Raw genomic sequence first — 51,628 nt, 5'->3', positions numbered from 1 at the left:
GTTAATTTGATTAAATGCAGATATCGCTGAAAAACAAAGCGGGGTGGCCTTGCGGCCACCCCGCTTCTATATAGCTAAATCACCCGGCGCTTACTCGGCTTTCAAGGTAACCCGGCCGAACGACTTCTTCCCAGCCTGGCACACATGGGTCGCGCCGAGCGCAAACAGGAAGTCCTTGTCAACGACGGCGCCATCCACTTTGACGGCGCCACCACTCAGCAAGTCGCGGGCCTGTGCAGAATTCTTCACCAGGCCAGCCCGATTGAGAACGGCAGCGATCGGCAGATCTTCAGTTGCTGCCACTTCGATTTCTGGCAGGTCCTCCGGCAGCTCCCCTTCCTTCATGCGGTTGCCCGCAGCGCGGTGAGCACTGGCCGCCGCCTCTTCACCATGGAAGCGTGCGACGATTTCTTCGGCCAGCTTGATCTTGATGTCACGCGGGTTCGCCCCATTGGCGACGTCGACGCGCAGCTGCTCGATCTCTTCCATCGAACGGAAGCTCAGCAGCTCGAAATAGCGCCACATCAAGGTATCCGGAATCGACACCAGCTTGCTGTACATTACACCTGGCGCCTCCTGGATACCCACATAGTTACCCAGCGACTTGGACATCTTCTTCACACCGTCCAAACCTTCGAGCAGCGGCATGGTCACGATGTTCTGTGCTTCCTGACCATAGGCGCGCTGCAACTCGCGCCCCATCAGCAGGTTGAATTTCTGGTCGGTCCCGCCCAGTTCGACATCTGCGTGCAAGGCGACCGAGTCGTAGCCCTGCACCAATGGGTAAAGGAATTCGTGGATGGCGATCGGCTGGTTGGTGGTGTAGCGCTTGTCGAAGTCATCCCGCTCGAGCATGCGTGCGACGGTGTACTGCGATGCCAGGCGAATGAAGTCGGCCGGCGTGAGCTGGTCCATCCAGGTAGAGTTGAACGCGACTTCGGTCTTGGCCGGATCGAGAATCTTGAACACCTGCTGCTTATACGTCTCGGCGTTGTCCAGTACCTGCTCGCGGGTCAGCGGCGGACGCGTGGCGCTCTTGCCGCTGGGATCGCCGATCATGCCGGTGAAATCACCGATCAGGAAGATCACCTGATGCCCTAGCTCCTGGAACTGGCGCAGCTTGTTGATCAGCACCGTGTGGCCCAGGTGCAGGTCAGGCGCGGTCGGATCGAAGCCTGCCTTGATACGCAGAGGCTGGCCGCGCTTGAGCTTCTCGACCAGTTCCGACTCGACCAACACCTCTTCCGCACCGCGCTTGATAAGCGCCAGCTGCTCTTCAACCGACTTCATAGACAGACCCGCAAGGCTCAGATTCAAAGGGAGCCAACCATACAAGATCGGCCATCAATTACAAGTTTCGAAATGAAATGTGACCCGACCGTAGCGTCACAGCGTCTACGCGCCCTTGCGCGAAAATAGATTTGGTTATATTTTATACAGTTATTTCATCTTCATCATGTCATTCATCTTTTCCATATTCACTTTTCTTCAAAGTCTCCTTACCTATGACCAACGAAACGCCTAAAGCGCCTCCGCTTTATCCGAAAAGCCATCTGTTGGCCGCTAGCGGTATCGCCGCCCTGCTCAGCCTGGCCCTTCTAGTCTTCCCAACCAGCGACGTCGAAGCGAAAAAAACCACCCTTAGCCTGGAGCTCGAAAGCCCGGCCGAGCAATTGAAGGACGAAGCCGGCACCGCCCCGCTGGTCCAATCGCAAGCCGGTCAAGGCTCGCCCTTTGCACAGATCGAGGACGCCCAAGCCGATACCGAGCAGGCCGCCCAGCAAGCGCCTGCCGCCGACGACAACACCACCGCCAAGCTCCCCGGCCACCGCGAAGTCACCGTGGCCCGCGGCGACACCCTGTCCACCCTGTTCGCCAAGGTTGGCCTGCCGGCCAATGCGGTCCACGATGTACTGGCCAGCGGCAAGCAAGCCAAGCAGTTCAGCCAGCTCAAGCATGGCCAGGTGCTGCAGTTCGAACTCGACAAGGATGGCCAGCTCGCCAGCCTGCACAGCAAGGTCAGCAACCTCGAAACCATCCGCCTGAGCAAGACCGCCAAGGGCTATGCCTTCGATCGCGAGATCGTCAAACCCGTAGTACGCACTGCCTATGCCCACGGCGTGATCAAGAGCTCGCTGTCAGCCTCCGCGCAGCGTGCCGGCCTTTCGCACAGCATGACCATGGACATGGCCAAGGTGCTGGGCTACGACATCGACTTCGCCCAGGACATCCGTCCAGGCGACGAATTCGATGTGGTCTACGAGCAGAAAGTCATGGACGGCAAGGTCGTCGGCACCGGCAATATCCTTTCTGCCCGTTTCACCAACCGCGGCAAAACCTACACGGCGGTGCGCTACACCAACAAGCAGGGCAACACCAGCTACTACACCGCCGATGGCAACAGCCTGCGCAAGGCGTTCATCCGTACGCCTGTAGACTTCGCACGCATCAGCTCGCGCTTCTCTGCAGGCCGCAAGCACCCCATTCTGAACAAGATCCGCGCCCACAAGGGTGTGGACTACGCCGCCCCACGTGGTACGCCCATCAAGGCTGCTGGGGACGGGCGCATCGAACTGGCAGGCCGCCGCGGCGGCTACGGCAACACTGTGATCATCGCCCACGGCAATCGCTACAAGACCCTCTACGGTCATATGCAGGGCTTCGCCAAAGGCATCAAGAACGGCAGCAACGTCAAGCAAGGCCAGATCATTGGCTACATTGGCACCACTGGCCTGTCCACCGGCCCGCACCTGCACTATGAGTTCCAGGTCAACGGTGTTCACGTCGACCCACTGAGCCAGAAGGTGCCCATGTCCGACCCGATCGCCAAGAACGAGCGCCAGCGCTTCCTGCAGCAGAGCCAACCTTTGATCGCACGCATGGACCAGGAAAAGGCCACCATGCTCGCGGCGAACAAGCGCTGAGCATGGCGCTTTATCTAGGGCTGATGTCCGGCACCAGCCTCGATGGGCTGGACATCGCGTTGATCGAGCAAGGTGCCCAATTGCGCTTGCTCGCAACGCATTACGTGCCCATGCCCACCGACTTGCGCCAGGAATTGCTCAGCCTGTGCAGCAGCGGCGCTGATGAAATCGCTCGCGCGGCCCTTGCCGAAAACCGCTGGGCCACCCTGGCGGGTGAAGGTGTGCATGCTTTGCTGGCCAGCCAGCAGCTGCCTGCCAGCGCCGTCCGCGCGATCGGCAGCCATGGCCAGACCATCCGCCACGAGCCAGCCCGCGGCTTCACCGTGCAAATCGGTAACCCGGCGCTACTGGCGGAGCTCACAGGCATCAGCGTGGTGGCTGATTTTCGCCGCCGCGACGTGGCGGCTGGCGGCCAGGGCGCGCCACTGGTTCCGGCGTTTCACGAGCACTTGTTCGGCCACCTTGGCCAACGCCTGGCGATTCTCAACATCGGCGGATTCAGCAACCTCAGCCTGATCGAGCACGACAAGCCCGTGCACGGCTTCGACTGCGGCCCTGGCAACGTCTTGCTGGATGCCTGGATCGAGCGTCAGCTGGGCCAGACCTACGATGCCAACGGCCGCTGGGCTGCCAGCGGTCAGGTCCAGGCGGACTTGCTGTCGCGCCTGCTCAGTGATGACTTTTTTGCCGGCAGCGGCCCGAAAAGTACGGGCCGTGAGGTGTTCAACCTGGCCTGGCTGGATCGCCACCTGGCTCAGCTGCCTGCCTATTCGATCCAGGACGTACAGGCTACGTTGCTGGAATTGACTGCGCGCAGCATCATCGACGCCTTGCAGAACGCTCAACACGGCACCGAGGCTTTATTGGTCTGCGGTGGCGGCGCGCGCAATGGTGCGCTGATGGCCCGTCTTGGGCAACTGCTGCCCGCTGCCACAGTCAGCAGTACCGGCAGCCACGGCATCGATCCCGACTGGGTCGAGGCCATGGCGTTCGCTTGGCTGGCCCACTGCTGCCTGGAGGGCATCGCGGCCAACCGCCCAAGCGTGACCGCAGCCCAAGGCCTGCGAGTGCTTGGCGCCATCTACCCAGCCTGACCTGAGCCCACAGGGTAAAACGCCGCGCAATTGCGCGGCGTTTTTGCATCTAGCCGGGTTCAGATGGAGAACGAGGAACCGCAGCCGCAGGTGGTAGCGGCGTTCGGGTTCTTGATCACGAAGCGCGAACCTTCCAGGCCTTCCTGGTAATCCACTTCGGCGCCAGCCAAATATTGGAAGCTCATTGGATCGACCACCAACGAAACGCCTTCGCGCTCGACGATGGTGTCGTCTTCGGCAACATCTTCATCGAAGGTGAAGCCGTACTGGAAGCCCGAGCAGCCGCCGCCAGTGACGAAAACGCGCAGTTTCAGACGGTCATTGCCTTCTTCGGAAACCAGGTTCTTCACCTTTTGCGCAGCGCCATGGGTGAATTCCAAAGCCGTAGGGGTGAAGGTTTCGACGCTCATGTTGACTCTCCCGGCGTAATCGCCGCCATAAAACTCGATGACGCGTATTATCCGCTTCTCCGAGAAAATCGGTCAACAATACGTAAGCTGCAAGCGGCGCCAGGCGCGCGCCTGCAGCTCGACGCGGCTCGCTCAGGGCAGCAGGCCAGCGTGAGACAACCCCATGCGCTCGTCCAGGCCAAACAGGATATTGAGGTTCTGCACCGCCTGGCCCGAGGCGCCCTTGACCAGGTTGTCGATCACCGACAACACCACTACCAGGTCACCGCCTTGCGGGCGATGCACGGCGATACGGCAGACGTTGGCGCCGCGTACGCTACGGGTTTCCGGATGGCTGCCGGCCGGCATTACGTCGACGAACGGTTCATCGGCATAGCGTTTCTCGAACAGCGCCTGCAGGTCGACCGAGGTATCGACCACGGTCGCGTAAAGCGTTGCATGGATGCCGCGGATCATGGGCGTCAGGTGCGGTACGAAGGTAAGGCCGATATCTCCGCCAGCAGCCTGACGCAGGCCTTGGCTGATTTCCGGCAGATGGCGGTGACCTTTGACGGCATAAGCCTTCATGCTTTCACCCGCCTCACAGAACAACGAGCCCACTGCTGCGCCGCGACCAGCACCACTGACGCCGGACTTGCAGTCGGCGATCAGCCGCGAGGGATCGGCCAGGCCCGCTTCGAGCAGTGGCAGGAAGCCCAGCTGGGTGGCAGTCGGGTAGCAACCCGGCACGGCGATCAGGCGTGCTTGGCGAATGCGCTCGCGGTTGACCTCGGGCAGGCCGTATACGGCGTCCTTGAGCAGCTCCGGCGCGCCGTGCGGCTGACCGTACCACGTGCCCCATTCCACCGCGTCCTGCAGGCGAAAGTCAGCGGAGAGGTCGATGACCTTGGTCCCGGCAGCCAGCAGCTCGCCGGCCAGGGCGTGGGCGACGCCGTGCGGAGTGGCGAAGAACACCACGTCACAAGCGGCCAGGGTCTTGCTGTCGGGCACGCTGAAGGCCAGGCCATCGTAGTGGCCGCGCAAGTTCGGGTACATGTCGGCAACAGCCATCCCCGCTTCGGAGCGCGAGGTGATGACCGCTACCTCGGCCTGAGGGTGCTGCGCCAGCAAACGCAGCAATTCGACACCGGTGTACCCTGTGCCGCCGACGATACCGACCTTGATCATAACGCTTGCCCCTTATCAACGAGCCGTCTGGAAAGCGCACGATGATAGGGGCGCAAGCCGTCTGTAACAACTCTTGGGGTGCCTCTTCGGGCGCTTGGCCTCTACTATCTGACGACCGTGATCACTTGAAGGAACTTCCCCATGCTTTACCTATGGATCAAAGCGCTGCACATCGTCAGCGTGGTCTGCTGGTTCGCCGGCCTCTTCTATCTGCCCAGGTTGTTCGTCTACCACGCGCAGAGCCAGGACGGCATCAGCCAGGAACGCTTCATCACCATGGAACGCAAATTGTACCGCGGCATCATGAACCCGGCGATGATCGCCACCTACGTCTTCGGTGCCTGGATGCTCTACCTGACCCCCGGCTGGTTGAGCCAGGGCTGGTTGCACGCCAAGCTGACCCTGGTCATCGTGCTGACCGGCTACCATCACATCTGCGGCGCCCAGCGCAAACGCTTCGCTGCAGGCACCAATACTCGTAGCCATGTGTACTACCGCTGGTTCAACGAAGTACCGGTGCTCTTGTTGCTGGGCATCGTCATCCTGGTGGTGGTCAAACCGTTCTGATCGCCCTCTAGCACTGGAGCCCGCCCATGTCATTGCCCGCATCCCTTGAGCAACGCCTGCGCTTGCCAATCGTCGCCGCGCCGATGTTTCTCATTTCCAACCCTCAGATGGTGCTGAGCTGCTGCGCCAGCGGCGTGGTGGGCAGTTTCCCGGCCCTGAACCAGCGCGACAGCGCTGGCTTCAAGGCCTGGCTCGAGGAGATCGAGGCGGGCTTGGCCGCGCTGAAGGCGCCTGCGCCCTACGCGGTAAACCTGATCGTTCACCCGAGCAACCCGCGCTTGCAGGCAGACCTTGCATTGTGCGTGGCGCATCGCGTGCCGATCGTCATCACCAGCCTGGGCGCGGTGAAAGAAGTAATAGACGCCGTACACGGCTATGGCGGCCTGGTATTCCACGATGTCACCACCCGCCGTCACGCTGAAAAAGCCGCCCAGGCCGGCGTCGATGGCTTGATCGCTGTGGCTGCAGGTGCCGGCGGCCACGCCGGAACTTGCAGCCCATTTGCCCTGGCTGCCGAGATTCGCCAGTTCTTCGACAAGACATTACTGCTGGCAGGCTGTATCAACCACGGCCACGAAGTGCTTGCGGCCCAACTGTTGGGAGCCGACCTGGCCTACATGGGTACCCGCTTGATCGCCACGCAGGAGAGCCAGGCCCAGGATGGCTATAAACAGATGCTGCTGAGCGCCGAGGCTGCCGACATCATCCATACCCCTGCCGTGTCGGGCATCCCTGCCAATTTCCTGCGCCCTAGCCTGGAACAGGCCGGCTACGACATGGCCTCACTCGAATCCGGGCATGAACAGGGCAAGCTCAAGCCGATCGACGACGAGGCCAAGGCGTGGAAAACGGTCTGGTCAGCAGGTCAAGGCGTCGGCGATATCCATGATCTGCCCAGTGTCGCTCGCTTGATCGAACGCTTGCACAGTGAGTACCACGCTGCCCTGGCACGCGCCGATGCGTTACGCGCCAAAGCCCCGTAGCAAAAGGCAACAACTCGCTCGGGCAAGCTGTACACTGTGCGCCCCTTCCGCCCCCAGGAGCCATGCATGACCCGTTACGCCATGATTACCGGTGCTTCCAGCGGCGTGGGACTGGCCCTGGCGGAAGCGCTGGCGCGGCGCGGGCGTAACTTGATACTGGTGGCACGTCATCGAGAAACCCTCGAACCCATCGCGCTCGAGCTGGCCCAGCGCTTCGGCGTCGAAGTGCTGCTGCGCGCTTGTGACCTCAGTCAGCCGCTGCGGCTCTCGGGCTTCGTTCTGGAGCTCGAAGAAGGCGAGCGACGCATCGACCTGTTGGTGAACGCTGCCGGGCAACGCACCTATGGGCCGTTCCTGGCCCATGAGTGGGCAGACGAGCAAGACTTGCTCGAGGTCAACATTCTTGCCGTTAGCCGGCTGTGCCATGCCATCGGTAACCTGATGGCAGTTCAAGGCGGCGGACAGATCCTCACCATCGCCGGCCTGGCCGCCGTTGCGCCGGGCCCCGGCATGGCCACTTACGCCGCCAGCAAGGCCTACGTGATGAGTTTCAGCGAGGCCCTGCGTGAAGAGCTCAAACCGGCTGGTATCAAAGTATCGGTGCTGTGCCCGGGCCCGGTTCGTTCGCCGCGCCGGCGCATTCCCAGGCTCGAAGGCAGCAAGCGCTGCCTGAGCCCTGAAGAAGTGGCGCTGTACACGGTACGAGCCCTCGCCAAAAACCGCGCGGTGATCATGCCGCAGCGCCGCAACCGCTGGCTGGCAAGTCTTGCGCGTCTTTTGCCGCGCTGGGCGACGCGCAAGCTGGCCGGCTTGATTCACCGCCGTTACTGTCCGCTCGGTATGGAATAGCCACTGGGCGAGTGACGCCAGGCTGAGTACACTCGGGCCGGTCACTCACCCTGGAGCAAGTGCTGTGGACGATTTATTCATCAAGATCATCAACCGGGAAATTCCCGCCAAGATCATTTACGAAGACGACCAGGTCCTGGCGTTTCATGACATCGCGCCACAGGCGCCCGTGCATTTCCTGGTCATTCCTAAAAAGCACATCCGCACCCTCAACGACCTCACTGAAGAAGATAAGGGCCTGGCGGGCCACATTCTTTTCACCGCCCAGCGACTGGCCAAGGAACTGGGCTGCGCAGACGGCTTCCGCGTGGTCATGAACTGCAACGAACAAGGCGGTCAGACCGTCTACCACATCCACATGCACGTGCTCGGCCAGCGCCAGATGAACTGGCCGCCCGGCTGACCCAAGGCAAGCCCCATGTGGGCGATTGAGGTAGACTGTCGGGCATCACTTCAGCGGAGGTGCCCGATGGCTACCGAACGTCACTACTCGCCGCTCGACCGCTTGTTGCTGCAGGCCGATACCGCCATGCGCACCTTGCTGCCCTTCAGCGGCCAACCGTCCCGCCCGTCGCCGGCGATCATTCAACCCGATGCCCAGCTCGATGAGCAGCAGACCCGCCACGTCGCCGGCCTCATGCGCATCAACCACACCGGTGAAGTCTGCGCCCAGGCGCTTTACCAAGGCCAAGCCCTGACCGCCAAGCTGCCGCAGGTGCGCAAGGCCATGGAGCACGCCGCCGACGAAGAAATCGACCATCTGGCCTGGTGCGAACAACGTATCCGTCAACTGGGCAGTCACCCCAGCGTGCTCAATCCGCTGTTCTACGGCATGTCATTCGGTATTGGTGCCGTGGCGGGTCTGGTCAGCGACAAGGTCAGCCTGGGTTTCGTCGCCGCCACCGAGCATCAGGTGTGCAAACACCTGGACGAGCACTTGCAACAGCTCCCCGAACAGGACGAGAAATCCCGCGCCATCCTCGAACAGATGCGTGTCGATGAGGCCGAGCATGCCGATTCCGCCCTCGAGGCAGGCGGCTACCGCTTCCCGATGCCCGTACGGTTTGGCATGAGCCTGTTGGCCAAGGTCATGACCAAGAGCACTTACCGCATCTGAAGGCGCAACCATGACGGATCGAATCGACGCCAAGGACCTGGCGCGCGCCGTGCAAGCCGGGGTTCTGCAGCCGGGTCAGGACCAGGCCCTGCTGGCCTTTCTGCGCAGCCAGTCCCCGTCCCAAGGCAATGTTCAACTGGCCCACACGGCATTCTACTTCGGTGCGCTGCTGATCATGGGCGCCATGGGCTGGTTACTGACCGAAGCGTGGATGCGCATCGGCGATGGCGCCCTGCTCGCGGTGGCCGCCTTGTACATCGTGTCACTCACCGCACTTGCGCTGTATTGGCAGCGGCGTCAGCAACCCATCGCGGCGGGCGTACTGGCGGCGGTGGCGGTCAGTATCGTGCCGTTGCTGGTCTTTGCCATCGAACGGCTCGCCGGATGGTGGCCAATGGACGATACGCAGGCTGACTATCATCAGTACTACACCTACGTACAAGGGGGGTGGCTGCTGATGGAGGCCGCCACCGTTGTCGCGGGGCTGCTGATGTTGCGGCTGGTGCCCTACCCCTTCATCGTGATGCCGATCGCCGTAGCGCTGTGGTTCATGTCCATGGACCTGAGCGAATGGATCTATGGCTCACCGTTCAGCTGGGACCAGCGGCGCACGGTATCGCTGTGGTTCGGCCTAGCCACGCTCATGGCATTTCTGATCATCGATGGCCGCACGCGCGGCGATTATGCGCGTTGGGGTTACCTGGCCGGGCTGGCGGCGTTCTGGGGCGGGCTTACCATGACGGAAAGCGCCAGCGAGCTGGGCAAGGCGCTGTATTGTTTGATCAACCTGGGCCTGATGGGCATCGCTGTGCTCTTGCGCCGGCCAGTGTTCATGGTATTCGGGGCCATGGGGGTGGCCGCTTATTTGGGCTACCTGTCTTACGAGGTATTCGCCGCTTCGTTGTTGTTCCCCGTGGTGCTGAGCTTTATCGGCCTTGGGGTGATCGGCCTTGGCCTGCTTTACCAGAAGCGCCGGGAGCGCTTGAGCCAGGCAGTGCGCAGCAACCTTCCCGACTGGTTGGTGGCGGCGCTTCCCGCGCTGCGCGACTGAAACGAGGCGGGGCCGCGCGCCGCCCCGTCAGGCTCAGCCCAGCTCGACGATTTCGTAACCATGGGTGATTTCGACGTTGGCCCGTTCGAGCATGATCGAAGCCGAGCAATACTTTTCGGCCGATAGCTCTACCGCGCGCTTGACCTGGGCTTCTTTCAAACCGCGGCCCTTGACCACGAAATTCATGTGGATCTTGGTGAACACCTTTGGGTCTTCACTGGCCCGCTCGGCTTCGAGAAACGCCTCGCAGCTTTCCACGGCCTGGCGCGATTTCTTCAAGATGCTGACCACATCGAAACTGCTGCAGCCGCCCAGGCCGAGCAGGAGCATTTCCATCGGGCGTACGCCCAGGTTCCGCCCACCGGCTTCGGGCGGACCGTCCATCACCACGACATGACCGCTCCCGGACTCGCCGAGAAACATGGCTTCGCCGGCCCATTGGATGCGTGCCTTCATCTGTCTGTACTCCTGGAATTCGCAAAAGGGTGTCAGCTTAAGCCTTGGATGCCTGTCGGAAAAGCTCAATGCACTGCGCTTTAGTGTCAAAACTGCCGGCCGTGTCTGATAAGCTGGCGCCAATTGACTGGCGCTTCGCGTCAGCCGATGACTAACAAGAGCCTATGCGTCGCATCGAACAGGATTTCGTGATGGTTGCCTCAGCCCTACCCGCCAAGATCAAGAACATCGACAAGCTGTTAGCCCACTGCCAGCGCCGCCGCTATACCGCCAAGAGCAACATCATCTGCGCCGGGGATCGGGCCGATACGCTGTCGTTCATCATCAAGGGCTCGGTCACCATCTTGATCGAAGACGACGAAGGCCACGAGATGATCATCGCCTACCTCAACAACGGCGACTTCTTCGGCGAGTTGGGATTGTTCGAGCCCAATGGCGGCGAACACCAGCGCAGCGCCTGGGTACGGGCCAAGACAGAATGCGAAGTGGCGGAAATCAGCTACGACCGATTTCGTGAAGTGACCAGGCAAGATCCGGACATTCTCTATGCCCTGGGCAGCCAGATGGCCCAGCGCCTGCGCAATACCACGCGCAAAGTGGGTGACCTGGCCTTCTTTGACGTGACCGGTCGCGTGGCCCGATGCCTGCTTGAATTGTGCAAGCAACCCGATGCCATGACTCACCCTGACGGCATGCAGATCAAGATCACCCGCCAGGAGATCGGGCGGATCGTCGGTTGCTCCCGGGAGATGGTCGGCCGCGTCCTCAAGGACCTGGAAGAACGCAGCCTGGTGCAAGTCAAAGGCAAGACCATGGTGGTCTACGGTACGCGTTAGTCTTTGGACAATGCCGCCAGCACATCGTCATAGGCTTTGGCCAAACGCTCGAACCAGGGTGCCTCGGGCGCTACTTCATGCAGGGCGATGTGACTGTCGGCGCAGCAGCGCTGCTCAAGTTCGCAACATTCGTTGAAGCGGTTGACGGCAGCGACCATCGACTCCCGTTCGTTGTCCAGCAACAGGGCACCGTGCACCAGCACCACCGGCCGTTTGCCACCCAGGCCCTGGCGCCAGCGCTGGGCCGTGCCGACCAGCTTGCGGCCATTGAGGTTGACGTTATAGCGCCCATCGCAAAAAGCCCCGTCGATCTCACCCACCGAGGCCACACCGCCCCACTCGCGCAATACCTCGCATAACGGCAGGCACAAACGCTCGTAGGCGTTCTCGATTCGGCCGTGGTCGCCTTCGCTGCGTGGCGCCACGTACACCAGGGCGATATTCACCGTCGCAGGCGATTGCGGGACCGGCTCGCCACCGGTTTCGCGAAGCAGCACCGGCCATCCGGCAATGGCCAACTCTGCACAGGCGGCTTCAAAGTGCTCGAGGCGGCTCATGCGCCGCGGCATGACCAATGCACGATCAGTCGGGCGCCAGAACAACACGGCGCATTCGCGATCACCGCGACATACCTCAGCCAACAGCGCCTGTTCGGCCTGCAGGCCTGCCTCAACAGTGATCGCAAGCGGTTGCTCAGTCATGGTTGTACCTTCGGTAGGGTGGCGCCGCCAAGGCTCGCTGGTCGCAACACAACGGCCGCGCGTGCAGGCAGAAAAAAGCCGGCAGTGCGCCGGCTTGTCTGCTCTCAGTCCAGTTGCTGAACGGTTTTCTTCACCTGATCCGGGAAGAACAGCCGCTGCAGTTCGAGCCCGGGCTGTTCGGCGCGCATGAATGCTTCACCGACCAGGAACGAATACACGTTGTTGATTGCCATCAACTGCACGTCTTCGCGATTGAGTATTCCGCTCTCGGTGATGGCCAGGCGGTCGCGCGGGATCCGTGGCAGCAGGTCGAGCGTAGTCTCCAGGCTGACCTCGAAGGTGTGCAGGTTGCGATTGTTCACCCCAACCAGTGGCGTATCGAGCGTATTCAAGGCGCGCTCCAATTCATCGCCATCATGCACTTCGACCAGCACGTCGAGCCCAACGTCCTTGGCGACCGCCGCCAATTCAGCCATCTTCACGTCGTCGAGCGCCGAAACGATCAACAACACACAGTCGGCGCCCAACGCCCGGGCCTCGACGATCTGGTACGGATCGACCATGAAGTCCTTGCGGATCACCGGCAGTGAGACTGCGCCACGGGCCTCTTGCAGGTAGTGGTCGGCGCCCTGGAAGTAATCGACGTCCGTCAGCACCGACAGGCAGGTGGCGCCGCCTTTTTCGTAACTGACGGCAATTTCGCCAGGAACAAAGTGTTCGCGGATCACGCCTTTGCTCGGCGAGGCCTTCTTAATTTCGGCGATCACCGCCGGCTGCTTGCGCGCGGCCTGCTCGATCAGGGCCTTGGCGAAGCCGCGCGGGGCATCTGCTGTCTTGGCCAGGCGCTCCAGCTCAGCCAGGCTGACCCGCGCACTGCGCTCGGCCACTTCCTGAAACTTGCGGGCGATGATCCGCTCCAGCACCGTTGGCACACTCATGCTTCGTTCTCCACCTTGAATACCGCAGTAAAGGCGCCCAGCTCTTGCAGCTTCTCCCAGGCCAGGCCGGTGTGCAGCACGTCGTGGGCCAGTTCCACACCCGACCTGAGGCTCATGGCGTGGTCTGCGGCATACAGCGCAGCCCCTGCATTGAGCACGATCATTTCCGCGGCCTTCTGACCGTTTTCGGTCTTGCGCCGGCTCAGCGCATCGCGAATCAGCGCCAGCGACGCTTGTGGATTCTCCACTGCCAGGCCGTGCAAGCTCTGGCTTTTCATGCCGAGGTCTTCCGGCTCGACCCAGTACTCGCTGATCTGGTCGTTCTTCAACTCTGCGACGAACGTGGGAGCCGCCAGGCTGAATTCATCCAGGCCGTCCTTGGAGTGCACGACCAGGACATGCTTGCTGCCCAGGCGCTGCAGCACCTCGGCGAGCGGGCGGCACAGCGCCTGGGTGAACACCCCGACCACCTGGTGCTTCACGCCGGCCGGATTCGTAAGCGGGCCGAGCATGTTGAACAAGGTCCGCAGCCCCAGGTCGCGACGCGGGCCAGCGGCATGTTTCATGGCGCTGTGGTGGCTCTGGGCGAACATGAAGCCGATGCCCAGGCTATCGATGCAACGCGCGACCTGGGTCGGCGTCAGGTTCAGGTAGATACCGGCAGCTTCGAGCAGGTCAGCGCTGCCGCTCTTGCCGGACACGGCACGGTTACCGTGCTTGGCGACCGGGCAGCCGGCTGCGGCGAGCACGAACGACGAGGCGGTGGACACGTTGAAGATATTCGCGCCATCACCGCCGGTGCCGACGATGTCGACCACGCCATCGAGGCTATGCAACTCGACCTTGTCAGCCAGCTCGCGCATCACCGACACCGCCCCGACGATCTCGTCGATGCTTTCGCTTTTCATGCGCATGCCCATCAGGAAGGCGCCGATCTGCGCCTCGCTGCACTGGCCGGTCATGATCTGGCGCATCACATCGCGCATCTCATCGGTGCTCAAGTCCAGGTGGCCGACGATGCGGCTCAACGCGCTTTTGATATCCATGATCGATCCTTAGCGGCGGCCGCCGGTCTGCTTGAGGAAGTTGGCGAACAGCTCGTGGCCCTGCTCGGTGAGTATGGACTCGGGATGGAATTGCACCCCTTCGATCTGCAAGGTCTTGTGACGCAGACCCATGATCTCGTCGACCGAACCGTCTGCATGGGTGGTCCATGCGGTGACTTCCAGGCAATCGGGCAGGGTTTCGCGCTTGACCACCAGCGAATGGTAGCGGGTCACGGTAAGCGGGTTGTTGAGCCCGGCGAACACGCCCAGATCGCGATGGTGAACCGGGCTGGTCTTGCCGTGCATCACCTGGCGGGCGCGCACTACCTCACCGCCAAAGGCCTGGCCGATCGACTGGTGCCCCAGGCATACGCCCAAGATCGGCAGCTTGCCGGCGAAGTGCAGGATGGCCTCGATGGAAACGCCTGCTTCGCTCGGGGTACAAGGGCCGGGAGAGACGACGATGCGCTCGGGGTTGAGGGCCTCGATCTGGGCAATGGTCATCTCGTCATTGCGAATGACCTTGACCTCGGCACCCAACTCGCCAAGGTATTGGACGACGTTGTAAGTGAATGAGTCGTAGTTGTCGATCATCAGTAACATCGGGCTAAACCTCTTGAATCTACTGACTTCATAATCTGAACCTTCCTACACGATTCACAGACGCAGCTTTGCCATAAGGCAAACGTGAACGGACAGGAAGGCAAACGGGGGCGGGCCGGACAGGCCGGCAGGAGATAAAGTCAGGCGCGCCAACGCCAACGGGCGTGGGCCTTGATTACGCGCATCAAGAGTTTGCTGACGATCAACACAGGGTAGGTCTCGCACATACTTGCACGCACAGTAGCCTACCGGGGCGGCGGGCGCAATATGCCCCAAACACTGGGAAACGAATGGACTTAGAAGGGATGCCCGGCGATTTGCTATGGTCGTGCGGCTAGTCCTCATAAAAACAACGAAAAGGATGTTGAACGATGCGAAAAGCACCGCTGATACGCTTCACCCTCGCTTCCCTGGCACTGGCTTGCAGCCAGGCCTTTGCTGCCCCTTCGCCCTACTCCAGCTTGATCGTGTTCGGCGACAGCCTGAGCGATGCCGGGCAATTCCCCGACCTGACCGGCGGCACCTTGGGCATGCGCTTCACCAACCGCGACGCCGCAGGCAATTTTGCGCCGGTCTCGCCGATGATCCTGGGCAGCCAACTGGGCGTCAGCCCGACCGAACTGGGCCCTTCGACCTCGCCCACCTATCGCGCGCTCGGCTTGGCAGACGGCAACAACTGGGCCGTGGGCGGCTACACCACCCAGCAGATTCTCGAGTCGATCACCACCACCTCGAAGACCGTGCTGCCGCCCAATACACCGCTGTTCCCAGGCCTGGTGCTGCGCGACAAGCCCGGCTACCTGGCCAATGGCCTGCGGGCAGACCCCAATGCGCTGTATTACCTGACTGGCGGCGGTAACGACTTCCTCCAAGGCCTGGTCAACAGCCCCGCCACCGCTGCTGCGGCCGGCGCCCGGTTGGCGGCCAGCGCCCAGGCCCTGCAGCAAGGCGGCGCGCGCTACATCATGGTCTGGCTGCTGCCCGATCTCGGGCAAACCCCGAACTTCAGCGGCACCCCCCAACAAAACGCCCTGAGCCAGCTGTCCGGCGTGTTCAACCAGGCGCTTACCAGCCAGCTGCGCCAGATCGACGCCCAGATCATCCCGCTGAATATCCCCGTGCTGCTGAGCGAAGCCCTGGCCAGCCCGACGCAGTTCGGTCTGGCGGCAGGACAGGACTTGGTCGGCACCTGCTTCAGCGGTGACAGCTGCGTGGAAAATCCGCTCTACGGGCTCAACAGCAGCAATCCCGACCCGACCAAGCTGCTGTTCAACGACTCGGTGCACCCCACCATCGCTGGCCAGCAATTGATCGCCGACTACGCCTACTCGATCATCGCCGCACCGTGGGAGCTGACGTTGCTGCCGGAAATGGCCCATGCCAGCCTGCGCGCCCACCAGGATGAACTGCGCAGCCAATGGCAAACACCTTGGCAGCCGGTTGGGCAATGGCAGGCGTTCGTCAGCACCGGCGCCCAGGATCTCGACTTCGATGACCAAGGCAGCGCCGCCAGTGCCGACGGGCGCGGCTACAACCTGACCGTAGGCGGCAGTTATCGGTTGAACGACGCCTGGCGCCTTGGCCTTGCTGGCGGCGTCTACCGGCAGAAACTGGAAGCGGGCGCGCAGGATTCGGACTACAAACTCGACAGCTACCTGGCCAGCGCCTTCGCCCAGTTCAGGCAGGATCGCTGGTGGGCCGATGCGGCGCTTAGCGCCGGGCACCTGGATTACCGGGACCTCAAGCGCACCTTCGCCCTGGGCACCAACGCGCGCAGCGAAAAAGGCGATACCGATGGCGAAGCCTGGGCCATGACCGCGCGACTGGGTTACAACCTGGCAGCTGACAGCAGCCGCTGGCAACTGGCTCCGTTCATCAGCGCCGATTACGCGCGAGTCAAGGTCGACGGCTACGCGGAAAAGAGCGGCCGGGCAACAGCCCTGGGCGTCGATGATCAGGAACGCACGTCACGGCGTCTGGGCGTGGGCCTGCTCGGCAGCGTGCAACTGGTGCCCAGCACTCTCCTGTTCGCCGAGGTGGCGCAGGAGCATGAGTTCGAGGATGACCAGCAGGATGTGACACTGCACCTGACCAGCCTACCCGCCAATGATTTCACCTTGACCGGCTATACACCGCACAGCGACCTGACTCGCGCGAGCCTGGGCATCAGCCATGAGCTGGTGGCGGGGGTGCACCTGCGCGGCAACTACAACTGGCGCAGGAGTGACGAGCTGACCCAGCAAGGGGTCAGCCTGGGCGTCAGCATCGACTTCTGAGATCGCCGGGGCCGCGCGAGCGGCCCCATCCCACTCACTTGGCGCAGGTCTGCTCGGCCAGCGCCACCGCGCGGAACATGGCCCGGCGCTTGTTGATGGTCTCTTCCCATTCCAACGCCGGCACCGAGTCCGCGACGATGCCGCCACCGGCCTGAACGTGCAGCTCACCGTCCTTGATCACGGCAGTACGAATGGCGATCGCGGTGTCCATGTTGCCGTTCCAGGCAAAATAGCCCACGGCGCCGCCATACACGCCACGCTTGACCGGCTCGAGCTCGTCGATGATTTCCATGGCGCGGATCTTCGGCGCCCCGGATAGGGTCCCGGCCGGCAGAATGGCACGCAGCGCATCCATCGCCGTCAGCCCTTCGCGCAGCTGCCCGGTGACGTTGGAGACGATGTGCATCACATTGGAGTAGCGCTCGATGACCATTTTTTCAGTCAAGCGCACGCTACCGGTCGAAGACACGCGGCCCACATCGTTGCGGCCCAGGTCGATCAGCATCAGGTGCTCGGCGATTTCCTTGTCATCGGACAGCAGGTCATCTTCCAGCGCCCGGTCGGCTTCTTCGGTTGCACCACGTGGGCGAGTGCCGGCAATTGGCCGGACGGTCACCAGGTTGTCCTCGACCCGCACCAGCACTTCAGGCGAACTGCCAACCACGTGGAAATCGCCAAAGTTGAAGAAGTACATGTAGGGCGTCGGGTTGAAGCAGCGCAGCGCCCGGTACAAGTCGATAGGCGCCGCCTTGAAGTCGATCGACATGCGCTGCGACGGCACCACCTGCATGCAATCGCCGGCCAGGATGTACTCCTTGATCCGGCCAACCGCCTCTTCATAGTCGTCACGGGTATAGCTTGAGCGAAACTCCGGCTCTGCGGCCATCGGCCCGCTGAGGTCAAGGCCACGCCGTGGCGTGATCGGCTGGCGCAGGGTTTCCAGCAGCGCCTGCAAGCGCGCCTGGCCGTGTTGGTAGGCCTGCTCCTCGGCCGGATCGACCAGCACGATGGCGTGCATCTTGCCCGCCAGGTTGTCGAACACCACCACGGCGTCAGACACCATCAGCAGAATATCGGGCACCCCCAAAGGATCGGGGTTGGGGCTGGCACCCAGGCGTTTTTCCACGTAGCGCACGCAGTCATAGCCGAAGTAACCGACCAGGCCGCCGTTGAAGCGCGGCAAGCCAGGGATGTCAGCGACCTTGTAGCGGTCCTTGAACTGCTCGACGAAGGCCAGTGGGTCTTCGACCTCATGGCTTTCGACTTCCACATCGTCCTGCAGAATGCTCACGCGGTAGCCATGGACGCGCATCACCGTGCGCGACGGCAGGCCGATCATCGAGTAACGGCCCCACTTTTCGCCGCCTTGCACCGACTCGAGCAGGTAGGAGTTGGCCTGATCGGCCAGCTTGAGGTAGATCGACAGCGGTGTGTCGAAGTCAGCCAGGGTTTCACAGGCCAGGGGAATGCGGTTGTAGCCGGCAGCGGCCAGGCGCAGGAATTCTTCGCGGGTCATCAGTAGCCTCGTGGCAAGCAGCAGTAGGGTCGGGCAAGCGGACGGGCCGGCGGGCGCCGGCGGGCAGGAGTCAGGCGCGCCAGCGCCAACGGGCCAGGGCCTTGATGACTTTCATCCACAATTTGCCAGTGACCGCCACGGGAGACTCTCTGTCTGGGGAGGCTTGAAGGTCCGCCAACGTTATCCCAGTGGCCGGGTCTGCGCAACCGGGCAGCAGCGCGCGCAGATCATCGACCACCAGGCTGGGCGTTTCATCGCTGATCGGCCGGCCATGGTTGTAGCCGTAGGTCAGGCCCACGCACTGCACGCCGGCCGCCTTCGCCGCCTGCACATCGCTGCGCGAATCGCCGACGAACAATGCCTGCTGGGGGCTGACCCCGGCCATCTGCATGACGAACAACAGCGCTGCCGGGTCTGGCTTTTTCTGCGGCAAGGTATCGCCGCCGATGATCCAGCGGAAATACCGGCCAATCTTCATCTGGTCCAACAGCGGCGCGACGAAACGCTCGGGCTTGTTGGTGATCAGCGCCATCTCCACACCCTGCTTCTGCAACCAGCGCAGGGTGTCCTTGACCCCAGGGTAGACCACGGTGAGCTCATGGCTTTGCGCGTAGGCTTCCATGAACAGCGCCAGGCCCTGCTCGGCCAGCGCGTCGTCCACCTGATCATGCTCCAGGCCGCCGGCCAGGGCACGGCGCACCAGCACCGGCGCACCGTTGCCCACCCACTGGCGCACAGCCTCGAGGCCTGCCGGTGGGCGGCCGAGTTCGAACAGCATGCGGTCCACGGCGGCAGCCAGGTCGGGCACCGAGTCGATCAGGGTACCGTCCAGATCGAACATCACCAACTTGGGCAGCGTCCCTGGGAACAGCTGCTCGAAGCCGCTCATGGGCGGGCCTGGGCCAGTTCGGCGCGCATCTTGGCGATCACTTGCTGATAGTCCGGCGCATTGAAGATCGCCGAGCCGGCAACGAAGGTATCGGCGCCAGCGGCGGCGATGTCACGGATGTTGTTGACGTTGACGCCGCCGTCGATTTCCAGGCGGATGTTGCGGCCACTGGCATCGATCAGGGCGCGGGCTTCGCGCAGTTTGTCGAGGGTGCCGGGGATGAACTTCTGCCCGCCAAAGCCTGGGTTGACGCTCATCAGCAGCACCATGTCGACTTTGTCCATCACGTACTTCAGGGCATCCAGGCTGGTGGCCGGGTTGAACACCAGGCCGGCCTTGCAACCGCCGTCCTTGATCAGCTGCAGCGAACGGTCGACATGCTGCGAGGCTTCGGGATGGAAGGTGATGTAGGTGGCGCCGGCCTCGATGAAGTCGCCGATGATGCGGTCGACCGGGCTGACCATCAGGTGCACGTCGATTGGCGCAGTCACACCGTATTTGCGCAACGCGCTGCACACCATCGGGCCAATGGTCAGGTTCGGTACATAGTGGTTGTCCATCACATCGAAGTGAACGATGTCGGCGCCTGCGGCCAGGACTTTGTCGACATCCTCGCCCAAACGGGCGAAATCGGCAGAGAGAATGGAGGGGGCAATAGCGTAGGGCTGCATGGCGCACCTGTTGGCAGAATCACGGTGGCGCGCATTGTAACTCAGGCAAACGCCTCGGGGCTGATTGGTATCAACCCCGATGGCGTCCGCGCATCAGCCAGGTTGTTGGGTGCGCAGCTTTTCGCTGCGTCCGCGCAACCACTCCAGGGTCAGCAACAGCACGACCGAGAATGCGATCAGCAAGGTCGCCGCGGCGGCAATGGTCGGGCTGAGGTTTTCACGGATGCCGCTGAACATCTGCCGCGGCAAGGTGGCCTGTTCAGGCCCGGCGAGAAACAGCGTCACCACCACCTCGTCGAACGAAGTCGCAAAGGCGAACAAAGCGCCGGAGATGACGCCTGGGGCGATCAAGGGCAGGGTCACCCGACGGAAGGTCAGCAGCGGCGAGGCCCCGAGACTGGCGGCTGCCCGTACCAGGTTGTAGTTGAAGCCCTGCAAGGTCGCCGACACGGTGATGATGACGAACGGCACGCCCAGCACCGCATGCACCACAATCAACGAAACGAAGCTGTTACCCAGGCCCAGCGGCGCGAAAAACAGGTAGCTGGCCACACCAATGATCACCACCGGTACCACCATGGGCGAAATCACCAGCGCCATCACCAGCGGCTTGCCGGGAAAATCGCCGCGGGTCAGGCCAATGGCCGCCAAGGTACCGAACACCATGGCCAGCACGGTGGCCGCTGGGGCGACGATGACGCTGTTCTTCAATGCCCTCATCCACTCAGCCGAGGCGAAGAAATCCTGATACCACTGCAGTGAGAAACCCTGCAGCGGATAGACCAGGAAACTGCCGCTGTTGAATGACAAAGGCACGATGACCAGTACCGGCAGCACCAGAAACAACAGGATCAGGCCGCAGAGAATGCGCAGGCTGTAGAACCATACCCGTTCGACGGGCGACATGTAGGGGCTCAGCATCTGATGGGTCCTCAGCTTAGGCGCAGGCGGCTGGCACCGACCAGCCAGCTATAGATCAGGTACAACAGCACGGTCGCCAGCAACAGCAAGCCTCCCAGGGCCGTGGCCATGCCCCAGTTGATGCTGGTGTTGGTGTAGAAGGCGACGAAGTAGCTGACCATCTGGTCGTTGGGGCTGCCGAGCAGCGCCGGGGTGATGTAGTAGCCGATAGCCAGAATGAACACCAGCAGGCAACCGGCGCCCACCCCTGCGTAGGTCTGCGGGAAATACACCCGCCAAAAGCTGGCGAACGGATGGCAGCCCAGGGAAATTGCCGCCCGCATGTAGCTCGGCGAGATGCCTTTCATCACGCTGTACAACGGCAGGATCATGAACGGCAGCAGGATATGCACCATCGAGATGTACACCCCGGTGCGGTTGAACACCAACTCCAGCGGCTGATCGATGATACCCATCGCCATCAGCGCACTGTTGATCAAGCCACCGGACTGCAACAGCACGATCCAGGCCGCCACCCGCACCAGAATCGAGGTCCAGAACGGCAACAGCACCAGGATCATCAGCAAGTTGCTTTGCCGGGTCGGCAGGTTGGCCAGCAGGTAGGCCAGTGGATAGGCCAGCACCAGGCAGATGGCGGTGATCACCACGCCCATCCACAGGGTGCGGGCAAAGATATCCAGGTAGATGGCCTGGTCGGGCGTGGCCTTGGCCAGCTCGCCAAGGTCATCGATACGGTGATCCAGCGAGGCGAGCAGGTAGAACGAGGTGGTCGCGCTGGTGTTGCGGCGGATCGCCTGCCAATAGGCCGGGTCTCCCCAACGCTCGTCGAGCGCCTGCAGGGCCTCCTTGTACGAGCTCGGCTCGGCCTTGAACGGCAGCGCCCGTGCAGTCTTGGCCAGCAAGCTGCGGTAGCCAGCCAGCTCCATGTTCAGGCGCTTGGAAAGGTCACCCAAGGTCTGCTGCTTGCGCGATTCGGCCAAGTCCTGGCTCAAGGCTTTGTAGACGTCTTCGCCAGGCAGGCTCTTGCCATCCCATTGGCTGATCAGCTCGACGGTACGCGGCAGGCCATTGACCACTTCAGGGTTGGCCACGCTCTTGTACAGCAGCGCCGCGATCGGCACCAGAAACACCAGCAACAGAAACAGCGCCAGCGGCGCGATCAACGCCTGCGCTTTCCAGCGGTTGACCCGCTCGGCACGCTTGAGGCGCTGCTTGAGACTTGGACCTGCGCCTTCATTGAGGGGCACTGCGATGGCCATGGCGAACTCCGCGAAACAGGCTGAGATGGGGCTGCCTGGCAGCCCCGCTTCCCGGTGGTATTACTTCTTCGCCGCCCAGGCGTTGAAGCGTTGCTCCAGCTGCTCGCTGTTATCGGCCCAGAAGGCCACGTCGATCTGCACCTGGTTGGCGATGTTCTCAGGTGTGGTCGGCATGTCTTTCTTCACCGCATCATCCAGCAGGGGCACGGCCTTGGCGTTGGCCGGGCCGTAGGCGATGTTCTGCGAGTAGGTCTTCTGTTGCTCAGGCTGCACGGTGTAGGCGATGAACTGCTTGGCCTGCTCGGCATCCTTGGCACCCTTGGGAATCGCCCAGGCGTCGAAGTCGTAGATGCCGCCGTTCCACACCACCTTGAGGTTGCTTTCCTTTTGCACGGCGGCGATGCGGCCGTTGTAGGCCGAGCTCATGACCACGTCACCGGAGGCCAGGTATTGCGGCGGCTGGGCGCCCGCTTCCCACCACTGAATGCTCGGCTTTAGCTCATCGAGTTTCTTGAAGGCGCGGTCCACGCCCTCCTTGGTGGCGAGTACCTGGTAGACATCCTTGGGTGCCACGCCATCGGCCATCAAGGCGAATTCCAGGGTGTACTTGGCGCCCTTGCGCAGGCCGCGTTTGCCCGGGAATTGCTTGGTGTCCCAGAAGTCCGCCCAACTGGTAGGCGCCGTCTTGAGCTTGTCAGCGTTGTAGGCGAGCACCGTGGACCAGACGAAGAAGCCAACACCGCACGGCTGGATGGCACCTTTGACGTAGTCGGCCTCGTTACCGAACAGCGCCGGGTCGAGCTCTTCGAACAGGCCTTCGTCACAGCCCCTGGCCAGCTCGGGCGATTCAACCTCCACCAGGTTCCACGACACGCTCTTGGTGTCGACCATGGCCTTGATCTTGGCCATCTCGCCGTTGTATTCGCCAGCGACGATCTTGCCTTTGCCGGCCTTTTCCCACGGCTCATAGAACGCCTTGACCTGGGCTGCCTTGTTGGCCCCGCCGAAAGACACCACGGTCAGGTCCGCCGCCATGCTTTGGCCGGCGGCGCACAGGCCGAGGGCCAGGGCGGTCAGTTTCAACTGCTTGCGCATTATTGTTTTCTCCACAGTTCAGGGTTGGTGAAGCAATCGATCAATGGGCCTCGGCGATCGGATCAAGCGCGCGCGCGTGCTCCACCTCCCAGCCCAGCGGAACCACATCGCCCACCGCCAGGGCCGGGTCGAGTTCGGCGATCGGCTGTTTGACGAAGAAGTCGGTCTTGCCGCACACCTCAAGGCGCACGCGCACGTGGTCACCCAGGTAGATGAACTCGGCCACCCGACCGGAGAAGCGGTTCACGCAGCGCTCGCTGTGGCCGTTGAGGCGCACACGCTCGGGGCGTATCGACAGGGTCACCGGTTCGCCCGCCTGGCCGACGTTCACCGCCAGGGCCTCGACGCGCTCACCGCGGGCCAACTGCACCTGGCAGCGCTTGCCGTCACTGGCCAGCAGCGTGCCGTTGAGGCGGTTGTTCTCGCCGATGAAGTTGGCGACGAAGGTGTTGCGTGGTTCTTCATAAAGCGTGCGCGGGTCAGCAATCTGCTGGATCTCGCCCTGATGGAACACCGCCACCCGATCGGACATGGTCAGGGCTTCGCCCTGGTCATGGGTGACGTAGACCACGGTCACGCCCAGGCGCTGGTGGATGTGCTTGATTTCCATCTGCATGTGTTCGCGCAGTTGCTTGTCGAGGGCGCCCAGCGGCTCGTCCATCAGCACCAACTGCGGCTCGAACACCAGTGCCCGGGCCAGCGCGACGCGCTGCTGCTGGCCACCGGAAAGCTGGCCGGGATAGCGTTGGGCGAAGGCATCGAGCTGGACCATGTTGAGCACCCGCTTGACCCGCTCGCTGATGTCGGTCTTGCTCAGGTTGCGCACGCTCAAGGGGAAGGCCAGGTTCTCGGCCACGGTCATGTGCGGAAACAATGCGTAGTTCTGGAACACCATGCCGATGTCACGCTTGTGCGGCGGCACGTTGTTGATCGAGCGCCCCGCCAGCTGAATTTCGCCGGCAGTGGGGGTTTCGAAGCCGGCCAGCATCATCAGGCTGGTGGTCTTGCCCGACCCGGAAGGGCCGAGCAAGGTGAGAAATTCACCTTTGCGAATGTCCAGGTTGAGGTCTTTGACGATCAGCGATTCGCCGTCGTAGCTCTTCTGCACACCACGGAAGCTGACCAGCGTCTCGCCGCTGGCAGCGTTCGAATTGGCCTCGCTCATGCCTGCACCTTCTTCTTGGAATGACTGCGTAGGCACAAGATTAGAAGAGCCAGGGACGCCCGAAAATCGGCGCTGCTGAGAGAATCGCTTGGTCCATCTGGAAGATTTGCTGTAGGGATTGCCCTACAGCAGCACCGTCAAATCAGCTTGTGCTCCATGGCGTACTTGACCAGTTCGGCCAACGAGTTGACCTTGAGCTTCTGCATCAACCGCGCCTTGTGGGTGCTGATGGTCTTGCTCGACAGCGCCAGCTGCTGGGCGATGTCGTTGACGTTGGCGCCCTGGGCCAGGCGCTCGAACACGGAAAATTCCCGCTCCGACAACAGCGTATGCAACGGCCGGCTTTCGGTCAGCCCCACCTCGAAGACCATGCGGTCGGCCAGCGCCGGGTCGATGTAGCGCCCGCCACCGGCCACCCGGCGAATCGCCGTCAGCAACAGCGCAGGGTCGCTGTCCTTGGTGGCATAGCCAGCGGCGCCGGCCTTCAGCGCGCGGGCAGCCATCTGCGCCTCGTTGTGCATCGACAGCATCAGGATCGCCGGTGCATCGTGCAGCGCACGGATCCGTGGAATCGCCTCCAGACCATTGACCCCCGGCATCGAAATATCCAGCAGCACCACTTCACACGGCGTATGGCGCAACGCCTCGAGCAACTGCTCGCCATTTCCGGCCTCACCCACCACCTGCAGGTCCTTGGCCAGGCCGATCAATTGCTTGATGCCTTCCCGGACAATGGTGTGGTCTTCAGCCACCAGCACTCGTATCACGCTTGCTCTCCTACTCCAAGGGAATGGTCACGCTCAGGCGAGTGCCCTCGCCCGGTTCGCTGTGCAGCGCCATGCTGCCGCCGAGCATCAGCACCCGCTCGCGCACACCCACCAGGCCAAACGAGGCAGGCCGGGGCTGAGCCTGGCTGAAACCTGCACCATCATCGCTGATGCTCAGGCGCAGGTGCGCTTGCTCGCGCACCAGCTCGATTTCCACGCTGTGCGCCTGGGCATGGCGCATCACATTGGTCAGCGCCTCCTGCAGGATGCGGAACAGGCCTGTGGCTTTCGCATCGCTCAATGCTGGCAGATTGTCCGGCACCTGGACCAGACAGGGAATCTGCGTACGCGCCTCGAACCGCCGCGCCTGCCATTCGACCGCCGAGGCGATGCCCGCGTCGAGGATCGGCGGACGCAGTGCGCTGGCCACGTCTCGAACCAGTTGAAACAGCTGGGCGATCGAACGCTTCATGCTGTCAAGGCGCTCGCGTAGCGCCGGGTCGAGGTCGGCGAATGCCAGCTCGCACATCGACACTTCCAGCTTGAGCACCGTGAGCATCTGCCCCAGTTCATCGTGCACTTCACGGGCGATACGGGCTTTTTCTTCTTCGCGAACGCTTTCCAGGTGCGCCGACAGCTCGCGCAGTTGTTCCTGAGAGCGGGCCAAGGCCAGCTCGGCGCGCTTGCCCTGGGTGATGTCCCAGACGATACCGTCCCACACCACCCGGCCGCTGGCCAGGCGGCGGGCACTGGCCTTGATGTCGGCCCAGCGCAGCTCGCCCTGACGGGTGAGCATGCGGCCTTGCCAGGACCAGTCCTGATGACGGGCGATGGCCAGGTCCTGGACCTGATGGTAGTCAGCCCGGTCGTCAGGGTGCACGAGATTGCGCAGGCCCATCTGCGGGTGCTGGATCTGTGCTGGGGTATAGTCGACCAGCGCCTCGCTGCCTTCACTGATATAGGGAAACTCCGGCTCGCCCTCGGCCGGCGCTGGCTCCAGGCGAAACACCAGGCCCGGCACGTTGCCAGCAATCCCCTTCAGGCGCGCCTCGCTTTCACGCAGTGCTGCCAGGGCGCGATGGCGCTCGGTGACGTCGGCCAGGTACACCACCAGGTATTCGGCATCGCGAAACCGCAGGAAGCTCAATGACAGCTCGACCGGTAGCAACACACCGTCGGCGCGCCGGCAGTGGCTTTCGAAGCGGCGCGCGCCACTGACGCCCGCGCGGGCATCCTTCCACAGCTCGAGCCAGCGATCCATGCTCAGGTTCGGCTCGAAATCGCCCAATGGCCGCTCCAGCAACTGGCCTTCGGCATAGCCGAGCATCGCTTGCGCCGCCTGGTTGGCATAGCGCACGTGGCTGTCCCAGTTGACCCAGAGAATGCCCACGGTGCTCTGGTCGATGGCGAACTGGCTCAAGCGCAGCGCCTCTTCACGGCCCTGCCGCTCGCGCAGATTCTCGCGCGCGGTCAGCAGCCTGTGCTCGAGCTGCAGTTGCTGACGGCGCTGCCACACTAGCGTTGCCAGGGCGCAGAGCAGCAACAGGCCAAACAGCAAGGCGAGGTTCTGCCAGAACCCAGGCGACTCACTCAGGCGCGGGTATTTGGGTTGCAGCCAGCGTTGGTGCAATTGCTCCAGCTGCTTGGCGGGCACCGCTTGCAGCGCGCGCCCGAGCACTTCAGCCAGCACTGGCCAGTCGCGCCGTGAGGCGATGCGCAGCAACTGTGGCAGGCCGATGTCACCGACCACCACCAACTCGGCGAACTCGCTTTCGCGAGACAACCGGCTCAACTGCGCTTCATCGAGCACTGCGTAACTGGCCTGGCCACCGAGCACCGCCTGCAAGGCCTCGCGCTCGCTGGGCACCCCTTGCAGATTCAGCCCGCTGTAGTTGCCGCGCAGGTAATCGGCCAGGCCGCTGGGCATGCGCACCGCCACACGGGTTTGCCCATCGAGTTTTTCCAACTCCACCGCCATCGCCCCGGTACGCGGCCCCACCACCAGTTGCGGTACCCGCATGTACGGGTCGCTGAATAGCCACAAGCGCAAGCTGGACGGGGTCTGGGTAAGGCCTGGAGCGAAGTCGATCTCACCCGCCTGCAGGGCATGTTCAAGGCTCGCCTGGTCGGCGAAGTTGCGCCAGGTCAGGTCCAGCTTCAGCGCCTGCGCCAGCCAGTTGACCAGTTCGACGTTGGCCCCATAGAGCTGCTGCAGGCGGCGGTCGAACTGCACGTAAGGCGCCTGCAGCACCACGCCGACCCGCAAGCTGCGGTGGCTGTCGAGCCACCGTTGCTGGGCAGGTTCCAGGACCACAGGCGCGGGCCCTTCTGCCCTGGCCAGGGCGATCAAGGGCAGGCACAACCAGCCGATAACCACAAGGCGACGCAATCGCTTCATCCACACGCTCGTCTGGCAAGGACGGCCATGCAGCATGGCCGTCGCGGGCAAATACTATTAGGCTGCCGGTATCATTCTGGCCTTGGGTTGATTCATGTTGACACTTTATCGCACGACGCTGGCAATGTGCTGCCTGGCCTCGCTACTGCCGCTCGGCGCGCTGGCCGCCGATGCCGAAACACCGGAAGCGGCCGCTGAAGCCACCGCTCCCGCTACCCGCCCGCCGCTGCTCGAGCGCAGCCAGGAAGACGCCAAGGCCTTGGAGAGACGCTTGCCCAAAGCCGAGCAGCAAACCCTGCAAGCCGGCGCGGAGCCTTTTCTCGCGCTGTGGAAGCCGGCCAACGACAGCGATCCCCAGGGCGCGGTGATCATCGTGCCCGGCGCTGGCGAAAATGCCGACTGGCCCGATGCGGTCGGCCCGCTGCGACGCAAATTCCCTGACTTCGGCTGGCACAGCCTGAGCGTGAGCCTGCCCGATCTGCTCGCCGACGCGCCGCAGGCGCGCGTGGAAGCCACACCTGCCGCTGCGCCCGAGCCGGCCGCGGGCGAGAGCGCGCCGGTCAAGGACACGCCGGCCGATGCCAACGCCAATGTCGCCCAGGCCACCGCCGCCGATGCCGAGGTCGCACAAGGCACCGACGCCGAGCAGGCCAGCGAGCAGAATGATCAGGCCGACGCCGAGCGTATCTTCGCCCGCCTCGACGCCGCGGTGGCCTACGCCCAGCAACACAATGCCCGCAGTATCGTGTTGATCGGCCATGGCAGCGGGGCTTACTGGGCCGCCCGTTACCTGAGCGAGAAACAACCGCCGCAGGTACAGAAACTGGTGATGATCGCGGCGCAAACGCCAGCGCGGGTCGAGCACGACCTGCTGAGCCTGACCCCTACCCTGAAGGTCCCTACGGCCGATTTGTACTTCGCCACTCGCACCGTCGACCGGCATGCAGCCATGCAGCGCTTGCAAGCCAGCAAACGCCAGAAAGACAGCCACTACAAACAGTTGTCGCTGATCGCCATGCCGGCCAACAAGGCCGGCGAGCAGGAACAGCTGTTTCGCCGGGTCAGGGGCTGGATGAGCCCGCAGCAGTAAGACGGCCGGCGGGGTTTACAGGCCCCGCCGCTTGCGCACCAGGGCATAGGCCTGGTGCAGCTCGCGGGTGCGCTCGGTGGCTTCACGCACCTGCGCCTCGGTCGCGCCGCTGCCAGCCAGTTTGTCCGGGTGATGGCGGCTTACCAAGCGTCGATACGCCTGCTTGAGCTGGTCGATCTCGGTGTCGGCCTGGACCCCGAGCAAGCGCAGCGCGCTGGCGTAGGTCATCACGCCCGCCGTCAGCGGGACCTTGCGCGGCTCATACTCCTGCGACATCGCCTGCACCTGGCGCCGGCTCAGGCCCAGGGCGTGCCCCCAATCCAACAGCAGCTCACGTTCATGCCGACCGGCCTTGCCATCGGCCCAGGCCATGCGCCAACAAGCACGCAAGGTGCCCTCGGCCGCATGCGGCTGTTGACGGATCCGCCGCAAGTGCCCGCTGAGCCGATCTTTACCGGCCTTGCCGCGGTTGAACGCAGCAATCGCTCGCAGTCGCGCCGCTTCGGCCATGTCCAGGCGCAGCATTTCCTGGCGGGCCTGCTGGATATGCTGCTCGACAACCCGGCCGTCGCTCTTGGCCAGCCGCCCCAGCAGCACGAAGAGCAGCTCATCGTCAGCCAGCGCCGGACGCCCACTGAGGCGCTCGCGCAGGTCAGTCCAGCCCTGCACGCGCAGGCGCCGGTCCATGGCCTGGCCGAGCAGGCCACCGAGCAACGCGCCCGGGATACTGGCGACAGCGAAGCCTGCGCCGAGTCCGATTAGCGTGCCTGGCCACCACATCTCAGGCGCGCTCGCCGATCAAGCGCTCGGCTTCGGCCAGGCGCTCCACGGTGCCGACATCGACCCACTGCCCACGGTAGTGTTCGCCACTGACCTGACCGCCAGCCATCGCCTGACGCAACAGCGGCGCGAGCTTGAAGGCCCCCGCCTGGCAGCCTTCGAACAGCGCCGGGTGCAGCACGGACAGGCCGCTGAAGGTCAAGGTGCCAGAGGCTTGATCGCCATCGCTGACCTGCCCGCCCTGCAGGCGAAAATCGCCGCGCCCATGATGGCCAGGGTTGTCCACCAGCACCAGGTGCGCCAGGCCCTGCAAGGGCGCACGCAACCGGGCCAGATCGTAATCGGTCCACACGTCGCCGTTGATCAGGGCGAAGGGTTGCTCGCCCAGCAGCGGCAATGCCTGGAAAATGCCGCCGCCAGTTTCCAGCGGCTCCCCTTCGGGCGAATAACGGATGTGCAGGCCAAAACGGCTGCCGTCGCCCAAGTGCGCCTCGATCTGCTGACCCAGCCAGGCATGATTGATCACCACCTCCTGGAAGCCGGCAGCGGCCAGCGCCCGCAGGTGGTATTCGATCAGCGGCTGGCCGGCCACCGGCAGCAGGGGTTTGGGGGTATGCAAGGTCAGCGGGCGCATGCGCTCGCCTTTGCCTGCCGCAAGAATCATCGCCTTCATTCATGCACTCCGGCTTGCAACTCGGCAATCAGCTGGCCGAGCTCGGCAAGCTCGGGACGACGGCTGATCACTTCATCTATATAGGCGAAGAAACGCGGGACGTCGGCCACATAGCGTGGTTTTCCGTCGCGGTGGCAAATCCGCGCAAAGATGCCGATGACCTTCAAATGGCGCTGCACGCCCATCAGGTCGCTGGCACGCTGGAACGCCTCGAACGACGCCTGGACCGGGATACCGGCGCTGCGCGCCTGGTCCCAATAACTGCGCAGCCAGGTTTCGACCCGCGTTTGCGGCCAGCTGAGGAACGCGTCCTTGAACAGACAGGTGATGTCGTAGGTGACCGGGCCGTAGACCGCGTCCTGGAAATCCAGCACGCCAGGGTTGGGCGCACTGTGCATCAGGTTGCGCGGCATGTAGTCGCGATGCACCAGCACCTTGGGCTGGGCCAGGGCGCTGTCGATCAGCAGTTGGGTGACGCGCTGCCAGCTGGCCTGTTGCGCCGCGGTGAAGGTGCGGCCGAGTTCATGCTCGACATACCACTGCGGGAACAGCTCGACCTCGCGGCGCAGCAGGGCTTCGTCGTAGCTGGGCAATGGCCCGTCCAGCGGCAGGCGCTGCAGGGCTAGCAGCGCCTCGATAGCGTCGGCGAACAGGGCGTCGGCGTTGTCGTCCTGGATGATGTCCAGGTAGGTCTGGTGGCCCAGGTCGCCCAACAGCAGGAAGCCGCGCTCCAGGTCCTGGGCATGGATGTACGGGACATGCACGCCGCCGCTGGCGAGTAGATGATCGATGGCGACGAACGGTCGGCAGTTTTCCTGGGGCGGCGGCGCGTCCATGATCACGAAACTGCGCCCGGCACCCTGCCAACGGAAGTAACGGCGGAAACTGGCGTCGCTGCTGGCGGCGGTCAGACTGCCTGCGGGCACGGCGCCCCAGGCGTTGTCGCGGTAAAGCTGATCGAGCTGCTCGTCGAGCCAGACCGTCAGGTGTTGCAGGCGTACATCGTGTTCAGGCATTACAAGGGTCTCCGACGGCCCTAGCCGTCAAGCGGGTCATGCTTTATTATCCAGCATCTTTTTCAGACCATCGAGAGGCGTGCGGCCCCCACACGCGGGCAGATGGCACGCAGGAAGCCCGGACTAATAAGATGGCATTGAAATCCCCCGCGTTTCGTAGAAAGTTCCCGTTGCTGGTAACCGGCGGTCTGCTGGCCCTGCAACCTCTGGCCACCTCTTACGTGGTGGCAGCCGAGCAGTTCGACTGCCAAGTGTCCGCCTCCGGTGGTTGGGACTGCAAGCCCAAGGCACCCGTGAACAACCTGCCTCCGCGCCCGGTACATGACGGTGCGGCACTTGCGTCGGGCAGCGAAGCTGCGCCCGCCGAAGCCGAAAGCGCTGACAAGCCGATGCTGGTCACCGAGGCCAAGGGCCGCGGCCTGAAGTCGCGCAGCGAAGACTACAGCCACCTCGACTGGGTACCACGGGACAAGCTCACTGCCGCGCAGCTGGCCGAAACCGGCCCGTACTGCGGCGGTGCCTATATTGAGCCGACCCGCCCAGGCATGGCCGACAACACGCCCAAGGACGAGTCGCCCACCTACATCAACGCCAAGGTGTCCAAGTACCAGCAGGAGCAGCAGATCGCTACCCTGGCCGGTGACGTGGTCATGCGCCAGGGCAGCATGCAGGCCGAGGCCGACGAGGCCAACCTGTACCAGACCGAAAACCGCGGCGAGCTCAAGGGCAATGTGCGCATTCGCGACAACGGCTCGCTGGTCGTCGGTGACCAGGCGCAAATTCAGCTCGACACGGGCGAGGCCCAGGTCGACAACGCCGAATACGTGATGCACAAGTCGCACATCCGCGGCAACGCCCTGTACGCCAAGCGTGGCGAAAACGCCATCATCCGCTTGAAGGACGGTACGTACACCACGTGCGAACCTGGCAGCAACGCCTGGCAGCTCAAGGGCAACAACATCACCTTGAACCCGGCCACCGGCTTCGGTACGGCGACCAACGTCACCCTGCGGGTCAAGGATTTCCCGGTGTTCTACACACCGTACATCTACTTCCCGATCGACGACCGTCGCCAGTCCGGTTTCCTGCCGCCGTCGTTCAGCAGCACCAGCGACACCGGCTTCATGCTGGTGACGCCGTACTACTTCAACCTGGCCCCGAACTACGACGCCACGTTGTACCCGCGCTACATGACCAAGCGCGGCATGCTGATGGAAGGCGAGTTCCGCTACCTGACCGAAAGCAGCGAAGGTCAGTTCGGCGGTGCGTACCTCAACGACAAGAGCGACGACCGCAAAGATCAGACCGACTACGAGAAACAGCGTTGGATGATCAACTGGCAGCACAAAGGCGGCCTGGATTCGCGCCTGCTGACCGAAGTCGACTACACCGACATCAGCGACCCGTTCTACTTCCAGGACCTGGAAACCGACCAGCTCGGGGTCAAGAGCCAGGATGTGGTCAACCAGCAAGGCGCCCTGACCTGGCGTGGCGATAGCTACACCGCCCGCTTGAACGCGCAGGCGTACGAGATGGCGACGCTGTCGCAGATCACTCCGTACAACAAGCTGCCGCAGATCACCCTCGACGGCGTGCTGCCGTTCCAGCCGGGCGGTCTGAATTTTGCGTACGAGACTGAAGCGGTACGCTTTGATCGTGATCTCAAAGACGATCTGGTGTTCGACAAGGATGGTAACCCCGACTTTACTGCCGGCGTGGTCCGCGATGCCAACGGCAATGTGCTTGGCGGCAAGCGTCTGGACGACAACATCAGCGGTATTGCCCGCGCCAACGGTACGCGCCTGAACTTCGCCCCTTCGATGAGCCTGCCGATGACCGCAAGCTACGGCTACATCACGCCGAAGCTCAAGTACGCCTACACGCACTACGACCTTGACCTGGATAGTCAGGGCAAGGCGCAGGCCATCGCACAGTCGGCCAATCCTGCTTATGGCAGCTACAACAGCACCCTGAACCGCGATATCCCGATCGCCTCGATCGACAGCGGCCTGTACTTCGACCGCAACACCTCGTTGTTCGGCACCAACTATCGCCAGACCCTCGAACCGCGCCTGTTCTACCTCTACGTCCCGTACAAGGACCAGAAAGACATTCCGCTGTTCGACTCGGGCGAAACGCTGTTCAGCTACGATTCGCTGTTCCGCGACAACCGCTTCTCCGGCACCGACCGCATCGGCGACGAGAACAAGCTGTCGCTGGGTGTGACCACCCGCTGGATCGAGGAAAACGGCTTCGAGCGGCAGAACTTCAGCATCGGCCAGGCTTACTACTTCAAGGACCGCAAGGTCCAGTTGCCAGGCATCGACTACCGTGACCGCAACGATGCGCAGTCGGACGTGTCGCCGTACGCCCTGGTGTACAACTACTACTTCAACCGCGACTGGCGCTTCAATTCGGACTTCAACTGGGATCCGGACAGCAGCAGCACCCGTTCGGCCAGTGCGATGTTCCACTACCAGCCGGAAGACAACCCGAACAAGGTGGTCAACCTCGGTTATCGCTACCGCAACGACACCATCGCCTACGACTCCACCACCGGCACCTGGAAAGTGGGCGGCGGCGACTACGGCACGCCGGGCGATGCGAACTACATCAAGGATTACTACAAGATCCAGCAGCACGACTTCTCGGTCATCTGGCCGATCGTGCCGCAGTGGAGCGTGATCGCACGCTGGCAGCATGACTACAACCGTAACCGCACCCTGGAGGCCATGGGCGGTTTCGAGTACGACAACTGCTGCTGGAAGCTTCGCTTGATCAACCGTTACTGGATCGACTACGACGACTTCAGCCAGGCCACGCCACAGAACGAAAAAGGCGACCACGGCATCTTCCTGCAGATCGTGCTCAAAGGCCTCGGCGGCGTTGTGGGCAATAAAGTCGAATCGTTCCTCGACCAAGGCATTCAAGGTTATCGTACACGTGAAGACCAAGCTTATTGATCGACTGCGCCCGGTGTTGCTGGGCGCTGCATTGCTGAGTGGCGCGGTGCATGCCGCGGTACAACCCCTCGACCGCGTGGTGGCCATCGTCGACAACGACGTGGTCATGCAGAGCCAACTGGACCAGCGCGTCCACGAGGTGCAGCAGACCATCGCCAAGCGCGGCGGCGGCGTACCGCCGACCGGCGCACTGGAGCAGCAGGTGCTGGAACGCCTGATCGTCGAGAACCTGCAGCTGCAGATCGGCGAACGTTCGGGCATCCGCATCACCGACGAGGAACTGAACCAGGCCCTTGGCACCATTGCCCAGCGCAATGGCATGTCCCTGGAGCAGTTCCGCGCCGCTCTGTCCCGTGACGGCCTGTCGTTCGACGACGCCCGCGAGCAGGTCAAGCGCGAGATGATCATCAGCCGCGTGCGCCAGCGTCGCGTGGCCGAGCGCATTCAGGTGTCGGAGCAGGAGGTGAAGAACTTCCTCGCTTCCGACCTCGGCAAGATGCAGATGTCGGAAGACTATCGCCTGGCCAACATCCTGATCCCGACCCCGGAAGCCGCCAACTCCGACGACATTCAGAAGGCCGCGCGCAAGATCGGTGATCTCTACCAGCAACTGCGTCAGGGCGCTGACTTCGCGCAGCTGGCGATCGCCAACTCGGCGAGCGAGAACGCACTCGAAGGCGGTGAGATGGGCTGGCGTAAAGCCGCTCAGCTGCCACCTGATTTCGCCAAGATGCTCAGCAGCATGCCAGTCGGTGAAATCACCCAGCCCATCCGTATCCCCAACGGCTTCATCATCCTCAAGCTCGAGGAGAAGCGCGGTGGCGGCGAGAACGTGCTGCGTGACGAAGTCCACGTGCGTCATATCCTGATCAAGCCGAGCGAGATCCGCAGCGAAGCGGCGACCGAGCAGCTGGCCGAGCGCCTGTATGAGCGCATCCAGAATGGCGAAGACTTCGCCGAACTGGCGAAAAGCTTCTCGGAAGACCCAGGTTCGGCGCTCAACGGCGGCGACCTCAATTGGGTCGACCCGAACAGCCTGGTGCCGGAGTTCCGCGAGCAAATGGCCAACGCCCAACAAGGCGTGGTGACCAAGCCGTTCAAGACCCAGTATGGCTGGCACGTCCTGGAAGTACTCGGCCGTCGCGCCACCGACAGCACCGAGCAGGCGCGTGAACAACAAGCACTGAACGTGTTGCGCAACCGCAAGTACGACGAAGAGCTGCAGACCTGGCTGCGCCAGATCCGCGACGAAGCCTACGTTGAAATCAAGCTGCCTGGCGCCGACCAGGCTGCACAGTGAAGCCCCTGCGCTTCGCCGTCACTCCCGGTGAACCAGCCGGCATAGGCCCCGACCTGTGCCTGCTGCTCGCCGCAGACGCCCAGCCCCATCCCCTGATCGCCATCACCAGCCGTGACCTGCTCGCCGAGCGGGCCACGCAGCTGGGGCTGGACGTCAGCCTGCTGCCGGTCGGCCCGGGCCAGTGGCCTGATCAGCCGGCCCCTGCTGGCGGCCTGTACGTCTGGGATACCCCGCTGGCAGTGCCCGTGGTGGCCGGACAACTGGCCAGCGCCAACGCCGCATTCGTGCTGCAGACCCTGACCCGCGCCGGGCAAGGTTGCCTGGATGGCGATTTCGCCGGGATGATCACCGCACCGGTGCACAAAGGCGTGATCAACGAAAGTGGCATCGCGTTTTCCGGCCATACCGAGTTTCTTGCCGAACTCACCGGCACCGCCCAGGTGGTGATGATGCTGGCCACCCACGGTCTGCGCGTGGCCCTGGTGACCACGCACCTGCCGCTGCGTGACATCGCCGAAGCGATCACTGCCGAGCGCGTGGAACGCGTGACCCGCATCCTGCATGCTGACATGCGCGACAAGTTCGGCATCGCCAATCCGCGCATCCTGGTCTGCGGCCTCAATCCGCATGCCGGGGAAGGCGGCCATCTCGGCCGCGAAGAAATCGACATCATCGAGCCGACACTGGCCCGTCTGCGCCGCGAGGGCATGGACCTGCGCGGCCCGCTGCCGGCCGATACCCTGTTTACCCCCAAATATCTGGAGCACTGCGACGCAGTGCTGGCGATGTATCACGACCAAGGCTTGCCGGTCCTCAAGTACAAGGGTTTCGGCGCGGCCGTGAACGTGACCTTGGGCTTGCCGATCATCCGCACCTCGGTCGACCACGGCACCGCATTGGACCTGGCCGGCAGCGGCAAGGTCGACACCGGCAGCCTGCGCGTCGCCTTGCAAACCGCCTACCAGATGGCCGAGAACCGACCATGAACGAGCACTACCAACACCGGGCGCGCAAGCGCTTCGGTCAGAACTTCCTGCACGACGCAGGCATCATCGACCGCATTCTGCGGGCGATCAACGCCAAGGCAGGCGAACACCTGCTGGAAATCGGCCCCGGCCAGGGCGCCCTCACCGAAGGCTTGCTCGGCAGCGGCGCGCAGCTCGACGTGGTGGAGCTGGACAAGGACCTGGTGCCTATCCTGCAGCACAAGTTTGCCGGGCGCGGCAATTTTCGCCTGCACCAGGGCGATGCGCTGAAGTTCGACTTCAACCAGCTGGAAGTGCCCGCACGCAGCCTCAAGGTGGTCGGCAACCTGCCCTACAACATTTCCACCCCGCTGATTTTTCATCTGCTCAGCCACGCCGGCCTGATTCGCGACATGCACTTCATGCTGCAGAAGGAAGTGGTCGAGCGCATGGCTGCCGGCCCAGGCGGTGGCGACTGGGGCCGTCTATCGATCATGGTGCAGTACCACTGCCGCGTCGAACACCTGTTCAACGTCGGCCCTGGAGCCTTCAACCCACCGCCGAAGGTCGACTCGGCGATCGTGCGCCTGGTACCTCACGAGGTGCTGCCGCACCCGGCCAAGGATGCCCGCTTGCTCGAACAGGTGGTGCGCGAAGCGTTCAACCAGCGCCGCAAGACCCTGCGCAACACCCTCAAGGGCCTGCTCGACAGCGCAGCCATCGAGGCTGCCGGTGTCGATGGCAGCCTGCGCCCCGAACAGCTCGACCTGGCCGCCTTCGTGCGCCTGGCCGATCAGCTGGCCGATCAGCAAGGCTGACCAGCTCTGCCCTGCCTCTTCGCCTGAAGGCCGGATCCGCGATCCGGCCTTCGCGCATCCCAGCCTGATACCTGCGCTGGCTATACGTCACCCAAGCCCCACACCGCTGGCCCTGCGCCCTCTCAATGGCCTAGACTGCATCATTGCGTCAGTTCGCCCAAGGCCCTTGCATGTCCGACCCCCGCTATCAGATCGACGTCAGCGTCGTGACCCGTTATTTGAAAGATCAATCCGACCCCGAAAGCAGTCGCTATGCCTTCGCCTACACCATCACCGTGCAAAACAACGGCTCGGTCAAAGCCAAGCTGTTGTCGCGCCACTGGCTGATCACCAACGGTGACGGCGAAGTCGAAGAAGTACGCGGTGCCGGCGTGGTCGGCAAGCAACCGACGATCGAGCCTGGCATGAGCCACACCTACAGCAGTGGCGCTGTGATCAGCACGCGCGTCGGCACCATGCAGGGCAGCTACGAAATGTTCGCCGAAGACGGCAAACGCTTCGAAGCCGAAATCGCCCCGTTCCGCCTCGCCGTCCCTGGGGCGCTGCACTGATGGCTACCTACGCCGTCGGTGATCTGCAAGGTTGCCTGCAGCCGCTCAAATGCCTGCTCGCCGAGGTCAACTTCGACCCGGCCGTGGACCGCCTGTGGCTGGTCGGCGACCTGGTCAATCGTGGTCCGGAATCGCTGGAAACCCTGCGTTACCTGTATTCGATCCGCCACGCCCTGGTGTGCGTACTGGGCAATCATGACCTGCACCTGCTGGCCGCCTGGCATAACGTCGAACGGCTCAAGAAAAGCGACACCCTGCGCGAAATCATCGAGGCGCCCGACGCCGATCAGCTGTTCGACTGGTTGCGCCAGCAGAAGCTGCTGCATTACGACGAACCGCGCGGCATCGCCTTGGTACATGCCGGTATCCCGCCGCAGTGGACCCTGGGCCAAGCGCTCAAGCTGGCTGCCGAAGTCGAGCAGGTACTGCGCGACGACAACCGGCTGAAGCTTTATCTGGACGGCATGTACGGCAACGAGCCGAACAAGTGGAGCAAGCAGCTGAGCGGTGTCGAGCGCTTGCGCGTGATCACCAACTACTTCACGCGCATGCGCTTCTGCACCGCCACCGGCAAGCTCGACCTCAAGAGTAAAGAAGGTCTCGACAGCGCGCCCAAGGGCTACAAGCCCTGGTATGCGCACAAGGATCGCCGCTCACGCCATGTCACCATCATCTTCGGCCATTGGGCCGCACTGGAGGGCAAGGTCGACGAACCCGGGGTCATCGCCCTCGATACCGGCTGCGTCTGGGGCGGGGCCATGACCCTGTACAACGTCGACACCGGCGCCTACCACCGCTGCGACTGCGCCGATGGCGGCAGCGTGCGCCAGCTGGCGCCAACCTCTACACTCAACGATCAGACCTGAAGGAAAGCCCAGCCATGAGCGAATTCAAACGCATCCCTCCCGAGCAGGCCTTGGCCTTGCGCGCGCAAGGTGCGGTGGTCGTCGACATTCGCGACCCGCAAGCCTACGCCGCCGGCCACATCACCGGGGCCCAGCACCTGGACAACCACTCGGTGGCCGATTTCATCCGCAATGCCGACCTGGACGCGCCGACCCTGGTGGTCTGCTATCACGGCAATTCGAGCCAGAGCGCTGCAGCCTACTTGGTCGGGCAAGGGTTTTCCGACGTCTACAGCGTCGATGGCGGCTTCGAGCTATGGCGCGCCACCTACCCTGCAGAAACCGCCCAAGGGCCTGCCGAATAATTTTTTCATCTTGACTGCAGCCCGCGCCCCACGCGGGCTGGCACCCTACCTGACGAACGGTAGCAGGCAACTTCTTCCCCGCTCGCCCTTGACCTTGCAGATAACCAACTATCCTTAAGCGCAGGCCATCCAAAAAAGGGGAGAGCCGGTACACCGGCGTGCGGGTCATCGGTAGCGTTCCAAGGTGTTCTGGGGGGTATACAGCAGTCGGTCCAAGCCGATTGCATGCCAGCATCAGCTGACTGATCCGGCGTCGTCTCCATGTATCGAGCGAGGTGACGTCATGAGTATTTTTAGCCACTTCCAAAACCGCTTCGAATCAACGCGTCAGGAAGAACTCACGCTGCAGGAGTACCTCGAGCTGTGCAAAGAGGATCGCAGCGCCTACGCATCGGCGGCTGAGCGGCTGCTGCTCGCCATCGGTGAGCCAGAGCTGATCGACACCTCCACCAACTCCAGGCTGTCGCGAATCTTCTCCAACAAGGTGATTCGCCGGTATCCGGCCTTTGCCGACTTCCATGGCATGGAAGAGTGCATCGACCAGATCGTTTCCTACTTCCGCCACGCCGCCCAAGGCCTGGAAGAGAAGAAACAGATCCTCTATCTGCTGGGCCCGGTAGGCGGCGGCAAGTCGTCGCTGGCCGAAAAACTCAAGCAGCTGATGGAAAAGGTGCCGTTCTACGCGATCAAGGACTCGCCAGTATTCGAATCGCCGCTGGGTCTGTTCAACGCCACCGAAGACGGCGCCATCCTCGAAGAGGAATACGGTATTTCGCGTCGCTACCTGAACACCATCATGTCCCCGTGGGCCACCAAGCGCCTGCAGGAATTCGGCGGTGACATCAGCAAGTTCAAAGTGGTCAAGCTCTACCCTTCGATCCTCAACCAGACCGCCATCGCCAAGACCGAGCCTGGCGACGAGAACAACCAGGACATCTCGGCCCTGGTGGGTAAGGTCGATATCCGCAAACTCGAGGAATTTCCACAAAACGACGCCGACGCCTACAGCTATTCGGGCGCACTGTGCCGGGCCAACCAGGGCCTGATGGAATTCGTCGAGATGTTCAAGGCGCCGATCAAGGTCCTGCACCCGCTGCTCACTGCCACCCAGGAAGGTAACTACAACAGCACCGAAGGCCTGGGCGCGATCCCCTACTCCGGGATCCTCCTGGCGCACTCCAACGAATCGGAGTGGCACACCTTCCGCAACAACAAGAACAACGAGGCATTCATCGACCGGATCTACATCGTCAAGGTGCCGTACTGCCTGCGCGTCAGCGACGAAATCAAGATCTACGACAAACTGCTGATCAACAGTTCGCTGTCCAAGGCGCACTGCGCGCCAGACACACTCAAGATGCTCGCCCAGTTCACCGTGCTGTCGCGCCTCAAGGAGCCGGAAAACTCGAACATCTACTCCAAGATGCGCGTGTACGACGGTGAGAATCTCAAAGACACCGACCCCAAGGCCAAGTCGATCCAGGAGTATCGCGACTCAGCAGGCGTGGACGAAGGCATGAACGGCCTGTCGACCCGCTTCGCGTTCAAGATTCTGTCCAAGGTGTTCAACTTCGACCCGCATGAGGTCGCCGCCAACCCGGTGCACCTGTTGTATGTGCTCGAGCAGCAGATCGAGCAGGAACAATTCCCTGCCGAAGTGCGTGAACGCTATCTGCGCTACCTCAAGGAATACCTGGCACCGCGCTACATCGAATTCATCGGCAAGGAAATTCAAACTGCCTACCTGGAATCCTACAGCGAGTACGGCCAGAACATCTTCGACCGGTATGTGCTCTACGCTGACTTCTGGATCCAGGACCAGGAGTACCGCGACCCGGAAACCGGCGAAATCCTCAACCGGATCGCCCTCAACGAAGAGCTCGAGAAAATCGAGAAGCCTGCAGGCATCAGCAATCCGAAGGATTTCCGCAACGAAATCGTCAACTTCGTCCTGCGTGCCCGCGCCAACAACAACGGCAAGAATCCGAGCTGGCTCAGCTATGAAAAACTGCGGGTGGTGATCGAGAAGAAAATGTTCTCCAACACCGAGGACCTGCTGCCGGTCATCAGCTTCAACGCCAAGGCCAGCAAGGAAGATCAACAGAAACACAACGACTTCGTCACGCGGATGGTGGAGCGTGGCTATACCGACAAACAGGTGCGCCTGCTGTCGGAATGGTACCTGCGGGTCAGGAAATCGCAATAAAGAGGCGAGCTACTAGCGGCAAGCCACAAGCTGTCAGCGCCGAGCTCACGCCCGGCGCCAGTATCTGCAGCAGCGATGACTGCGCTTACCTGCAGCTTGAAGCTTGCCGCTTGAAGCTTATGGCCTGTGGCTTGCAGCTGCTCCAGCTACCGGAGGGACCATGAGCTACGTTATCGACCGACGCCTTAATGGCAAGAACAAAAGTACGGTCAATCGCCAGCGCTTCTTGCGGCGTTACCGTGAACACATCAAGAAGGCCGTCGAAGAAGCTGTCAGCCGCCGCTCCATCATGGACATGGAACATGGCGAGCAGATCAGCATTCCGGGACGCGACATCGACGAACCGGTGCTGCACCATGGCCGCGGTGGCAAGCAGACCATCGTCCACCCTGGCAACAAGGAATTCACGGCGGGCGAGCATATCGCCAGGCCGCAGGGCGGCGGCGGCGGCGGCGGCCGGGGCAAAGCCGGCAATTCCGGCGATGGCATGGACGACTTCGTCTTTCAGATCACCCAGGAAGAATTCCTGGAGTTCATGTTCGAAGACCTGGAACTGCCCAACCTGGTCAAGCGTCACCTGACCGGAGCCGACACGTTCAAGACCGTGCGCGCTGGCATTGCCAACGAGGGCAACCCGTCGCGCATCAACATCGTACGCACCCTGCGTTCGGCGCATGCACGGCGTATCGCCCTGACCGGCAGCAGCCGCGCTCTGCTGCGCCAGGCCCAGAAGGAGCTGGCGCGCCTGAAGGTCGAGGAGCCAGACAACTTCAGCGACATTCAGGAAGTCGAGCAGGAGATCGAGCGGCTCAAGGCGCGGATCAACCGCCTGCCCTTCCTCGATACCTTTGACCTCAAATACAACTTGCTGGTCAAGCAACCCAATCCCAGCTCCAAGGCGGTGATGTTCTGCCTGATGGATGTGTCCGGGTCGATGACCCAGGCCACCAAGGACATCGCCAAGCGTTTCTTCATCCTGCTTTACCTGTTCCTCAAGCGAAACTACGACCGCATCGAGGTGGTTTTCATCCGCCATCACACCAGCGCCCGGGAAGTCGACGAGGAAGAGTTCTTCTACTCGCGCGAAACCGGCGGCACCATCGTGTCCAGCGCGCTGAAGATGATGCAGGAAATCATGGCCGAACGGTATCCGGCGGCCGACTGGAACATCTACGCCGCCCAGGCCTCCGACGGCGACAACTGGAACGATGACTCGCCGATCTGTCGCGATATCCTGGCCAAGCAGATCATGCCTCACGTGCAGTACTACACTTACGTCGAGATCACCCCCCGCGAGCATCAGGCCTTGTGGTACGAGTACGAGCGGATCGGCGAAGCCTTCCCTGACACGTTCGCCCAGCAGCAGTTAGTCTCGGCCGGAGATATTTATCCGGTCTTCCGTGAACTCTTCCAGCGCAGGTTAGCCACATGACCGCCAGAGCACAGAGACGCCAACCCATTTCAACCGGCTCGGAGTGGACGTTCGAGCTCATCCAGACCTACGACCGCGAAATCAGCCGCCTGGCCGAGCGCTACGCCCTGGACACCTATCCCAATCAGATCGAGGTGATCACTGCCGAGCAGATGATGGATGCCTACGCCTCGGTGGGCATGCCGCTGGGCTATCATCACTGGTCCTATGGCAAGCAGTTTCTCAGTACCGAGAAATCCTACAGCCGCGGGCAGATGGGCCTGGCGTACGAAATCGTCATCAACTCCGACCCGTGCATCGCCTATCTCATGGAAGAGAACACCATGTGCATGCAGGCACTGGTGATCGCGCACGCCTGCTACGGCCACAACAGCTTCTTCAAAGGCAATTACCTGTTCCGGACCTGGACCGATGCTACCTCGATCATCGATTACCTGGTGTTTGCCAAGCAGTACATCGCCCAGTGCGAAGAGCGCCATGGCATCGATGCCGTCGAGGACCTGATCGACTCCTGCCACGCCCTGATGAACTACGGTGTCGACCGTTACAAGCGGCCCTACCCCATCTCTGCCGAGGAGGAACGCCGCCGGCAAAAGGACCGCGAGGAGCACCTGCAGCGGCAGATCAACGACCTCTGGCGCACCATCCCCAAGAGCGCCGACAAGGGCGGCGAGCGTGATGACGCGCGTTTCCCGGCCGAACCCCAGGAAAACATCCTCTACTTCATCGAGAAAAACGCGCCACTGCTGGAGCCTTGGCAGCGGGAGGTGGTGCGCATCGTGCGCAAGATCGCCCAGTACTTCTACCCACAGCGGCAAACCCAAGTAATGAACGAGGGTTGGGCGACCTTCTGGCACTACACCCTGATGAACGATCTGTACGACGAGGGCTTGATCACCGAAGGCTTCATGATGGAGTTCTTGCAGTCGCACACCAGCGTGGTATTCCAACCCGGCTTCGACAGCCCCTACTACAACGGCATCAACCCGTATGCGCTGGGCTTCGCCATGTACATGGACATTCGTCGCATGTGCGAAAACCCAACCGAGGAGGACCGTCGCTGGTTCCCGGACATTGCGGGGGCCGACTGGCTGTCGACCGTCAAGTTTGCGATGAGCAGCTTCAAGGATGAGAGCTTCATCTTGCAGTACCTGTCACCCAAAGTGATCCGCGACTTGAAGCTGTTCAGCATCCTCGATGACGACCAACGCGACGATCTGCTGGTGCCGGCGATTCATGACGAGGCCGGTTACCGTACCATTCGCGAACAGTTGGCGGCCCAGTACAACCTCGGCAACCGCGAGCCCAATGTGCAGATCTGGAGCATCGACCGGCGCGGCGATCGCTCGCTGACCCTGCGCCATCAACAACACAACCGCAAACCGTTGGGCGAATCCACCGAAGAAGTCCTCAAGCACCTGCACCGCTTGTGGGGCTTCGATATTCACCTGGAAACCGTCCAGGGCGACCAGGTGGTCAAGACCCATCACATGCCCCCACGCGGCGAGCATGGCGAAGGCGCCGACTATGGGCGCATGGACCTCGCCGTGATCCATCACCTCTGATGCACTGCCATTACTGTCGACAAGGTATGCTGTCGGCAGTAATGGAGGCTGCATATGCAAATTTACAAAGTTGGTGGTGCCGTGCGCGATCGCCTGCTCGGGCTGCCAGTCAGCGACGTCGATTGGCTGGTCGTGGGTGCCACGGTCGAGCAGATGCACGACGAGGGCTTTCGTCCGGTCGGCGCTGACTTTCCGGTATTCCTGCACCCCAAGACCGGCGAGGAGTACGCCCTGGCGCGCACCGAGCGCAAGAGCGGGCGTGGCTATGGCGGCTTCACCTTTCACGCCAGCCCTGAGGTGACCCTCGAACAGGACCTGACACGCCGCGACCTGACCATCAATGCGATGGCCGAGGATCTGCACGGGGTGATCCATGATCCCTACCACGGCCAGGCCGATCTGCAGCGGCGGATTCTGCGGCATGTTTCGCCGGCGTTTGCCGAAGATCCCCTACGGGTGCTGCGCGTTGCCCGCTTCGCCGCGCGCTACGCGGGCCTGGGCTTCAAGGTTGCCGAAGAAACCCTCGCACTGATGCGCCAGATCGCCGAATCAGGCGAGCTGCAGGCACTGACCGCAGAGCGCAGCTGGAAGGAAATCGAACGGGCCTTGATGGAAGATCAACCGCAGGTATTCATCGAAGTCCTGCAGGCCTGCGGCGCCCTGGCGCAGTTGATGCCCGAGCTGCCGGACAATCTGCCCACCCTGGCGGCATTGCGCCGGGCTGCGCAGTCACAGCAGCCCCTGCCGGTGCGCTGGGCATGCCTGTTGCGTGGATTGCCAGCGGCAGCAATCAAGGCTCTCAATCAGCGCTTCAAGGTTCCCCGCGAGTGCCAGGAGCTGGCTGTGCTGGTGGGAGAATACGCCGATCAGGCCGACCAGGCATTGCAGCTCCCTGCCGACACGTTGCTGGAGCTATTGCAGAAGTTCGACGTCTATCGGCGCCCGCAGCGCTTCGAAATGTTCGTCGCCACCTGTCAGATGAGCCAGCCAGCGGCCTATTCACAGGCTGGCTTTCTGCTCGGTGCGGCGGCAGCAGCGCGGGCAGTCGCAGTGCAGCCACTGGTGGCAGCGGGGCTGGCCGGCATGGCCTTGGGCGCGGCGCTCAAGGGTGAGCGATGCAAAGCGCTTGAAGCCTACATCCGCGGCTGAGCGCAGCGCTGGGTCACACCGGCGTCAACTGCAACCCGCGCCACTCGAAGGGAACCGGCGCCAGGACCTGCTCGATCTGCGCCTGCTGCCACAACTGCGCCATGCTTTTGCCCACGCCTGGATGCATCAGTGTCGGGGCCAACAGTGACAGTGGCCAGAGCACGAAGGCGTTCTTCAGGATTTCGGCCCGCGGCAGCACCAACCCGTCGAAGGTGCCATGCAGATCGTCGTACATCAGCACATCGATGTCCAGCGGCAGGCCCTTGCGCTCAGGCGCATAGCGACCATTGTCCGCCTCGATGAACTTGAGCCGGCGATCGAGCTCGAGCAGCGGCAAATCGGTTTTGCCGGTCACCACGAAGTTGATGAATGGCCCACTCTTGATACCGACCGCCTGACTCTCGAAGGCCGGCGAGCAGTGCATGTCGCTGAGGATCGCCGCCAACGCGTCCAGCCCGGCACACAGATGCCGATGGCGGTCGATGTTGCTGCCAAGGCCCAGATAAACCGTGCTCAGAGACATCCGCGCTCGATCTCCACGCCGACACCGCCACGGGCCGCGGGTACCGCGCCCGGCTTGGTCAGCTTCAACCGCACCCAGGGAATGTGAAACTCCTGCATCAAGGTCGCCACCAGACGCTCGGCGAAGGTCTCGACCAATTCGAAGCGCGCCTGCTCGGCAAACGCCTGGATGCGCGCCGATACGCTGGCGTAATCCAGAGCCAGATTCAGGTCATCGCCGGCTGCCGCTGGGCGGTTGTCCCAGGCGAAACTCAGGTCCAGGCGCAGGCACTGGCGAATATCGCGCTCCCAGTCATAGGCACCGATCACGGTATCGACTTCCAGGCCTTCGATGAACACTCTGTCCAAGCACTTCTCTCCACGACACGACAAGGGCGACTGGCGCCGTTAGAATCAGGGCGTCCTCGCCCGGAATAGTTAGCATGTTTTGGTTATTGGCACTGCTCGCCTACCTGCTCGGCTCACTGTCCTTCGCCATTGTCCTGAGCCGCCTGACCGGTAGCCCAGACCCGCGTTGCAGTGGCTCGGGCAATGCCGGCGCCACCAACATGCTACGCCTGGCGGGCCGCAAGATGGCGATCCTGACGCTGCTGGGCGACCTGTGCAAGGGCTTGTTGCCGGTTCTGTTGGCCCGCGCTGCCGGCCTGGGCCTGCAGGAGCAGGCCTGGATCGGCATGTGCGCGGTGCTCGGCCACCTGTTTCCGCTGTACTTCCGCTTCCGCGGCGGCAAGGGCGTTGCCACTGCCGCTGGCATGCTCATGGGGCTGTACCTGCCGGCTGCCTTGCTGGCCATGGCCGCCTGGCTACTGACCTTCTACCTGACCCGAACCAGCTCGCTGGCAGCGCTGGTCGCCACGCCCCTGACCCTGCCACTGCTGGCCTGGCGCGAGCCCGAGGCGTTGCTGCCGATCGCCGTGCTGACGGTGATGATCGTCTGGCGTCACCGCAACAACCTGCGCGACCTGCTGGCCGGGCGCGAACGCCACTTCTGACCTGGCAAGCGCTCAGACCGGCGGCAGCTGCTCCATCGGCCAACGGGCCTGCACACTGATCGCCAGGTCCTGCTGCTGACCGGCCAGCAGGCGCTGGCAGCCGGCATAGGCGATCATGGCGCCATTGTCGGTACAGAACTGCGGGCGCGCGTAGTAGACATTGCCCTTGATGCTGGCCAGCATGTCTTCCAGCGAAGCCCGCAGTGCCTTGTTGGCGCTCACGCCACCGGCGATCACCAGGCGCTTGAGGCCGGTCTGTTTGAGGGCGCGCTTGCACTTGATGGTCAGAGTCTCCACCACAGCCTGCTGGAATGCCAGGGACAGGTCGCAACGGGTTTGCTCGCTGTCGTCGCCAGCATGCTTGCATTGCTGCCAGGTGTTCAGGGCAAAGGTCTTGAGGCCGCTGAAGCTGAATTCCAGACCCGGACGATCGGTCATCGGCCGCGGGAACACGAACCGCCCAGCTACGCCCTGCTCGGCCAGACGCGCGATCTCCGGCCCGCCGGGGTAATTGAGGCCGATCAGCTTGGCGGTCTTGTCGAAGGCTTCGCCAGCCGCATCATCGAGGCTTTCGCCGAGCAACTCGTAGTGGCCGATACCATCGACCCGCACCAGCTGCGTATGGCCACCGGAGACCAACAAAGCGACGAACGGGAACTGTGGCGGATTTTCCTCGAGCATCGGCGCCAACAGATGGCCTTCCATATGGTGCACGCCGATTGCCGGGATATCCCAGGCAAAAGCCAATGCCTGCGCGCACGAGGCGCCGACCAGCAGCGCCCCGACCAGGCCTGGGCCTGCGGTATAGGCGATGGCGTCGATTTCGGTAGCGACACAGCCGGCCTCGTCCAGCACCTGGCGGATGAGCGGCAGCATGCGCTTGACGTGATCGCGTGAGGCAAGCTCGGGCACCACGCCGCCGAACACGCGGTGCAGGTCGATCTGGCTGAACAGCGCGTCGGCCAACAAACCGCGCTCGCTGTCGTATAATGCGACGCCGGTTTCGTCGCAGGATGTTTCTAATCCCAGTACTAGCATGGGCTCGTCCCTTGTGGGGGCTGAATTCGAAGCCGCGCATGATAGTCCCCGTGCCGGGTGCCGACCAGCGGTTTTCGATCAGAGGCTTTGCATTCCGGCGTACTAAGGGTTAACATCCGCAACCCTTGAAAACCGACGTTCTCCAGCACACCTTTGTTTTGCCAGGAGCACGTCTACCCCGGTAATGAATTAAGGTAGCCCTGGATGCCAGCCGTCAAAGTTAAAGAGAACGAACCCTTCGACGTAGCTCTGCGTCGTTTCAAGCGCTCCTGCGAAAAAGCCGGTGTACTGGCTGAAGTTCGTAGCCGCGAGTTTTACGAGAAGCCGACCGCCGAGCGTAAGCGTAAAGCAGCTGCTGCTGTTAAGCGTCACGCCAAGAAAGTTCAGCGCGAGCAGCGCCGCGCCGTTCGTCTGTACTAATACAGACGTTCTACGCAAAAAGCTTCTGCCCTGCCCGGCTCTCCGCCGGGCCGATGGCAGCGGTTTGGTTACACACCTTGAGCAGCTAGCCCAAGGCGCCCGTCGCAACCTGCAGTGGGCACAGCAGTAAAGTGTCAGTGCTGGCTTCGGCCAGGCGTGCACGTCATGACTGACGAGCCCTTGCGGCTGCCGACGAGCACATTTTTCCTCGCATTTTCCCTGTCAGCCTTCGCCCTTGTCGTCGCGGTAGCGATTAGACTTGCCAGCTGCCAGATGACGAGATTGCCATGGCCGGGCTCATTCCCCAAAGCTTCATCGACGACCTGATCAACCGCCTCGACATCGTCGACGTGGTGAGTTCACGTGTCCAACTGAAAAAGACCGGCAAGAACTACTCCGCCTGCTGCCCGTTCCACAAGGAAAAAACCCCTTCCTTCACGGTCAGCCCCGACAAGCAGTTCTATTACTGCTTTGGCTGCGGCGCCGGCGGCAATGCCCTTGGCTTCGTCATGGACCACGACAACCTGGACTTCCCCCAGGCCGTCGAGGAGCTGGCCCGCGCAGCCGGCATGGAAGTGCCCCGTGAACAGGGCCGGCGCGACAACAAGCCGCGTCAGCCGACCGACTCGCCGCTCTACCCGCTGCTCGATGCCGCCGCAGAGTTCTATCGCCAGGCGCTGCGCAGTCACCCGACCCGCAAGGCGGCTGTGGACTACCTCAAGGGCCGCGGCCTGTCGGGCGAAATCGCCCGTGACTTCGGCCTGGGCTTTGCCCCGCCAGGCTGGGATAACCTGCTCAAGCACCTGGGTGCCGACACCCTGCAGCAGAAGGTCATGATCGATGCCGGCCTGCTGATCGAAAATGCCGAGAGCGGCAAGCGCTACGATCGTTTTCGCGACCGGGTCATGTTCCCGATCCGCGACAGTCGCGGGCGCATCATCGCGTTCGGTGGCCGGGTGCTGGGCGATGACAAACCCAAGTACCTCAACTCTCCGGAAACCCCGGTGTTCCACAAGGGCCAGGAGCTCTACGGGCTCTACGAAGCGCGCAAGCACAACCGCAACCTCGACGAGATCATCGTCGTCGAGGGTTACATGGATGTCATCGCCCTGGCACAACAAGGCCTGCGCAACGCCGTGGCGACCCTCGGTACCGCCACCAGCGAAGAGCACCTCAAGCGCCTGTTCCGCGTAGTGCCCAGCGTGCTGTTCTGTTTCGACGGCGACCAGGCTGGGCGCAAGGCTGCCTGGCGCGCCCTTGAATCGACCCTCTCGGCCTTGCAGGACGGGCGTCGCGCGCGCTTTTTGTTCCTGCCCGAAGGCGAAGACCCGGATAGCCTGGTGCGCGCCGAAGGCACCGACGCGTTTCAGGCACGCATCAACCAGCACGCACAACCGCTGGCTGACTATTTCTTCGAGCAACTGAGCAACGAAGCCGACCCGCGCTCCCTGGAAGGCAAGGCGCACATGGCGACCTTGGCAGCACCGTTGATCGAAAAGATCCCCGGCGCCAACCTGCGGCAACTGATGCGTAACCGTCTGCGCGAGATCACCGGCCTCGATCCGCAGCAAGTCGAGCAACTGGCGCAACAAGCGCCTGCGCCGAGCAGCGTGCCGGACTACGATCCAGGCTATGACTATGACGCCATGGCCAGTTACAGCCCCGACTATGGCGACATGCCGCAGCTCGATTACGCACCCGCGCCACAGGAGCAGGCATGGAAGCCGAACAAAGGTGGCGGCAAGAAACAGTGGAGCGACAAGCCCTGGGACAAGAATCGCAAGGGTGGCAAGCCGTGGCAGCGTGACGAGGCACCGCCGCGCGTGCCGGCACCGGTCGAGCCGCCCACCCTGGCCGCGCTGCGCACATTGCTGCATCACCCGCTATTGGCTGGCAAGGTCGAAGACGCCAGCCATTTCGCCGACGAAGAGCACCTGTATAGCCAGCTGCTGGTGGCGCTGATCGAAGCCGCGCAGAAAAATCCTGGGCTAAGCTCAATGCAGCTGATCGCACGCTGGCACGGTACCGAACAGGGCCGCCTGCTGCGCGCACTGGCGGAAAAGGAATGGCTGATCGTCGCCGACAGCCTTGAACAACAGTTTTTCGACACCATTACTAGCTTGTCCGCCCGCCAACGCGAGCGAAGTCTGGAACAACTGCTCAGGAAATCACGTCAAAGCGAATTGACCAGCGAGGAAAAATCGCAGCTTCTCGCGCTGCTGAGCCGGAATGTTCCCGCACAAACGCCGACCTCATCTGGCGCGTGAGGCCCATGCTCGGGTATAATCCTCGGCTTGTTTTTTGCCCGCCAAGACCTTCAGTGGATAGGGTGTTATGTCCGGAAAAGCGCAACAGCAGTCTCGTATCAAAGAGTTGATCACCCGCGGTCGTGAGCAGGGCTACCTGACTTACGCGGAGGTCAACGACCACCTGCCTGAGGATATTTCAGATCCGGAGCAGGTGGAAGACATCATCCGCATGATCAACGACATGGGGATCAACGTATTCGAGAGTGCTCCGGATGCGGATGCCCTTCTGTTGGCGGAAGCCGACACCGACGAAGCCGCGGCCGAAGAAGCCGCAGCTGCGTTGGCGGCCGTTGAAACCGATATTGGCCGCACGACCGACCCGGTGCGCATGTACATGCGCGAAATGGGTACTGTCGAGCTGCTGACCCGCGAAGGCGAGATCGAAATCGCCAAGCGTATCGAGGAAGGCATCCGTGAAGTCATGGGCGCCATCGCTCACTTCCCGGGTACCGTCGACTACATCCTCGGCGAATACGACCGCGTGACCACCGAAGGTGGCCGCCTGTCGGACGTACTCAGTGGTTACATCGACCCTGATGACAACATCGCTGCCCCGACCGAAGAAGTTCCGGTACCGGGCGCCAAGGCGCCTGCGGCCAAGGAAGAATCCGAGGACGAGGAAGAAGAAAGCGACAGCGACGACGAAGAAGAGACCGAAAGCGGTCCCGATCCGGTCGTTGCTGCCCAGCGCTTCGGCGCTGTGGCCGACCAACTCCAAGCCACTGCCAAGGTTCTCAAGAAGAACGGCCGTGATGCCAAGGAAAGCGTCGAAGCCCTGCAGGCCCTGGCTGATCTGTTCATGCCGATCAAGCTGGTGCCCAAGCAGTTCGACGTTCTGGTCGAGCGTGTGCGCGATGCCCTGAGCCGTCTGCGTCAGCAAGAGCGCGCGATCATGCAGTTGTGCGTACGTGATGCGCGCATGCCACGTGC

49 protein-coding genes (1 of these 49 running past the window's edge) are annotated in these 51,628 nt (G+C 62.6%); 26 read left to right on the top strand and 23 right to left on the bottom strand.

Annotation, left to right across the window (positions count from 1 at the left end):
• Positions 1-90: 90 nt before the first annotated feature.
• A complete protein-coding gene (tyrS, locus tag ACLEJW_RS19035; RefSeq protein WP_313295833.1) occupies positions 91-1,290 on the bottom strand; it encodes a tyrosine--tRNA ligase in 1,200 nt (399 codons plus the stop codon).
• A gap of 215 nt (positions 1,291-1,505) precedes the next feature.
• Here tyrS and ACLEJW_RS19030 point away from each other — a divergent pair, with 215 nt between their 5' ends.
• Positions 1,506-2,924, top strand: coding sequence for a peptidoglycan DD-metalloendopeptidase family protein (locus ACLEJW_RS19030; protein ID WP_440778045.1), 1,419 nt, complete (start codon positions 1,506-1,508; stop codon positions 2,922-2,924).
• 2 nt (positions 2,925-2,926) lie between these two features.
• Positions 2,927-4,018 carry an anhydro-N-acetylmuramic acid kinase gene (locus tag ACLEJW_RS19025; RefSeq protein ID WP_145183385.1) on the top strand — a complete coding sequence of 364 codons (1,092 nt, stop codon included), beginning with the start codon at positions 2,927-2,929 and terminating at the stop codon, positions 4,016-4,018.
• Between the two features lie 59 nt (positions 4,019-4,077).
• Here ACLEJW_RS19025 and erpA read toward each other — a convergent pair whose 3' ends face one another.
• Together erpA and argC are read right to left on the bottom strand one after the other, a co-directional pair.
• Positions 4,078-4,428 (bottom strand): iron-sulfur cluster insertion protein ErpA, encoded by a 351-nt coding sequence (gene erpA, locus ACLEJW_RS19020; RefSeq protein ID WP_015268740.1) that lies wholly within the window; start codon positions 4,426-4,428, stop codon positions 4,078-4,080.
• Between the two features lie 132 nt (positions 4,429-4,560).
• Positions 4,561-5,595, bottom strand: a complete 1,035-nt coding sequence (gene argC / locus ACLEJW_RS19015) for an N-acetyl-gamma-glutamyl-phosphate reductase (protein ID WP_313295838.1) — start codon at positions 5,593-5,595, stop codon at positions 4,561-4,563.
• A 141-nt stretch (positions 5,596-5,736) separates the two neighbouring features.
• Here argC and hemJ point away from each other — a divergent pair, with 141 nt between their 5' ends.
• From hemJ to ACLEJW_RS18985, 6 genes are all read left to right on the top strand, one after another.
• Positions 5,737-6,162, top strand: a complete 426-nt coding sequence (gene hemJ, locus ACLEJW_RS19010) for a protoporphyrinogen oxidase HemJ (protein ID WP_145183391.1) — start codon at positions 5,737-5,739, stop codon at positions 6,160-6,162.
• Positions 6,163-6,188: 26 nt separating this feature from the next.
• Positions 6,189-7,145, top strand: coding sequence for an NAD(P)H-dependent flavin oxidoreductase (locus tag ACLEJW_RS19005; protein WP_440778044.1), 957 nt, complete (start codon positions 6,189-6,191; stop codon positions 7,143-7,145).
• A 66-nt stretch (positions 7,146-7,211) separates the two neighbouring features.
• The gene (locus tag ACLEJW_RS19000; protein ID WP_145183397.1) at positions 7,212-7,994 is read left to right on the top strand and encodes an SDR family NAD(P)-dependent oxidoreductase; all 783 of its coding nucleotides are present in this window, start codon (positions 7,212-7,214) and stop codon (positions 7,992-7,994) included.
• A gap of 64 nt (positions 7,995-8,058) precedes the next feature.
• Positions 8,059-8,397: a histidine triad nucleotide-binding protein gene (locus tag ACLEJW_RS18995; RefSeq protein ID WP_145183401.1), complete on the top strand. Its 339-nt coding sequence runs from the start codon at positions 8,059-8,061 to the stop codon at positions 8,395-8,397.
• 66 nt (positions 8,398-8,463) lie between these two features.
• Positions 8,464-9,111, top strand: coding sequence for a 2-polyprenyl-3-methyl-6-methoxy-1,4-benzoquinone monooxygenase (gene coq7 / locus ACLEJW_RS18990; protein WP_145183404.1), 648 nt, complete (start codon positions 8,464-8,466; stop codon positions 9,109-9,111).
• 10 nt (positions 9,112-9,121) lie between these two features.
• Positions 9,122-10,162: a DUF2157 domain-containing protein gene (locus tag ACLEJW_RS18985; RefSeq protein ID WP_313645752.1), complete on the top strand. Its 1,041-nt coding sequence runs from the start codon at positions 9,122-9,124 to the stop codon at positions 10,160-10,162.
• A gap of 33 nt (positions 10,163-10,195) precedes the next feature.
• On the opposite strand, the gene ACLEJW_RS18980 is transcribed toward ACLEJW_RS18985, so the two are convergent.
• Positions 10,196-10,618, bottom strand: coding sequence for an OsmC family protein (locus ACLEJW_RS18980; RefSeq protein WP_145183410.1), 423 nt, complete (start codon positions 10,616-10,618; stop codon positions 10,196-10,198).
• A gap of 191 nt (positions 10,619-10,809) precedes the next feature.
• On the opposite strand from ACLEJW_RS18980, the gene crp reads away from it, so the two are divergent.
• Positions 10,810-11,454, top strand: coding sequence for a cAMP-activated global transcriptional regulator CRP (gene crp / locus ACLEJW_RS18975; protein WP_145183413.1), 645 nt, complete (start codon positions 10,810-10,812; stop codon positions 11,452-11,454).
• On the opposite strand, the gene ACLEJW_RS18970 is transcribed toward crp, so the two are convergent.
• The 4 genes from ACLEJW_RS18970 to ACLEJW_RS18955 form a co-directional block, all read right to left on the bottom strand.
• Complete coding sequence (locus ACLEJW_RS18970; RefSeq protein WP_440778043.1) at positions 11,451-12,155, bottom strand: lipoate--protein ligase family protein; 705 nt, start codon at positions 12,153-12,155, stop codon at positions 11,451-11,453. The genes crp and ACLEJW_RS18970 overlap by 4 nt on opposite strands.
• 104 nt (positions 12,156-12,259) lie before the next feature.
• Positions 12,260-13,093: an indole-3-glycerol phosphate synthase TrpC gene (gene trpC / locus ACLEJW_RS18965; protein ID WP_145183418.1), complete on the bottom strand. Its 834-nt coding sequence runs from the start codon at positions 13,091-13,093 to the stop codon at positions 12,260-12,262.
• Positions 13,090-14,139: an anthranilate phosphoribosyltransferase gene (gene trpD, locus ACLEJW_RS18960; protein WP_313295853.1), complete on the bottom strand. Its 1,050-nt coding sequence runs from the start codon at positions 14,137-14,139 to the stop codon at positions 13,090-13,092. The genes trpC and trpD overlap by 4 nt, the downstream gene beginning before the upstream one ends.
• Positions 14,140-14,148: 9 nt before the next feature.
• Positions 14,149-14,742 carry an aminodeoxychorismate/anthranilate synthase component II gene (locus tag ACLEJW_RS18955; RefSeq protein ID WP_313295855.1) on the bottom strand — a complete coding sequence of 198 codons (594 nt, stop codon included), beginning with the start codon at positions 14,740-14,742 and terminating at the stop codon, positions 14,149-14,151.
• A 371-nt stretch (positions 14,743-15,113) separates the two neighbouring features.
• Between ACLEJW_RS18955 and estP the strand changes: the two genes are divergently transcribed.
• On the top strand, positions 15,114-17,018 hold the full coding sequence (estP, locus tag ACLEJW_RS18950; RefSeq protein ID WP_313455133.1) for an esterase EstP: 1,905 nt from the start codon (positions 15,114-15,116) through the stop codon (positions 17,016-17,018).
• Positions 17,019-17,052: 34 nt separating this feature from the next.
• Here estP and trpE read toward each other — a convergent pair whose 3' ends face one another.
• From trpE to ACLEJW_RS18905, 9 genes are all read right to left on the bottom strand, one after another.
• Positions 17,053-18,534, bottom strand: a complete 1,482-nt coding sequence (gene trpE, locus ACLEJW_RS18945; protein ID WP_313295859.1) for an anthranilate synthase component I — start codon at positions 18,532-18,534, stop codon at positions 17,053-17,055.
• A gap of 70 nt (positions 18,535-18,604) precedes the next feature.
• A complete protein-coding gene (locus ACLEJW_RS18940) occupies positions 18,605-19,423 on the bottom strand; it encodes a phosphoglycolate phosphatase (RefSeq protein ID WP_313295861.1) in 819 nt (272 codons plus the stop codon).
• On the bottom strand, positions 19,420-20,094 hold the full coding sequence (gene rpe, locus ACLEJW_RS18935) for a ribulose-phosphate 3-epimerase (RefSeq protein ID WP_313295863.1): 675 nt from the start codon (positions 20,092-20,094) through the stop codon (positions 19,420-19,422). The genes ACLEJW_RS18940 and rpe overlap by 4 nt, the downstream gene beginning before the upstream one ends.
• A gap of 93 nt (positions 20,095-20,187) precedes the next feature.
• Positions 20,188-21,015 (bottom strand): ABC transporter permease, encoded by an 828-nt coding sequence (locus ACLEJW_RS18930; RefSeq protein ID WP_313295865.1) that lies wholly within the window; start codon positions 21,013-21,015, stop codon positions 20,188-20,190.
• 11 nt (positions 21,016-21,026) lie between these two features.
• A complete protein-coding gene (locus ACLEJW_RS18925; protein ID WP_145183442.1) occupies positions 21,027-22,274 on the bottom strand; it encodes an ABC transporter permease in 1,248 nt (415 codons plus the stop codon).
• 60 nt (positions 22,275-22,334) lie between these two features.
• Positions 22,335-23,369: an ABC transporter substrate-binding protein gene (locus ACLEJW_RS18920; RefSeq protein ID WP_145183445.1), complete on the bottom strand. Its 1,035-nt coding sequence runs from the start codon at positions 23,367-23,369 to the stop codon at positions 22,335-22,337.
• Positions 23,370-23,409: 40 nt separating this feature from the next.
• Positions 23,410-24,534, bottom strand: a complete 1,125-nt coding sequence (locus ACLEJW_RS18915) for an ABC transporter ATP-binding protein (RefSeq protein WP_145183448.1) — start codon at positions 24,532-24,534, stop codon at positions 23,410-23,412.
• A gap of 137 nt (positions 24,535-24,671) precedes the next feature.
• The gene (locus ACLEJW_RS18910) at positions 24,672-25,301 is read right to left on the bottom strand and encodes a response regulator (RefSeq protein WP_145183451.1); all 630 of its coding nucleotides are present in this window, start codon (positions 25,299-25,301) and stop codon (positions 24,672-24,674) included.
• A gap of 10 nt (positions 25,302-25,311) precedes the next feature.
• Positions 25,312-27,699: a PAS domain-containing sensor histidine kinase gene (locus ACLEJW_RS18905; protein ID WP_440778042.1), complete on the bottom strand. Its 2,388-nt coding sequence runs from the start codon at positions 27,697-27,699 to the stop codon at positions 25,312-25,314.
• A 94-nt stretch (positions 27,700-27,793) separates the two neighbouring features.
• Here ACLEJW_RS18905 and ACLEJW_RS18900 point away from each other — a divergent pair, with 94 nt between their 5' ends.
• A complete protein-coding gene (locus ACLEJW_RS18900) occupies positions 27,794-28,789 on the top strand; it encodes an alpha/beta hydrolase family protein (protein WP_440778041.1) in 996 nt (331 codons plus the stop codon).
• A gap of 15 nt (positions 28,790-28,804) precedes the next feature.
• On the opposite strand, the gene ACLEJW_RS18895 is transcribed toward ACLEJW_RS18900, so the two are convergent.
• From ACLEJW_RS18895 to ACLEJW_RS18885, 3 genes are read right to left on the bottom strand one after another with little or no spacing between them, the layout of a single operon-like run.
• Positions 28,805-29,569 (bottom strand): TerB family tellurite resistance protein, encoded by a 765-nt coding sequence (locus ACLEJW_RS18895; protein ID WP_440778040.1) that lies wholly within the window; start codon positions 29,567-29,569, stop codon positions 28,805-28,807.
• 1 nt (position 29,570) lies between these two features.
• Positions 29,571-30,242 carry an N-acetylmuramate alpha-1-phosphate uridylyltransferase MurU gene (murU, locus tag ACLEJW_RS18890; protein ID WP_313455118.1) on the bottom strand — a complete coding sequence of 224 codons (672 nt, stop codon included), beginning with the start codon at positions 30,240-30,242 and terminating at the stop codon, positions 29,571-29,573.
• Positions 30,239-31,258 carry an aminoglycoside phosphotransferase family protein gene (locus ACLEJW_RS18885; RefSeq protein WP_440778039.1) on the bottom strand — a complete coding sequence of 340 codons (1,020 nt, stop codon included), beginning with the start codon at positions 31,256-31,258 and terminating at the stop codon, positions 30,239-30,241. The genes murU and ACLEJW_RS18885 overlap by 4 nt, the downstream gene beginning before the upstream one ends.
• 131 nt (positions 31,259-31,389) lie before the next feature.
• Between ACLEJW_RS18885 and ACLEJW_RS18880 the strand changes: the two genes are divergently transcribed.
• The 11 genes from ACLEJW_RS18880 (at position 31,390) to ACLEJW_RS18830 (ending at position 45,417) form a co-directional block, all read left to right on the top strand.
• Positions 31,390-34,221: an LPS-assembly protein LptD gene (locus tag ACLEJW_RS18880; RefSeq protein ID WP_440778038.1), complete on the top strand. Its 2,832-nt coding sequence runs from the start codon at positions 31,390-31,392 to the stop codon at positions 34,219-34,221.
• On the top strand, positions 34,202-35,521 hold the full coding sequence (locus tag ACLEJW_RS18875; RefSeq protein ID WP_145183472.1) for a peptidylprolyl isomerase: 1,320 nt from the start codon (positions 34,202-34,204) through the stop codon (positions 35,519-35,521). The genes ACLEJW_RS18880 and ACLEJW_RS18875 overlap by 20 nt, the downstream gene beginning before the upstream one ends.
• Entirely contained in the window at positions 35,518-36,507 is a 990-nt protein-coding gene (gene pdxA, locus ACLEJW_RS18870; RefSeq protein WP_313295884.1) for a 4-hydroxythreonine-4-phosphate dehydrogenase PdxA, read from the top strand. Before ACLEJW_RS18875 ends, pdxA begins: the two co-directional genes overlap by 4 nt.
• The gene (gene rsmA, locus ACLEJW_RS18865; RefSeq protein WP_145183478.1) at positions 36,504-37,304 is read left to right on the top strand and encodes a 16S rRNA (adenine(1518)-N(6)/adenine(1519)-N(6))-dimethyltransferase RsmA; all 801 of its coding nucleotides are present in this window, start codon (positions 36,504-36,506) and stop codon (positions 37,302-37,304) included. The genes pdxA and rsmA overlap by 4 nt, the downstream gene beginning before the upstream one ends.
• A gap of 170 nt (positions 37,305-37,474) precedes the next feature.
• Positions 37,475-37,855, top strand: a complete 381-nt coding sequence (gene apaG / locus ACLEJW_RS18860; RefSeq protein ID WP_145183481.1) for a Co2+/Mg2+ efflux protein ApaG — start codon at positions 37,475-37,477, stop codon at positions 37,853-37,855.
• Entirely contained in the window at positions 37,855-38,721 is an 867-nt protein-coding gene (locus ACLEJW_RS18855; RefSeq protein WP_145183484.1) for a symmetrical bis(5'-nucleosyl)-tetraphosphatase, read from the top strand. The genes apaG and ACLEJW_RS18855 overlap by 1 nt, the downstream gene beginning before the upstream one ends.
• Positions 38,722-38,735: 14 nt before the next feature.
• Positions 38,736-39,065 carry a thiosulfate sulfurtransferase GlpE gene (gene glpE / locus ACLEJW_RS18850; RefSeq protein ID WP_145183487.1) on the top strand — a complete coding sequence of 110 codons (330 nt, stop codon included), beginning with the start codon at positions 38,736-38,738 and terminating at the stop codon, positions 39,063-39,065.
• A 283-nt stretch (positions 39,066-39,348) separates the two neighbouring features.
• The gene (locus tag ACLEJW_RS18845; RefSeq protein WP_145183491.1) at positions 39,349-41,271 is read left to right on the top strand and encodes a PrkA family serine protein kinase; all 1,923 of its coding nucleotides are present in this window, start codon (positions 39,349-39,351) and stop codon (positions 41,269-41,271) included.
• Positions 41,272-41,431: 160 nt separating this feature from the next.
• Positions 41,432-42,703 (top strand): YeaH/YhbH family protein, encoded by a 1,272-nt coding sequence (locus tag ACLEJW_RS18840; RefSeq protein WP_313295893.1) that lies wholly within the window; start codon positions 41,432-41,434, stop codon positions 42,701-42,703.
• Positions 42,700-44,268, top strand: coding sequence for a SpoVR family protein (locus ACLEJW_RS18835; protein ID WP_313295895.1), 1,569 nt, complete (start codon positions 42,700-42,702; stop codon positions 44,266-44,268). Before ACLEJW_RS18840 ends, ACLEJW_RS18835 begins: the two co-directional genes overlap by 4 nt.
• Positions 44,269-44,322: 54 nt before the next feature.
• Positions 44,323-45,417: a multifunctional CCA tRNA nucleotidyl transferase/2'3'-cyclic phosphodiesterase/2'nucleotidase/phosphatase gene (locus ACLEJW_RS18830; RefSeq protein ID WP_313295897.1), complete on the top strand. Its 1,095-nt coding sequence runs from the start codon at positions 44,323-44,325 to the stop codon at positions 45,415-45,417.
• 13 nt (positions 45,418-45,430) lie between these two features.
• Here ACLEJW_RS18830 and folK read toward each other — a convergent pair whose 3' ends face one another.
• Together folK and folB are read right to left on the bottom strand one after the other, a co-directional pair.
• Positions 45,431-45,940, bottom strand: a complete 510-nt coding sequence (gene folK, locus ACLEJW_RS18825; RefSeq protein ID WP_440778037.1) for a 2-amino-4-hydroxy-6-hydroxymethyldihydropteridine diphosphokinase — start codon at positions 45,938-45,940, stop codon at positions 45,431-45,433.
• The gene (gene folB, locus ACLEJW_RS18820) at positions 45,931-46,287 is read right to left on the bottom strand and encodes a dihydroneopterin aldolase (protein ID WP_145183506.1); all 357 of its coding nucleotides are present in this window, start codon (positions 46,285-46,287) and stop codon (positions 45,931-45,933) included. The genes folK and folB overlap by 10 nt, the downstream gene beginning before the upstream one ends.
• Before the next feature lie 74 nt (positions 46,288-46,361).
• Here folB and plsY point away from each other — a divergent pair, with 74 nt between their 5' ends.
• The gene (gene plsY / locus ACLEJW_RS18815; RefSeq protein WP_145183509.1) at positions 46,362-46,931 is read left to right on the top strand and encodes a glycerol-3-phosphate 1-O-acyltransferase PlsY; all 570 of its coding nucleotides are present in this window, start codon (positions 46,362-46,364) and stop codon (positions 46,929-46,931) included.
• A gap of 12 nt (positions 46,932-46,943) precedes the next feature.
• Here the strand turns inward: plsY and tsaD are convergent, their stop codons facing one another.
• Positions 46,944-47,969, bottom strand: a complete 1,026-nt coding sequence (tsaD, locus tag ACLEJW_RS18810; RefSeq protein ID WP_440778036.1) for a tRNA (adenosine(37)-N6)-threonylcarbamoyltransferase complex transferase subunit TsaD — start codon at positions 47,967-47,969, stop codon at positions 46,944-46,946.
• A gap of 204 nt (positions 47,970-48,173) precedes the next feature.
• Between tsaD and rpsU the strand changes: the two genes are divergently transcribed.
• The 3 genes from rpsU to rpoD all read left to right on the top strand — a co-directional run.
• The gene (gene rpsU, locus ACLEJW_RS18805; protein ID WP_003255575.1) at positions 48,174-48,389 is read left to right on the top strand and encodes a 30S ribosomal protein S21; all 216 of its coding nucleotides are present in this window, start codon (positions 48,174-48,176) and stop codon (positions 48,387-48,389) included.
• A 287-nt stretch (positions 48,390-48,676) separates the two neighbouring features.
• Complete coding sequence (gene dnaG / locus ACLEJW_RS18800) at positions 48,677-50,656, top strand: DNA primase (RefSeq protein ID WP_313455103.1); 1,980 nt, start codon at positions 48,677-48,679, stop codon at positions 50,654-50,656.
• A gap of 67 nt (positions 50,657-50,723) precedes the next feature.
• Positions 50,724-51,628, top strand: the beginning of a protein-coding gene (rpoD, locus tag ACLEJW_RS18795; protein ID WP_145183517.1) for an RNA polymerase sigma factor RpoD. 943 nt of this gene lie beyond the right edge of the window; the window shows 905 of its 1,848 coding nt (coding positions 1-905); the start codon lies at positions 50,724-50,726; the stop codon falls past the right edge of the window.

Source organism: Pseudomonas sp. SMSB3 (assembly GCF_052041965.1).
Taxonomy (GTDB): domain Bacteria; phylum Pseudomonadota; class Gammaproteobacteria; order Pseudomonadales; family Pseudomonadaceae; genus Aquipseudomonas.
The sequence above is the reverse complement of the archived record's forward strand: the minus strand, read 5'-3'. Positions and strand labels throughout refer to the sequence as shown.

Coding starts and splice junctions, on each gene's coding strand:
- murU (WP_313455118.1), bottom strand. CDS start 30,242: ATGAAGGCGATGATTCTTGCGGCAGGCAAAGGCGAGCGCATGCGCCCG.
- ACLEJW_RS18985 (WP_313645752.1), top strand. CDS start 9,122: ATGACGGATCGAATCGACGCCAAGGACCTGGCGCGCGCCGTGCAAGCC.
- ACLEJW_RS18920 (WP_145183445.1), bottom strand. CDS start 23,369: ATGCGCAAGCAGTTGAAACTGACCGCCCTGGCCCTCGGCCTGTGCGCC.
- ACLEJW_RS18940 (WP_313295861.1), bottom strand. CDS start 19,423: ATGAGCGGCTTCGAGCAGCTGTTCCCAGGGACGCTGCCCAAGTTGGTG.
- ACLEJW_RS18930 (WP_313295865.1), bottom strand. CDS start 21,015: ATGCTGAGCCCCTACATGTCGCCCGTCGAACGGGTATGGTTCTACAGC.
- coq7 (WP_145183404.1), top strand. CDS start 8,464: ATGGCTACCGAACGTCACTACTCGCCGCTCGACCGCTTGTTGCTGCAG.
- hemJ (WP_145183391.1), top strand. CDS start 5,737: ATGCTTTACCTATGGATCAAAGCGCTGCACATCGTCAGCGTGGTCTGC.
- ACLEJW_RS19005 (WP_440778044.1), top strand. CDS start 6,189: ATGTCATTGCCCGCATCCCTTGAGCAACGCCTGCGCTTGCCAATCGTC.
- ACLEJW_RS18905 (WP_440778042.1), bottom strand. CDS start 27,699: ATGAAGCGATTGCGTCGCCTTGTGGTTATCGGCTGGTTGTGCCTGCCC.
- trpE (WP_313295859.1), bottom strand. CDS start 18,534: ATGACCCGCGAAGAATTCCTGCGCCTGGCCGCTGCCGGCTACAACCGC.
- ACLEJW_RS19000 (WP_145183397.1), top strand. CDS start 7,212: ATGACCCGTTACGCCATGATTACCGGTGCTTCCAGCGGCGTGGGACTG.
- trpD (WP_313295853.1), bottom strand. CDS start 14,139: ATGGATATCAAAAGCGCGTTGAGCCGCATCGTCGGCCACCTGGACTTG.
- ACLEJW_RS18925 (WP_145183442.1), bottom strand. CDS start 22,274: ATGGCCATCGCAGTGCCCCTCAATGAAGGCGCAGGTCCAAGTCTCAAG.
- ACLEJW_RS18840 (WP_313295893.1), top strand. CDS start 41,432: ATGAGCTACGTTATCGACCGACGCCTTAATGGCAAGAACAAAAGTACG.
- trpC (WP_145183418.1), bottom strand. CDS start 13,093: ATGAGTGTGCCAACGGTGCTGGAGCGGATCATCGCCCGCAAGTTTCAG.
- rpsU (WP_003255575.1), top strand. CDS start 48,174: ATGCCAGCCGTCAAAGTTAAAGAGAACGAACCCTTCGACGTAGCTCTG.
- ACLEJW_RS18855 (WP_145183484.1), top strand. CDS start 37,855: ATGGCTACCTACGCCGTCGGTGATCTGCAAGGTTGCCTGCAGCCGCTC.
- ACLEJW_RS19030 (WP_440778045.1), top strand. CDS start 1,506: ATGACCAACGAAACGCCTAAAGCGCCTCCGCTTTATCCGAAAAGCCAT.
- ACLEJW_RS18885 (WP_440778039.1), bottom strand. CDS start 31,258: ATGCCTGAACACGATGTACGCCTGCAACACCTGACGGTCTGGCTCGAC.
- erpA (WP_015268740.1), bottom strand. CDS start 4,428: ATGAGCGTCGAAACCTTCACCCCTACGGCTTTGGAATTCACCCATGGC.
- rpe (WP_313295863.1), bottom strand. CDS start 20,094: ATGCAGCCCTACGCTATTGCCCCCTCCATTCTCTCTGCCGATTTCGCC.
- estP (WP_313455133.1), top strand. CDS start 15,114: ATGCGAAAAGCACCGCTGATACGCTTCACCCTCGCTTCCCTGGCACTG.
- argC (WP_313295838.1), bottom strand. CDS start 5,595: ATGATCAAGGTCGGTATCGTCGGCGGCACAGGGTACACCGGTGTCGAA.
- tsaD (WP_440778036.1), bottom strand. CDS start 47,969: ATGCTAGTACTGGGATTAGAAACATCCTGCGACGAAACCGGCGTCGCA.
- ACLEJW_RS18900 (WP_440778041.1), top strand. CDS start 27,794: ATGTTGACACTTTATCGCACGACGCTGGCAATGTGCTGCCTGGCCTCG.
- ACLEJW_RS18895 (WP_440778040.1), bottom strand. CDS start 29,569: ATGTGGTGGCCAGGCACGCTAATCGGACTCGGCGCAGGCTTCGCTGTC.
- dnaG (WP_313455103.1), top strand. CDS start 48,677: ATGGCCGGGCTCATTCCCCAAAGCTTCATCGACGACCTGATCAACCGC.
- apaG (WP_145183481.1), top strand. CDS start 37,475: ATGTCCGACCCCCGCTATCAGATCGACGTCAGCGTCGTGACCCGTTAT.
- plsY (WP_145183509.1), top strand. CDS start 46,362: ATGTTTTGGTTATTGGCACTGCTCGCCTACCTGCTCGGCTCACTGTCC.
- ACLEJW_RS18970 (WP_440778043.1), bottom strand. CDS start 12,155: ATGACTGAGCAACCGCTTGCGATCACTGTTGAGGCAGGCCTGCAGGCC.
- ACLEJW_RS19025 (WP_145183385.1), top strand. CDS start 2,927: ATGGCGCTTTATCTAGGGCTGATGTCCGGCACCAGCCTCGATGGGCTG.
- rsmA (WP_145183478.1), top strand. CDS start 36,504: ATGAACGAGCACTACCAACACCGGGCGCGCAAGCGCTTCGGTCAGAAC.
- crp (WP_145183413.1), top strand. CDS start 10,810: ATGGTTGCCTCAGCCCTACCCGCCAAGATCAAGAACATCGACAAGCTG.
- ACLEJW_RS18915 (WP_145183448.1), bottom strand. CDS start 24,534: ATGAGCGAGGCCAATTCGAACGCTGCCAGCGGCGAGACGCTGGTCAGC.
- ACLEJW_RS18830 (WP_313295897.1), top strand. CDS start 44,323: ATGCAAATTTACAAAGTTGGTGGTGCCGTGCGCGATCGCCTGCTCGGG.
- glpE (WP_145183487.1), top strand. CDS start 38,736: ATGAGCGAATTCAAACGCATCCCTCCCGAGCAGGCCTTGGCCTTGCGC.
- ACLEJW_RS18845 (WP_145183491.1), top strand. CDS start 39,349: ATGAGTATTTTTAGCCACTTCCAAAACCGCTTCGAATCAACGCGTCAG.
- ACLEJW_RS18835 (WP_313295895.1), top strand. CDS start 42,700: ATGACCGCCAGAGCACAGAGACGCCAACCCATTTCAACCGGCTCGGAG.
- tyrS (WP_313295833.1), bottom strand. CDS start 1,290: ATGAAGTCGGTTGAAGAGCAGCTGGCGCTTATCAAGCGCGGTGCGGAA.
- ACLEJW_RS18980 (WP_145183410.1), bottom strand. CDS start 10,618: ATGAAGGCACGCATCCAATGGGCCGGCGAAGCCATGTTTCTCGGCGAG.
- folK (WP_440778037.1), bottom strand. CDS start 45,940: ATGTCTCTGAGCACGGTTTATCTGGGCCTTGGCAGCAACATCGACCGC.
- ACLEJW_RS18955 (WP_313295855.1), bottom strand. CDS start 14,742: ATGTTACTGATGATCGACAACTACGACTCATTCACTTACAACGTCGTC.
- ACLEJW_RS18880 (WP_440778038.1), top strand. CDS start 31,390: ATGGCATTGAAATCCCCCGCGTTTCGTAGAAAGTTCCCGTTGCTGGTA.